Source organism: Pseudomonas fragi (assembly GCF_900105835.1).
Lineage (GTDB): Bacteria > Pseudomonadota > Gammaproteobacteria > Pseudomonadales > Pseudomonadaceae > Aquipseudomonas > Aquipseudomonas fragi.
The window spans coordinates 2,765,017-2,822,687 of sequence record NZ_LT629783.1; the positions used below are offsets into that span (position 1 = coordinate 2,765,017).

The following is a 57,671-nucleotide window of genomic DNA, read 5'->3' on the forward strand; positions in this document are numbered from 1 at the left end:
CAACATGGCTGGCACATTGGTCGCGATCACCGGCAAGTGTCCGCTCATGCCCTCAAGCAGCGCCAGCCCCAGACCTTCGGCCAGCGAAGGCATGGTCCAGATATCGAACGCACGCACATACTGCAGGGCGTTCTCCTGGAAGCCCAGCAGGTGCGCACGACCTTCGAGCCCCAGTTGCCCGATCTGCTCGCGCAGGCGCGACTCTTCGCGACCGGCACCAATAATGGCCAGTTGTGCGTTCGGGTATTTGTCTTTCAAAGCGGCGAACGCTTGCAGCAAAAAGCGATGGCCCTTGATCGGCACCAGACGCCCCAGCGCGCCGATCATCCGCGCATCCTGATCCAGGCCAAGCTTTTCACGCGCCTGCTGGCGTGGCAGCTGCAGGGCTTCGGCCTGCTCGATATCGATGGCGTTGGTGATGGCATAGGTATTGGCGTCAGTGAAACCGCACTGGCAGTCCAGCAGGTATTGCTTGACCGCAGGCGACACACCGACAAAGCGCCAGTGCTTGTCGATCAGGCGCTTGGCCTGGCTGCGCCGGTAAAAGCGGTCGTACTCGCCAAACCCGTGGGAAATGCCCACGCACAGCGGGATTTTCAGCCAGCGGTTAAGCTGCAGCAGCATGTTCACCGGTTTAAAGCGGTTGCAGATCACCACATCAAACTGTTCTTTGCGGCAGAACTTGTACAACGCCCACATGGCGCGCAGACGCATACCCTTGAGCGACTTGTCGCTGAACTCGAAGTACACCGAATGATCAGCTTTGCTCACTGGCTCGCCCGGCCCCGGACGCCCACGCAAAAAGGCCGCCGTGATTTCGTAACGCTCACGGGGCAGCGCGCGCACGATCTGCTCGGCAAGGTCGGCAAAGTCATGGGATTTGACGTTGTAGTCGGGCTGCAATTGCAAAACCTTGGTACGTTTCATAACTCTCCCCGGTGAAAGCCGGTGGCATCAATAGTCCAGGCCGGCTCTGCCGCCAGACGCTGGATTGCAACTGGGTCGGGAGCGGGCAGTTTCGACCACTCGTTACGCTTCCAGCACACGAAGTGAAAGTAGGGAAAGGTGTGATCGCCGTCACGATCATTCTTCAATATGCCGTTTTTCCAGAACCACTTGCCCGGGAAGTTCTCCGTGCCGTCATGCCACTTGATGCAGCCGCCGGGCGTACTGAAGGCCTCGGTGAATTCACTGGTACGGCGCAGCGGGTTGAACTTGCCCACCAGCTCGAACAGCGGCTTGGGCAGGTTCTTGCGCCACAGGAAGATCCGGCTGAAGGCCCCCTCATCCAGCGCATGGTGCTGGTCGTCAGTAAAGCGCTGCTGCCAGTCCTTTATCCGCATGAACAGCTCGCGCTTGCAAGGCGTATTGCGCATCAGGCACAAATGCCCCGCGACCCGGCGTTCGTGGGTTGAAAACAGGTCATAACGGGCCAGCCGCTCTGCGGTGAAATAACTGCGCAGGTCCCCATACACCAGATCGATATCGCCGAAGGCCCAGAAATCATAGCCCTGCAGACGGTCTTCGTGGATATAGCCCAGCGCCGGCTTGATATCGCACAGCTTATAAGGCTCTTTAGGCGCGAAATCGATCTTCAGGCGTTCAGAAACCTTGCGGCAATAGTCGGTAAAGCTGATCGGCTCAACGGTCACATTGGCCGGCAGATTTTCAGGTACCCCACAGTCGCTGAAAAAAAGCCAGTCAATATCAGGATTGTGCCGACAGCTTTCGAGGAAAAACGGCATCCAGAACGGCCATCGGCCGAAGTACGGGATCACAAATAAAATACGCGGTGATGGTTTTATCACTGGGAACTCAATGTAAAGGTCGAGATTAGGGTCAATGCTATGACCACTTTTTATATGTACTTATTATTTTAGTTGCCAGAACAGCTCATGACGCCGGACCGCTTTGCGGAAAAACTCGTTCTCGCCATAAGGAGATGACTTTCTGCCAGCCAGGAGTTGCTGTATCGATCGTCTAAGCCTGCGCTTGAGCGCAGCCCGCGGCTGCAGGTCGTGCATCATGCCCAGCGCCATCGCCTTGTCACGCTGCTGTGCCAGGGTCAATGGCAGGCTGCAGGGGCGCAGGCTGAGCGCGGGGTCGAACACTGGCGGCAAGGCAATGCCGTCACCGCTGTTGCCCATCGGCCAGCGGTCGTTGTCATGCAGGTGGTTGGCGTAACCGAGCACGGTGGTCGGCTGCCACTCCAGGCCCTCCAGAGCCTCGATGACTGCGTCATGGGCACTGATATGGTCAGGGTGCGGGTCGATTGAAGGATGCGGAAGCACAATGACTTCGGGGCGCGCGCGCAGGATCAACGCGCGCAGGTCGGCCAGCAGGTTATGCCAGGTTGGCGCACCATCCTGATCGGCGGGCAACGCAAACGGGTTGAACTGGCGGAATACGCGGATATCGCTCAAGTCCGCCTCGCGCGAGGCCATCGGCTGATCGGGCGCGGCCTGCATGGCGGGCAATTGCAGACAGAAGTAGCCCAACTGCGCGCAATGGGCCTCAGGCACACCGGCCCAACGCGGCACGGCCATGCTGTCCCAGGCGCGCAAACGGCCTTTGAGGCGCGCAGCTTCTGCCCGTGGCAGGCCCATCTTCTGATAATGCTCGGCTTCGATTTCGCCAGCAGTCAGGGTCACGATCCAGGCTTCCCTGGCCTGGCTGTACAGACCAAACGCGGCCAGTTCGGCGTCATCGGCGTGGGGCGCAACCACCATGACCCGCTGCTGGCGGTAATCAGGTTGGCGGAAAACCTGCAGTACAGGTTGACCCATGACGCGGCAAAATTGCCCGCGTACACGCAGCTGCCCCGCGACCAGCGCCTGCGCACAACCACTCAAGTTAAGGTAGCGCTGGCCATTGACCCCACGCTCGAAGGTTTGCCGATCCGCCGACTCGCCACCCGACAGTTGCACATACGGGTCGAGAAAACGCCCCAGCCAGCCACTTTTGACCTTGATCGCCAGGATCAGGGTTTCATCGCCCGCCAACTGCAGCGGTTGTTGCGCTACCAGCCTGTCGCCTTCAAGGCGCACCGCCAGTTGCTCGCTGTCAGCCGCAAAGCGGTACTGGTAATCGTCCTTGGGCGAATAGAACAGATGGTCGGCAAACCATGCCTCATGGGCCACCCAGCCCAGCACTGCCAACACCGGCGGCAACCACCAGGCCAGCAGCACGCCACTGGCCAGCAGCACCAGCAGGCCGATCAGCAGACCCATACGCTTGTTGCGCCGATGACGCTTGAGAAGTTGCTGCTTGCGCGAGGCGGGTTGGCTCATGATTTGGCTCTTGTGATTCTGTAGGAGCGGGCTTGCTCGCGATGCAAGCGCTGCGGCATGCCAGAAAAGTCGCAGTGATACCATCGCGAGCAAGCCCGCTCCCACAAGATTTGTGTTTCAGACTTTGAACACGGGCACCGGGTTGCACCAGCGCTCTTTGTACTCACGGTCGGCGCGGCCAAACGAGAAGCGCAGCGCCTTGTTCACACTGCGCGCCTGCTCCCATGCGGCCTGGGTGTTGATAAAGCTCAACACGCTGCCGGGGCTGAATTCACGGGTTTCGGGATCCACACCGCCATTGACGTACTCGACGCTGATCCACTCGGGGGATTCGGCGCGGTACACCAATTGAATCGCAATCGGCGCATCGTTGAGGAAAATCACCGAGCCAATCAGCAAATCGCGCAACAATTCGATCACTTCAGCCATGCGTTCGGCACCAGTGGCCACAAAGCCCCAGCGGCGTAAAAACAGATCGCAATATATGCTTGCCAGCTCAACGCTGGAAAACTGCGCAACCGGACGCACAACGCCGCCCGCCTCCTCCAGCAGACGCAGTTCGCGGCGCTGGTTGTAGCGGAATTTTTTCGACAGCTCTTCGGGCGTGCGGGCCATCGCCAGCTGCTCGGTTTGCGGCAGCAGATTGCTGAAACGGCCTTCATTGAGCTGCGACAGATACCGCCCACGATGGCGCAAAGGCGCCGCCGCATTGGCAGCAGCCGGCAGAATCAGCTCGGCATTACCCAGGTCGAAGAGGCCTTTCTTGCCATGACGCTTGAGCACATCCTTGGACAGGGCCAGGTCGCGGCCCCAGGTCGGAATCGCCGCTTGCAACTCGCCGCCCTGCTCCCAGGCCAGGTAGCGCACCGGGATACCCGCCAGCTGCGCCAAACGCTCAACCACCATTGGATGGGTGGCGACGCTGCCGCCAAACCGCTGCCAGGCATCGGCATAAGTGGCCGAATCAACAACGCTCCAGCCGCGCTCGCGCCAGCCTTGAAATCGATTGAGCATCAGGACTCCGCAGTCAGGTCGGTGACTTGCGCCAGGTGCCAGAACGTATTGCGCACCGCCTGATCACTGAAACGCTCGTGCAAGCGTTCAAGCATCAGTTCGGCGCAAGCCATACGCTGTTCATCATCGAGTTGAGCCAGGTGCTGCAGGCCTTGGGCCAGATGCTCGGCATCACCCAGCGGGAACAGGATGCCCACGCCTTCGACCACTTCCTTGGCCCCCCCACAGGCCGTCGCCAGCAGCGGCACGCCTGCGGCCATGGCCTCAAGCAGCACCATACCGAACGGCTCGTGGTCGGAGCTCAGCGCAAAGACGTCAAAGGCCCGAAAATAGCGGCGTGCATCGGGCACCTGGCCCAAAAACAGCACCTGCCCTTCAATACCCAGCTCGACGGCCAGCGCCTTGAGCGACTGCTCCAGACGCCCCTTGCCCATGATGACCAACTGACTGTCAGCGGGCAGACCGGGCAAAGCCTTGGCGAAACCACGGATCAGCGTGGCCTGGTCCTTGTCCGGGTGCAGGCGGCCAACGTTGCCGACAATAAAGCCATCCACTGACAGCCCCAGCGCTTCACGCGCCGGAGTGCCGGACAATTGCCCCGCCTGCACGGCGTCGATATCGATGCGGTTGTACAGCGTGTTGATACGGCCAGTGGGCCACTTGGGCAGGCACTTGCGCATGTCATCACGCACCGCATCAGAGACCCCGAGCAGGCTCAGGCGCTTGCGGAACAGATGGGCGAACAGCTTGCGGCTGCGTCGCTCATAGTCGCCAAAAGCATGATGCACGCCGATCACCGGCAAACCGGTGGCCAACAAGGCGACATAAATCGGCTTGAAGCGATGGGCGATGCAAAAACTGAAGTTGCGCGAGGCGGCAATCTTGCGCAGCCTGGCGATGGCGCCCAGCTTCAGGCCACGGATGGCCTTTGAGCTGAACTCCATGAAAATCACTTCATCGGACGCACAACCTGCGGCCACGTCGGGGTCGGCCGCCCCGGTCAAAAAGACCGTGGTGACCTTGTACCCGGTGCCGGCAAACAGGCTGGCGTACTGGCGCGCACAGTCCAGAAACGGCCCGTCATAGCCGTGGCAGAACTGCAGCACATGACGCTCAGTCGAGCGATTCATAAGTCTCGGCGCCGTCTTTAACTACCAGAATGTCTTCCATGATCAGGTACTGCAGATCGGAACCGAAGAACATGTTCAACGCGTCCGTCGGCGAGCAAACCATCGGTTCGCCGCGGCGGTTGAGCGAGGTGTTCAGCGATACACCGTTACCGGTCAGTACTTCCAGCGCCTTCATCATGTCGTAGTAGCGCGGGTTGTATTCGCGCTTGAGCACCTGGGCACGGGAGGTGCCATCTTCATGGACAACCTCCGGCACGCGGGTTTTCCACTCTTCAGCCACTTCAAAGGTGAAGGTCATGAACGGTGCCGGGTGATCGACCTTGATCATCTGCGGGCCCACGGTGTCGAGCATCGACGGGCAGAAAGGCCTCCAGCGCTCGCGGAACTTGATCTGTTCGTTGATGCGGTCAGCCACGCCTTCGCTGCTCGGGCAACCGATGATCGAACGGCCACCCAATGCACGCGGGCCGAACTCCATGCGCCCCTGGAACCACGCCACCGGGTTGCCATCCACCATGATCTTGGCGATGCGCTCCGGGGTGTTTTCGATTTTGCGGTACGCAGGCTTGCCCGGGTGACGGGCACAGGCTGCGATCACATCTTCGTTGCTGTACGCAGGGCCGAGGTAGACGTGTTCCATCTTCTCGACCGGCACGCCGCGGGCGTGGGACACATAGGCCGCTGCACCGACTGCGGTACCGGCATCACCGGACGCAGGCTGTACGAACAGTTCCTTGACTTCCGGGCGGGCGATGATTTTCTGGTTCAGCTTCACGTTCAACGCGCAGCCGCCGGCAAAGGCAATCTTGCCCGTCTCTTTGAGGATGTCGCCCAGGTAGTAGTCGATCATCTGCAGCGACAGTTTTTCAAACAGCGCCTGCATGCTGGCCGCGTAGTGGATGTACGGCTCGTCGGCGATATCGCCTTCGCGCTTTGGCCCCAGCCACTCGATCAGTTTTGGCGAGAAGTAGAACCCCTTGCCCTTTTCCTTGTAACGGCGCAGGCCGATCACGTTGGCGTATTCGGTGTTGATCACCAGTTCGCCGTTTTCAAACGAGGCCAGACGCGAGAAGTCGTATTTGCTGGCGTCGCCATAGGGCGCCATGCCCATGACCTTGAACTCGCCATCGAGCATCTCGAAACCGAGGAACTCGGTAATCGCGCCATACAGGCCGCCCAGGGAATCCGGGTCAAAGAATTCCTTGATCTTGGTGATCTTGCCGTTTTCGCCGTAGCCGAAGAACGTGGTGGCGTACTCGCCCTTGCCGTCGATGCCCAGGATCGCGGTTTTCTCTTTGAAACCCGAGCAGTGGTAGGCGCTGGAAGCGTGGGCCAGGTGATGCTCGACCGGCTCAATCTTGATTTTCTTCGGGTCGAAGCCCAGTTGCTCAAGGCAGAACACGATCTTGTTGCGATAGCGCTTGTAGCGCCGGTTGCCCATCAGGATCGCGTCAAGGGCGCGGTCCGGGGCATACCAGTAGCGCTTGGCGTAGTGCCAGCGGGCCTTGCCGAACAGGCTGATCGGGGCGAACGGGATCGCCACCACATCAACGTCCGAAGGTTTGATACCCGCCTGCTCTAGGCAGAATTTTGCGGATTCGTAGGGCATGCGGTTCTTTGCATGCTTATCGCGTACGAAGCGCTCTTCCTCAGCCGCCGCTACCAGCTTGCCGTCGATATAGAGGGCTGCGGAGGGATCATGGCTAAGGGCGCCGGACAGGCCAAGAATCGTCAATGCCACTGGATTAGCCTCTTTTGAATGCAGGCAGGCGGCGGGCGCCTGAAAAAATGATGCGTTCCTCGCAGTTCGAGAAACAGCTAAAGAGCGGGATTATAGCGTAAAGACACCCGCAATGACCCAGTGCGATTTGCCACGCCCCGAGCGGGCCCTCGATCCGCGAAAAACATCGCAGGCCATATATATGTAATGCCAATGCCGTAGCGCTTTGGGATTTGCTGTGGGCATACCGGCGCATATGCCAACCGACAGGACATCCAACATGCCCACCGCCCTCGAAAACCTCAAGAACGCAGAGCGCGACCTGCTAGTGCTGGTCAATGCCCTGCCCGGCCTCGACCTCTCACTGGACCATCGCTTGCGGGTGTTTTTCCCGCAATTGCCCGCCGACGCCTGCACGGACTCTCTCTTCCTCAATGAAGAAGTTGCCGCCGAGGCCGGCCAGGCCCCTACCATCAGCAGCCAGTCAGTCACGGCACTGATCGACCAGTGCTACCTGACCGGCCAAATACCGACCTTCGTGCAGGGTGCTGCACGTATTTACAACTACGCCTACACCCTCGACAACCGGCACCTGGCCGCCGGCATTTCGGCGCCGGCGCTGGAAAAGTACCTGGAGTTTGTCGTGCGTTTCCCTGAGATGTGCGTGCGTGATGCCCTGAGCGACTTCTGGCAAACGCCGCACCAGGGCCTCAACGGGCAGCCTCCCAAAACCTGGCTGTCGCAGTTTGCGCGCAGCCTGATCCGCAATGAAGCCAGCGTGCGTCATGCCGACACCAGCTTGAGCGCCACCGCGATGGAGGTCATCAATCAGGCCATGCCTGATCCCGACACCGTGGTGACCTCACCTCTACCCAGCCCTTACAGCTTTTATACGCTGGCCCTCAACGGCCATGTTTCACAGCCCGCTGTGGCCCTGTACGGCGCTTTCGTGATCACCACCGCCAACCTGCCCCTGATCTACGGCGATACGCAACGCCAAACCGTGGTTCAAGACGCAACCCCGCGACCTGTAGTGCTTTATCTGCCCGGCAGCGGCCTGGAGGCATTTGACTCAATCGCCGCGCTGACCCTCGAGTTACGCGAGCGTCTCAAGGACCCTTACCAGCGCGACAGCCTGCTTGACTGCGCTCTGGCAGGAGAGCGGGTGAAGGCCCAGAGCCATGACCACATGGATTACAGCCCGGTCACCCGAGAAAACGTATCAACGTTTTATAGCGAACAGTTGATCCACAAGCAGGCACTCGACATGCGCCATGCCTGGTCGCAGGCACGGGCCCAGAAACAGGATTCCTCCCTCGACGAACTAACTGAATGCGTGGATCTGTCACTGGCCTCAAGCCTGCCCCTCAAGCCGGCCAATATTTTACGCAACCGCTATACCCGGCTGGTGGAGAGCCAATTACCCGGCTGGCTGAAAAACGCCTCTGATGCCAATAAAAGCCAGTGGCGGCTGGCCGTTGAGCGCTTGAACCATGAGCGTCTGGCAGCCGAGAGCGACGATACCCACAGCCTCAGCGAGATCGGGCGCAAACACACACTGCTGGGTTACGCCCGCCGCCAGTTGCAGCAACAGATCAAAAAGGATCACGGCATAGACGTCGATCCCGATGGCATTTTCATCTCAACCACCGAGGCCGTACAAACAGGCCCCTTGATATACCCCATCGGCGGATCTGCATACCCGGCTGGGGCCAGTACCGGCAGAACCGGTCCGGCGATCAGTTATCGCACCACCCGTCACAGCCTCAGCGAACTGGCGCTGGCCAATGTCGGCATCTGGGACGTCACCTTCGCCCTCACTGCCCAAGTCAAGGATAGCGCAGGCAATAAGCACACCGTGCTGACCAGCAACTACCTGAAAAGCCTGGTACGCCAGCTGGACGTGGGCGAAACCTACAAAAAAAAGCTCAACGACCTGCTGGTCAACTCCCCCCGAGCCCAGTGGCGCAAGGAGCGCTACGCCGCCTTCAAGCAGGCACAGATGCGTCTGGACCTGCTTGAAGCCAGATTGTCCGGCGCGCTGACCGCCGAGCAGGCGACCTGGGTCCAGACTGCACTGGATTTCCCTCTTGAAAGCACCCGGCCACGGGTCAACGGCGAACAGATCAAGATTCATCTGCTGATGCTGCGTTACAAACCCCTGCCGGGCCTGCTGGTGCTGAGTACCACCGGCTCACAGCAGTTGCTGTGCTACACCCCCGACGCCCCGGAAAATCGCTGGTTCCTGATTGCCCATTCCCGCAGCGAACTGGGCCGACTGCTGTCGCGCCCCCAGTGGCACGCCTATGTACTGCACCGTGTCACGCCAGCCCAGCAACCCTATATCAGGCCACTGCTGGAGCAGGGGCTGAGCGACACCAACCTGCAACTGCAGGGCATCAGCCACAACCTGTTCGAAGCGTCCTACGACACCGAAGCCTTGCATGCGATTCGCGATGCCGACGAGCAATCGACGTCCACCTGGGAAAGCAATGTCAACACGGCCAAGGAGGCAGTGCTGACGGCGATCGATATCCTGTCGTTCGCCCTTCCCACCCGCATACTGTTGCCCATCGTGCTGGCGCGGTTTATCGCCCAGATCCTCAGGGGCCTCGACGCCCTGCAGCGGGATGAAAAACACGAGGCACTGCTGCACTTCATGGAATCCATCACCCACCTCACCGACGGGGCCTCTGATTTCACCGGCTCGGCCATATTCCGCACGTCCATACGCCAGCGCATCCCGCAGCCCACACCGACCTTGAGCCCTGCAGCAGCCAGCAGCCTGCCTGGGGCCCAGCTTCGGCTGCGCACCGGGGACAAATACGCCTCGGGGGTCTATGAACTGCCCGGCCACAATGGCCAGACCATCCATTACAGCAAAATCGCCAACGGCAAACTCTACCGCAGCCGCTATGACAACCTCGATGAGGCCTGGCGGGCGCTGGATCAGCGCAAACCGGACGCAGCCTACAGCATCATCCTGCGTGAACTGTCGGCCGGGCTATGGGATGTCGACCCGACCACCCCCCTGCTCAAACAGAGGTCAGGGATTGAACGGGTGATTGACAGTGCCCGGGTGCGCGGCGTTGACCTGAGCAACCGTACCCCGGACGAACAGGGCATCTACCGCATAGATAACCTGCAATACATCCAGCAGGACGGCGTGGTGTTCGAGGTGTACAGCGGCTGGCTGGGGCGCAACCTGTACCTGCAGTTGCCAGCAGGCTCCAGCAGCGGCGCCGGCGCCAGCTACAAGGTGCGGCGAACTTCAGGCTACTGGGAAGTCAAGCATCGCCTGGCGGACGGTAACAAGCGCTGGGAGCCCCTGACCGCCGACAGCTCGGCCCTGCCTGTGGATATCCCGGCGGGCAGATACAGTGACTACGACATCCCCGCCGAACACAAGGAAACCCTGCAGAACATCATCACCTATGCCCCCTCGACGCTGCACGGCCACACTGATTTTCCGGGCACAATCTCTCGCCACAGCAAGGCAAGCCAGGCATTCAAGGAGCTGAGGATCACACTGCTGACACACGCCCAGGCCTGGTTCCTGACCCGGCCTGCACGGCCCCGCGTCACCCGCCCGCAACTGCCGGCGAACATCGCGCAGCAAGACCTGATAAAGCGCCTGTTCGAACACACGGACGGCATTATCTGGGGTGAAACCCACGCTCACCAGTCGGGCAAACGGATCCTGATCGACAACATGCGCGAACTGTCCCGGCACAACGTAAAAACACTTTATATGGAGCACCTGCAGTCCGACATGCATCAGGGCCTGCTGGATGAGTATCATCAAACCGGCAAGATGCCCCTGCGCTTGAACAAGTTCCTCGAAATCCAGGACGAAGGCCATCAAGTCAGCCTCGCCAATGACTGGACCTTCAGCCACCTGGTACGCGAAGCCCGCAAGCACGGCATCAAGGTGGTTGCCATCGACTGCTCGGCCAGTTATCACCCCAAGGGCACCCCCAGCGAAACCCCCGGGATGACCCGCTATGAAATGTTCAGCTACTTCGCCTCGCGGACCATCCGCGCCCACCAGGCCCGAACTGGAGGGGGCAAATGGGTGGCCCTGATGGGCAACTCACATGCCAATACCTTTGAAGGCATCCCGGGGCTGGCCGAACTCGAAGGCGCCATCGGCGTGCGCATAGCGGACTCTGCACCAGGTACCAGCCGGGGCCTGCGTCAGGATATCGGAGCGGTCGTCGCTTCAGACCACGAACATCCGCACTACCGCTTTCTGAAAAACGACTACTGGCTGCAGGTCGACATCCCGGGCACCAAACCCAAGCCACCGGCGCTCTCGCCGGCGCAAAACAACCAACGGCTGAGCACTCCGGGGTTCTTTCGCCTTGAAAGCGCCGGGGGGCAGGGTGCGGAGCTGATCCACCGCTCCAGTAACCACGAGATTGTGCATACCCCCTTGCAGACCGACCCCGGCGGCCAGTTCTTTATCGAGCGCGAGAGCTGGCCGACGATCCACCAGAAACGCTACGACCAGCTCAGGGACCTGATTGCCGACCTGCAGGACATCAACATGACACAGGTGCAATAACTGCCAACTGGCCGGCAGGGGCAGCTTCGGGCCGCCCTTGTCGGCTGTTTTGCTGGATATCTGCACATCAGCCGCTAAACTGCGCGCCCTCTGCTAGCCTCATCCCCCGTTGCCCTGCACGGGTCGTGTCACACGGAAGCCCGATTTGCCCATGAAATATTTCACCCCTGCTCACCTTGCCCTGCTATTGCCCGGCCTGTGCCTGCCCCCCGTCGTCAGCGCAGCCCCCCTGGAACTCGACCCCAGTGTCATCACCGGCTCACGCAGCACCAGCCCGAGTTTTGACCTGCCGTATTCGGTCGACAGCATCAACCAGGAGCAGATCCAGGATGGCCAGTTGGGCATCAATGCTTCAGAAGTGCTGTCCCGCGTACCCGGACTGGTGGTGCAAAACCGACAGAACTACGCCCAGGACCTGCAGATCTCGTCCCGCGGCTTTGGCGCCCGCTCGGCATTTGGCGTGCGTGGTATCAAGCTGATTGCCGATGGCATCCCGGCGAGCACCCCGGACGGCCAAGGGCAGGCGGCGACGTTCAACCTCGACACCGCCGAGCGTATCGAAGTGTTGCGCGGCCCGGCAGCCACCCTGTACGGCAGCAATGCCGGCGGCGTGATCCAGATGTTCTCCCGCGACGGCGAAGGCCCGCCGCGCATTGGCGCCGAGACCCTGGTGGGCAGCGACGGCATGAGCAAGAACCACCTTACTGCCGAGGGCGCGACCGACGACGTCGGCTTTGTGCTGGATGCCTCGCGCATGGACACCGACGGCTACCGCGAACACAGCGCTGCGCGCCGCGACCAGACCTTTGCCAAGCTCAACCTCAAGCCGGATGAAGACAGCAAACTGGCGCTGATCTACAGCAGCCTTGAACAGAACGGCACCCAGGACCCGCTGGGCCAGAGCTGGGAAGCCTATAAAGCCGACCCGCGCTCGGTAACGCCAAACGCCATTACCTATAACACCCGTAAAAGCATCGACCACCAGCAACTGGGCCTGAACTACGAGCGCTATATCGGCGACGCGACCCTGCAGGTCAATGCCTATACCGGCACGCGCAGTGTGATTCAGTATTTGGCGATTCCACCCACGGCGGCCAGCAACAAACAGGGTGGCGGTGTAGTGCAATTCGATCGCAAATTCTACGGTGGCAGCCTGCGCTGGATGCAACCGGTGTTCGGCGTACCGGGTGATCTGACCCTGATCGGCGGCCTGGACTTCGACCAGAGCCAGGACAGCCGCCACGGCTATCAGAACTTCATCGGCAGCGAACTGGGGGTCAAAGGCGCACTGGTGCGTGATGAAGTAGACACCGCCCGCAGCCTCGACCCGTATGTGCAGGCCAACTGGGCGCTGGACAACTGGACCGTGCAGGCCGGCTTGCGCTACAGCACGATGGAAATGGATGTCGATGATCAATTTTTGAGCAACGGCGACGCCAGCGGCACCAAGCGTTATGAAAAGGCCACGCCTTCCGTCAGCGTGATGTACGCCTTTACCCCCGAGCTGCATGGTTATGTCAGCGCGGGCAAAGGCTTTGAAACGCCGACGCAGGCCGAACTGGCGTACTCGCCCAGCGGTCAGGGTTTCAACTTCGGCCTAAAGCCTGCCGAGAGCACCCAGTATGAAATGGGCCTCAAGGCTCAACTCAACAACACACGAATCAACGCGGCCATCTTCCAGATCACCACGGAAGATGAACTGGTGGTGCTGAGCAATACCGGTGGCCGTACAACTTATCAAAACGCCGGACGCACCTTGCGCCGGGGCTTTGAACTGGGTGTGGAAAGCCAGCTCGCCGAACACTGGACCTCAACCCTCGCCTACACCCGCCTGCAGGCAACGTATGACAGTGACTTCGCCAGCACCAGCGGTACCGTGGACAAAGGCAACTACCTGCCAGGCGTGCCGCAGACCACACTGTTTGCGGAAGTAAACTGGAAGCCGACCGACTGGGTCAGCACGGCCATTGAAGGCATGTACCGCAGCAAGGTGTATGTGGAAGATACCAACACCGCCAAGGCGGCACCGGCTTATACCGTGTTCAACTGGCGGGCGAAATTTGAACAGAAGATCGAACACTGGACCTTCCACCAGACCTTGCGTCTGGACAACCTGCTGGACCGTCAGTATGTGGGCTCGGTGATTGTCGGCGACTCCAACAGCCGCTACTACGAAGCGGCACCGGGCCGCTCGTGGTATGCCGGGGCCGGGGCGCAGTACAGTTTCTAAAAGCCCCAGCACCCTCCCTGTGGGAGCGGGCTTGCTCGCGATGGCATCAATGCGGTTTACCTGGCCGACCGCAGCGCTTGCATCGCGAGCAAGCCCGCTCCCACAAAGGCCTAGCCCGAAGCTTTGGGCAACCGCCCGTCAATCACCTGATACAACGCACTGCCCACCGGCCAGTTGCGCATAAAGCGCGCCCGGTCGCGGGCATAGGCCGCAGCAAAGCTGCTTGCCGAGCGGTGCTGGCACATCGAATCCAGATCAATCAACGCCCAGCGGCCATCCGCCCAGAATACGTTATGGCCCTTGAGGTCACCGTGGCTGATGCGTTCACGCAACAGGTCGGCAAACAGCCGGTCCAGCGCCGCCAGCTCGGCCTCAGGCGCATCCCCCTGCTCAACATACGGCGCAAAGCGCTCGATGATATCTGGCCCCGGCAAATGCTCGGTGACCAGATACGCCTTGCCCCGCAACCACAAGAACCGGGTCTCCAGCAGCGCCAGCGGCTTGGGCGTGGCAATGCCCAGAAACGCCAGTCGATTGCCTTCACGCCAGGAATGCCAGGCCCGGCTCGGGCGCCAGAAGCGCTTGAGCCAGTGAGCAAAGCCCTTGATGTTGTAGCGCTTGATAACCAGCGTGCGGCCATCCACCTCAACCTTGCCGACACTGGCCGCGCCGCCGGTTTTGTACAGATGCCCATGATCGAGCAAGGCATCGGCCCGGGCCAGCACCGGCAGCATGGCCGGCTCTTCTTCGCGCCGAACGGCACGCAGGGCAAAGGCCCCCTGCTGCACGCTGAACAACGAACAATCGCGGCCGGTCTTGTTCAAGAAGTCATGCAGGCGCCAGGCCCGGACTTTTTCGACCTGCTTGAGCAACGCTTCCAGCGGCAAGGCGTGTTCGCCATTGCTCAGCAAGTAGTGCACCAGCAACTCTTCAATAAATGGCTCAAGGCTGATGGGCAACTGGGCGAAAAACACCCCGAGGTTTTCCAGCACCTTTTGTCGCGACAGCGGTTTACCCGCCTCGTCGACACAAATGCCCGCGCCGTCGATCAAGTACAGCTTGCCGCCCTGGCGCAGCAGGTTGTCCAGGTGCAGGTCTTCCTGCCACAGGCCCTTGAGGTGCATCTGGCCGATGGCCGTTAGAGCCTCGGCGAGCACGGCCACTTGTTCGTCAGCCAGTACCGGCAACGACGCAACGGCATCCCAGGCATCACCCAGGCTGTGCGCGCCCTCAAGAAACTCGAACAGCAGCCAGCCACCCTCACCTTCTTGCAAGCCATCGGCCAGCAACTGCGGCGTGGTCAGGCCCTGCTCAGCCAGCAGGCGCACCCCGTTCAACTCGCGCTGAAAGTTGCGCGCCGCCTTGGCACCCACCATCAGCTTGGCCAGCACGGTACGCCCGCGCCACACCCCGGCGCCGACATAGCGCTGGCCCGGCAAGACTCGCAACAAGCTCAGCAGTTGCAATTGCGCAGGCCCGGCCGCGTCGGCCAGTTCAATGCTCAGTGGCAAGCCCGGCGCACGGCCAGACTTTTGCAGTTCGGACAAACGCATCAGCGGGCTCCCTTGTGATTGCGCCGCAGATTCAGGCGCGCCAGCCAAGCGTCGACCAGGCCACTGTCCATCGGCTGGTCCAGATAAGCCGCGAGCAAGGCCCGCACCTCAGCTTCGCCCCAGGCATGGGCCCGACGCAGCAACGGCTCGATATCCTTGACCCGGTCACGCTGGCCCAGCAGCAAGGGCCGGGTTTTCTCCAGGTCGATCAGTTGCGCGCGATAACCCGCGCCATCGGCCTGCAAGAAGATGTGCTTGGGGTAAAAACAGCCATGCACCTGGCGTGCAGCGTGAACACGCCGGGCCAACAGCCCGCACTCGTGCACAATCGCCTGCTGTTGCGCAGGGGTCAGTTGCGGCCATTGCTCCAACAATGAGTCAAGGTCATGCCAACCGTCGAGCGCCCGGGTCAGCAGCACTGCACGACGCTCGCCCGGCACTTTTCGCTCGCCAAAAAACACCGCTTCCAACGCCGGAATACCCATCTGCTGATAGCGCTGAATATTACGAAACTCGCGGGCAAAGGTCGGCTCGCCCAGCGGGCTGTGCAACGTGCGGGTCAGGTAGTTGCTCTGGCGCTTGAGGTAAAACCCCCGGCCTTCGAGGTCCATGCGAAACACGCTGCTCCAGCCACCACCACTGGTGTTGGGCTCGTCCACCGCTTCCAGCTGCACGGCCCACAGCGCATCGAAGTCAGCCAGGCCATTGCGCTCAAGCAATGCCCGGTCAGCTTCGGCGATAAAATCAGTCATTCCCGGCCCTCAAAAAAACGCACGATATGACGGACACGTTCCTTGTCCGCCGCATTGAGCGTCGTGCGCCCGGTGTATTGGAAATAGAAACGCAAACGCTGGGTCCAGGACAAATGGTACTTGGCCACTTTGTCGAGGCACGCCAGGTCTTTGGTGATGCGGTATTTAAGCCAGAAACCGCGCCAGAAGTCGCCGTTGGGGCAGTCGATCAAGAACAGCCTGGACTGGTCGTCGATCAGCAAATTGCGCCACTTCAGGTCGTTATGGGTAAAGCGGTGGTCATGCATGGTCTTGGTGTAGCGCGCCAGTTGGCGGCTCACGCAATCGACCCAGGCACGGTCCTTGAGCAGCGGATCATGGTTGTCTGCCAGCTCCGACAGGTCGCGGGTGTTGGGCAGTTCGCGGGTGATCATGGCGCCACGGGAATAGGCAAAGCCACTGCGCTCAAGGCCCCAGGCCACCACTTCGGCCGTGGGGATGCCCCACTTGGCGAAGCGCTTGAGGTTCTGCCATTCGGACTTTACCCGCGGGCGGCCCAGGTAACGACGCAAGCCCTTGCCCGCGCCGGTGTAGCGCTTGACGTAATAATTCACACCATCGCGCTGCACGCGGATCACTTCCGACAGCGGGTCACGGGTCAGGTGTTCACCCTGCAGGGCAAACACCGCTTCCAAACTGCCAAAATCAGACGCCAATGCACTGTAAGCAGGATCCAGATTCCAACCCGCCATTACAATGCATCCCCATAACGCTGTTTGCGTTCGTAGAGTTTGCTCGCCTTGCCTTCGAGCCACGCCAGCAGGCGGGCTTCTTCACGCAGGATCTGGCGCAGGGGCATCTGGAAGTAACCGCGCAAAAAGCGCAGTTTGTCCCGCTGGGTCAGGCCGATATCCAGTGCCGAAAAGTACAGCGCCGCCAGGTCCTTGTTGCGCCAGCGTTTGCTGATCACGGCCCGGGTCTGGGCGCGGTGCAGGTCGATCACCGACAGACGAAAGTTGTCCGCAGTCACCGGTTTGTCGGTGTGCAGCAAGAAATGGCAGATATAGCAGTCGCGGTGGTTGACCCCGGCGCGGTGCATCATGCCGGTCATGCGCGCCACTTCGGCGATCAGTGCATGCTTGAGCCTGGGCTGCGGTGGCTGTTTGACCCAGTTGAGGCTGAAGTCTTCAAGGCTGACCGTAGGCGCCAGTTCTTCAGTGATGATGAACGAGTGCTGCGCCGCCGGGTTGCTGCCCTTTTCGCCGTAGGCCACAGCGGTCATGGTCGGCACCCCGACTTCGTGCAGACGCTTGATCGCCCGCCACTCCTGGCCCGCACCGAGTACTGGCAGCTTGGCAGTCAGCAGGTTCTTGAACACTTCACCCCAGCCGATACCACGGTGGATTTTCACAAAGAAACCGCGCCCGTCGACTTCGGTACGCAAGGTACGCCGGCCTTCCAGTTCGCGGTAAACCTCGCCTTCCAGGCGCTCGACTTCGGCGAACGCATCGCGCCCGGCCCACAAGCTCTTGAACGGTTCGGCAAGAATCAGTTTCATCAGTGTTGCTCCGCCAGAATCACATCCGCAGCGTGCTGCGGCATGCTGTAGAGGTCGGCCGTCTGCGCGTAGGCCAGGCCGTTTTGGCTCCAGGCCGCGCGCGCAGTGTCGTCGGACAACATGTGTGTCAGGTATTCATTGAGTTGCGCCTGCTCGAACGGTTCGTCCAGTACGCGGCCGCAATCGGCGTCGCTGATGTAGTGGGCGTAGCCGCAAACAGCGCTGACCAGCACCGGCAAACCTGCAACCAGTGCTTCAAGCAGTACGGTGCCGGTGTTTTCGTTGTAGGCCGGATGAATCAGCAAGTCGGCGCCCAGCAGGAAGCGCGGAATATCACTTCGCCCCTTGAGGAACTGCACATGGTCACCCAAGCCCAAAGTGGCACTCTGCAATTGAAAGACTTTGGGGTCGTCCTGGCCGATTACAAACAGTTTGGTGCGTTTTTTAAGCTCACCCGGCAAGGCCGCCAGCGCTTTGAGGCTGCGATCCACGCCCTTGGTCTTGAAGCCCGAGCCGATCTGCACCAGCAGCAAATCGTCGTCGGCCAGATTGAATTCACGGCGGAACTCGGCGCGGATCTCGGCCGCATTGGCCGGCGCGCGGCGGTCCAGGGCAATGCCCGGCGGCAGCAGGTGGAAGCGCTCCAGCGGGGTGTCGTAATGTTTGATAAACAGCGGCTGCTGGACTTCGGAAATCATCAGGATTTCAGTCTTGGCATCCTTGGCGAACACCGCGCGCTCGTACTCGGCAAAGTGCTTGTAGCGTTTGAAGAAGCGATAAAACGAGTGACGCAGGTTTTGCGCCTTGTCTTCAAAGCAACCGTCGGCCGCGTAGTACACGTCCAGGCCGGGCATCTTGTTGAAGCCGATCAGGCGGTCCACAGGGCGCTTGGCCAGGTCGGCCTGCATCCAGGCAAGCATTTTTTCGTTGCGGGTGTGGTTATGGAACGCCTTGACCGGCGCCACCAGCACTTCAAAGCCGGGGGGAATATCGCCTTCCCAGATCATGGTGTAGACGCGGATTTGATGGCCGCGCTTTTGGCATTCCAGCGCAATGCGCATGAAATCCCGTTGCAGCCCGCCAAACGGAAAGTATTTGTACAGCACAAAAGCCAGTTGCATCAGCGCAGTTCCTCAGCCAGTAACAACGTGCTTAATCGACTCGCGACACGCTCAGGGTTCAAACGGGTGAAGCACAGGGGCCACTCGTTTTTCAGGTCAAACCGCTGCTGGTCCTGGGCAGTCGGAGTGTAGGTGCATTTTTTCTGCAGGCACGGCGCGCACGGAAAATCACTGGCCAGGTGAATTTGCACCTTGCCATAGGCGCCGGTCAGGCCCGGGTTGGTCGGGCCAAACAGAGAGATGGTCGGCACATCCAGTGCGGCGGCCAAATGCCCGAGCCCGGTATCGACTGCCACGCAGGCACTGGCACTGGCCAGTACCTTGGCGACACCGGCCAGATTCAATTTGGGCAGTACCACGGCATTATTCAAGCCATTGGCAATGCGTTCGGCCCGGGCCTTTTCGGCCGGGTTGCCCCACGGCAGGCGCACTTCGACACCCAGATGGCCCATGCGCTGGGCCAGATCGCGCCAGTAGACTTCAGGCCAGTGCTTGGTGTCCCAGGTGGTGCCGTGCAAAAACAGCACGAAGGGCTTTGTGCGCGGCAGTTCCACCAGCCTTTCAACATCCAGGCCGTAATCGCCCAGCCCTTTGGGCAGGTCGTAGCCCAGCGCAACGGCAAACAGCTGGCGCAGACGCTCGACCGCATGCTGCCCACGGGCCACCGCCAGGCGCCGCTGATAAAAACGGCTGGCCAAGGGTTCACGGGCAGAGTCTTTATCCAGGCCGGCTACCGGGGCTTTTACATAACGGGTCAGCCAGGCACTTTTGACCAGGCCCTGGGCGTCGATCACCAGATCGTATTTTTCCGCGCGCAGGCTTTGCTTGAAACGGCTCCACTCGCCACTTTTGAGGGTTTGCCAGATATTTTTGCGCCAGCGGCGGATCGCCACAGGAATGACTTTACCCACCGCCGGGTGCCAGGTCGGGATTTCGGCAAAGCCCTCCTCCACAACCCAGTCAAAGGTGATACCCGGAATCGCCCGCGCCGCATCGGTCAGCGCCGGCAAGGCATGGATCACATCGCCCAGGGATGAGGTTTTGACCAACAGAACTCGCACCTAGTTGACCTCGACCGGTGAACCCTGCAAGCGCTGCAAGGCTTCCACCACCAAGTGCGGCATCAGCTCGCGCAGGCAGTTGTAGTGGCCAAAACGGCAGGTGCGGTCAAAGCAGGGGCTGCAATCGAGGCCCAGACGCACGATTTCAACCTTGTCCGCCAGGGGCGGGGTAAAACCGGGTGACGTGGAGCCGTAAACGGCCACCAGCGGGCGGTTCAGCGCAGCCGCAACGTGCATCAGCCCCGAGTCGTTGGACACCACGGCGTCGGCACAGGACAACAGGTCGATGGCCTCGGCCAGCGAGGTTTCGCCGCTGAGGTTGACCGACTCTTCGCGCAGCCCCGGGATCAACCGCGAGCGGATCTCTTCGCCCACCCCGTGATCGTTTTTCGAGCCAAACAACCACACTTGCCAGCCTTCACGGATCTTTTGCTCGGCGACTTTGGCGTAGTGCTCGGACGGCCAGCGCTTGGACTCGCCGAATTCGGCACCCGGGCACAGCGCCAGCACCGGACGGTCCAGCTCCAGGCCAAACTTGGCCAGGGCGCCGGCTCGGCTTTGCGGGTCAATCTGCAAATCGGGGCGCGGGTATGGCTTGGGCAGGTCAGCGCCCGGCTCATAGGCCAGGGCCATAAAGCGCTCGATCATCAACGGGTAACGTTGTTTGTCGAGCTTGCGCACATCGTTAAGCAGGCCGTAGCGGAACTCGCCGCGCCAGCCGGTACGCGTGGGAATGCCCGCAAAAAACGGCACCAGTGCCGATTTCAGCGAGTTGGGCAACAAAATTGCCTGATCGTACTGGCCCTTGAGGGACTTGCCGATCTTGCGTCGCGTGGCCAGTTCGAGCGCGCCATGACCGAGCGGGAAGCTCAAGGCCTTGCGGACTTCAGGCATGCGCTCAAGGATGGGCCGGCTCCACTCGGGAGCCAGCACATCGATTTCGCACTGCGGGTGGCGCTGTTTGAGGCACTGGAACAGTGTCTGCGCCATCACCATGTCACCGACCCAGCTGGGCCCAACGATCAAAATATTCATAAGTTTCCATAAACAAGCAAGGGAGGCATTCGCCTCCCTGCTGTGATGCTATGCCGACATTACTTGACCAGTGTACGCCACTCTGGATGGTCCGTAGTCTTGCCGGTCACCAGGTCAAAGTAAGCCTTTTGCAGTTGTTCGGTGATCGGGCCACGGCGGCCGATCCCGATTTGACGCCCGTCGACTTCGCGAATCGGCGTCACTTCAGCGGCAGTGCCGGTAAAGAACGCTTCGTCGGCGATATACACCTCGTCGCGGGTGATGCGTTTTTCAACAAACTTGTACCCCAGCTCAGTGGCCAGGGTCAGGATCGTGCTGCGGGTAATGCCGTTCAGGCAGGCCGTCACGTCCGGGGTGTAGATCACGCCATCCTTGACCAGGAATACGTTTTCGCCCGAGCCTTCAGCCACAAAACCTTCGGGATCGAGCAACAGCGCTTCGTCGGCACCGCCGGAAATCGCTTCCTGCAGGGCCAGCATCGAGTTGATGTAATGACCGTTGGCCTTGGCCCGGGTCATGGAGATGTTCACATGATGGCGGGTAAAGGAGCTGGTACGCACCTTGATCCCGACTTCCAGGGCTTCGGCGCCCATATAGGCACCCCAGCTCCACGGCGCGATGATCACATGGACTTTCAGGCCGGTAGCACGCAGCCCCATCGCTTCGGAGCCGTAGAACACCATCGGGCGGATGTAAGCGCTGTCGAGGTTGTTTTCACGCACCGCAATGCGGGTCGCTTCGTTGATTTCGTCTTTGCTGAACGGGATCTTCATGCCCATGATGTGGGCCGAATCGAACAGGCGGTCAGTGTGCGCCTGCAAGCGGAAAATCGCCGCGCCCTGCGGGGTTTCGTAAGCGCGCACACCTTCAAACACGCCCATGCCGTAGTGCAATGTATGGGTCAGCACATGGGTCGTGGCATCGCGCCACGGCACCAGCTTGCCGTCATACCAGATCACACCATCACGATCAGCCATCGACATCATTACGCTCCTCAAAGAATCCAGCACCCGCACCACAAGGCGTCAGGCAAATTGGACGGGGCTTATGGACCCGCCGGATACGTTCTTACAGCTTTAACTCTGTGTGTGAGCCAGCAACCTAGCTCAATCCTAGCTCGGACCAGATGCGTCGCACGTGTTGACGCTCGACGACAAATTGATCCCCCGTGACCACCCCGGCCTCCTTTTGCAAGGCTTGGCGGTGGGCGACGGCGCGAAAGGCCTTGTACGCCTCGCGCAACAGGCTGGCATCGGTGGCGGGCATCAGCCCGACCTGTTCCAGCCCTTCCAGAATGCGGATATTGTCGGTGTAGCGCAGTAACGCCGGGTGTTCCCTGGACCACGCCAGGGCCGCGTATTGCACCATAAATTCAATATCGACGATACCTCCGGCGTCCTGCTTAAGGTCGAATGGCACAGTGGCCTCATAGGCATTTTCGGCAGTACCTGCGGCGGTTATCCGCGTGCCCAGGTTGTCGCGCATCTTGGCGCGCATCTCGCTGACCTCCTGGCGCAAGGTCGGCAAATCCCGCTCGCGGCCCAACACACTGGCACGCACCTGCTCAAACGCCGCCCCCACCTGCTTGCAGCCCACCAGCACGCGAGCACGCACCAGTGCCTGATGCTCCCAGGTCCAGGCTTCGTTTTCCTGATAGCGCTCAAAGGCACCGAGCGAACTGACCAGCAACCCCGAAGCGCCTGACGGGCGCAGGCGCATATCAACGTCATACAGCTGCCCGGAGTTGGTTTGCGCCGTCAGTAAATGGATGATCCGCTGGCCCAGGCGGGTGAAAAACTGCGCGCCGTCGATGGGCTTGGCGCCGTCGGTTTCGGCATTCGGGTCGCCATCGTGGATAAACACCAGGTCCAGATCCGAGCCATGCCCCAGCTCGATACCGCCCACCTTGCCGTAGCCGACAATAATAAAGCCGGGGTCGCACAGGCTGCCGTCGGTACGCTGCGGGGTGCCGTACTTGGCCACGGTCTGGCGCCAGGCCAGGGCCAATACTTGTTCCAGAATGGCTTCGGCCAACCACGTCAGGTAATCGCTGACCTTCATTAAAGGCAGGCTGCCGGAGATTTCCGATGCCGCGACCCGCAAACGGTGGGCCAGCTTGAAGTTGCGCAGGGCTTCCATTTGTTGCTCAAGGTCGTCCTCGGGAATGCGCGTCAAGCGTTCGCACAACTCGGCGGCCAGCTCAGGGGCCAGCGGTGGCTTGAACAGGCGGCGTTCATTGAGCAGCTCATCGAGCAGCAACGGGAAACGGGTAATCTGCTCGGCGATCCACGGGCTGGCCGCGCACAGCGTCAGCAAGCGGCGCAGAGCGTCGGGGTTTTCGGTCAGCAACACTAAATAAGCAGAACGCCGGGCTACCGCCTCGACCAGCGGCAACACCCGCTCCAGCACCAGATCGGGGTTGGCGTGCTCAACGGCCTGGGCCAGCAATCTCGGGATGAAAGCATCCAGACGCTCGCGGCCCAAGCGCTGCATGGAGCGCAGCTGCGGACTGGAACGCAGGGCAGCCAGTTGCTTGAGGGCTTTGGGCGCATCGACAAACCCGGCTTCTTCAAGCTGGACACAAGCGGCGGCATCGTCCTGAACTTCTTCCCACAGCGGCAACCACTCCCCACCGACAATCAGCTCGCCTTCGTCGATGACCTCTTCTTCATCCGGGTCGGCAATGACCTGACGGAAGTGCCAGTCGATACGCCCACGCCATGCCATCAATTGCTCATGGAATGCCGCCCAGCTGTCAAAACCCATCATAAAGGCGATGCGAGCCTGATCCTGCTGATTGTCGGGCAGCATTTGAGTCTGGCGGTCGGCAATGGCCTGAATCGCATGCTCGGTGTACCGCAGGAACTCATAACCTTCGCGCAGCTCGCTGACCACCTCTGCAGGCAAATAACCCTGGCCTTCCAGAATGGTCAGGACTTTGAGCAGCGGTCGTTGTTGCAGGCTGAGGTCTCGGCCGCCGTGGATCAGCTGGAAAGCCTGGGCGATAAACTCCACTTCACGGATGCCGCCCGCCCCCAGCTTGATGTTGTCGGCCATGCCTTTGCGTCGCACTTCCTGCTGGATCAGCTGCTTCATGGTGCGCAGCGCCTCAATCGCCGAGAAATCGAGGTAGCGGCGATACACAAACGGACGCAACAGGCTGAGCAGCTGTGCGCCCATGACCTGATCACCGGCCACGACCCGGGCCTTGATCATCGCGTAGCGTTCCCAGTCGCGCCCCTGATCCTGGTAGTACTGCTCCAGCGCATTGAAGCTGAGCACCAGCGCACCGGACGAGCCATAAGGACGCAGGCGCATGTCGACGCGAAATACAAAACCGTCGACGGTCATCGGGTCCAGTGCCTTGATCAGGCGCTGGCCCAGGCGGATAAAGAACTCCTGATTGTCCAGCGGGCGCTTGGCCCCTGCGGTTTCACCACCCTCAGGGTAGGCAAAGATCAGGTCGATGTCCGAAGACAGGTTCAACTCCACGGCACCGAGCTTGCCCATGCCCAGGATCACCATCTCCTGTGGCTCCCCACTGCGGTTGCCGACGGGGGTGCCAAACTGCTGGCAATGCCGTTGATACAACCAGCGATAGGCCTGGTCGATGCTGGCATCGGCCATGTCCGACAGGTCGCGGCAGGTTTCGATCAAGTCTGCCTGGCGGTTGAGGTCACGCCAGATAATCCGGATTTGCTGGCGAGTACGCTGGCGGCGCAGCGCCCGGCCCAACTCATCATCGCTGCTGGCTGCCTGGGCGGCAGCAGCAATCTGCCCACACAGTTCACCGGGGCCGAAGCTGCGGTCCAGCTCGCCGGAGTGCGCCAGTTCGAGCAACATCAAAGGGTCACGCAAAGATTGTTCTATAAAGAAGTCGCTCGCCGCACTGACCCGGTTGAATGCCGACCAGCGCTCGGGTGACCAGGCGTCGAGCCCCTGCCCGCCCTCAAGCCCGGCGACTGCTGCGCGCCACGACTGCTCGGCACGGCTGGCCAGGGGCTGTAAAAGGGCAGGAATTGGAGCAAGCGACGGAAGGCTCATGGTCTATCCTTGATCGGCGATGGTGTTGCCGAGTACGGTGACAGGAAGAAACAGCGGTTTAATCCGACTGTCGAACAAAGGTTATAAATAGCTCGAAGATCACTTTGTTTAGCATCCAGCCCGCATATTCAGGGCTGAAAACTGATAAACGCACCAACAATATCGATTTTTCGCACAACGAAACAGGTGGCCATCAGGACCAATCCTGTAGTTTTACTACTGGCTCATGCACTCGAAAGGCTGAAATGGCCGACGATTTGTAGTAAAACTACACGCCGCTGGAATCAACCTCCGGCCATCCAAGAATTTATGTCGTCTGCCCACAAGGCCAGTCGCAAACTCAGGCAACCGATTCTGGAAGCCTATCCGCCCTGGAGCAAGCCATGCAAGACCTCGATCCCGTCGAAACCCAGGAATGGCTGGACGCCCTGGAATCGGTTCTCGACAAAGAAGGCGAAGACCGCGCTCACTACCTGATGACCCGTATGGGTGAGCTCGCTACCCGCACCGGTTCGCAGCTGCCGTATGCCATTACCACGCCTTACCGCAACACGATTCCCGTAACCCACGAAGCACGCATGCCTGGCGACCTGTTCATGGAACGCCGCATTCGCTCGCTGGTTCGCTGGAACGCGATGGCCATGGTGATGCGCACCAACTTGAAAGATTCGGACCTGGGCGGTCACATTTCCAGCTTCGCTTCCAGCGCAACCCTGTATGACATCGGCTTCAACTACTTCTTCCAGGCCCCGACCGACGCACACGGCGGCGACCTGATCTACTTCCAGGGTCACACCTCGCCAGGCGTTTACGCCCGTGCGTTCATGGAAGGCCGCATCAGCGAAGAACAAATGAACAACTTCCGCCAGGAAGTGGACGGTCAGGGCCTGTCGTCCTACCCGCACCCTTGGCTGATGCCTGATTTCTGGCAGTTCCCGACCGTATCGATGGGCCTTGGCCCGATCCAGGCGATCTACCAGGCGCGCTTCATGAAGTACCTGGAAGCCCGCGGCTATATCCCTGCTGGCCAGAAAGTCTGGTGCTTCCTGGGCGACGGCGAGTGCGACGAACCGGAATCCCTGGGCGCAATCTCCCTGGCCGGTCGTGAAAACCTCGACAACCTGATCTTCGTCATCAACTGCAACCTGCAGCGCCTCGACGGCCCGGTTCGCGGCAACGGCAAGATCATCCAGGAACTCGAAGGCGTATTCCGCGGTGCTCAGTGGAACGTGACCAAAGTCATCTGGGGCCGCTTCTGGGACCCGCTGCTGGCCAAGGACGTCGACGGCATCCTGCAACGTCGCATGGACGAAGTCATCGACGGCGAGTACCAGAACTACAAAGCCAAAGACGGCGCGTTCGTGCGTGAACACTTCTTCAACTCGCCGGAACTCAAGGCGATGGTTGCAGACCTGTCCGACGACGAGATCTGGAAGCTCAACCGTGGCGGCCACGACCCGTACAAGGTCTACGCGGCGTACCACGAAGCGGTCAACCACAAAGACCAGCCAACCGTGATCCTGGCCAAGACCATCAAGGGTTATGGCACCGGCGCCGGCGAAGCAAAAAACACCGCGCACAACACCAAGAAGGTTGATGTTGAAAGCCTGAAGCTGTTCCGCGATCGTTTCGACATCCCGGTCAAGGACGACGAAATCGAAAACCTGCCGTTCTTCAAACCTGAAGAAGGCAGCGCCGAAGCCCGCTACCTGAGCGAGCGCCGTGCTGCACTGGGCGGTTTCGTGCCTCAGCGCCGCGCGCAGAGCATCAGCATCCCGACCCCGCCACTGGAAACCCTCAAGGCCATCCTTGACGGCTCCGGCGACCGTGAAATTTCCACCACCATGGCTTTCGTGCGCATCCTGGCGCAGCTGGTCAAGGACAAGGAAATCGGCCCGCGCATCGTTCCGATCATCCCGGACGAAGCCCGTACCTTCGGTATGGAAGGCATGTTCCGCCAACTGGGCATCTACTCGTCCGTCGGCCAGCTCTACGAGCCAGTCGATAAAGACCAGGTGATGTTCTACCGCGAAGACAAAAAAGGTCAGATCCTCGAAGAAGGCATCAACGAAGCAGGCGCCATGAGCTCCTTCATCGCCGCCGGTACTTCGTACTCCAACCACAACCAGCCGATGCTGCCGTTCTACATCTTCTACTCGATGTTCGGCTTCCAGCGTATTGGCGACCTGGCCTGGGCCGCTGGCGACAGCCGCACCCGTGGCTTCCTGATCGGCGGCACCGCCGGGCGTACCACGCTCAACGGCGAAGGCCTGCAACACGAAGACGGTCACAGCCACATCCTGGCCGGCACCATCCCGAACTGCCGCACCTTTGATCCAACCTACGGCTATGAGCTGGCGGTGATCATCCAGGACGGCATGAAGAAGATGACCGAAGAGCAACAGGACGTCTTCTACTACATCACCGTGATGAACGAGTCCTACCAGCAGCCAGCCATGCCGGCCGGTGTCGAGGAAGGCATCGTCAAGGGCATGTACCTGCTTGAGGAAGACACCAAGGAAGCGGCGCACCACGTCCAGCTGATGGGCTCCGGCACCATCCTGCGTGAAGTCCGTGAAGCGGCGATCATCCTGCGTGAACAGTTCAACATCGGTGCTGACGTCTGGAGCGTTACCAGCTTCAACGAACTGCGTCGCGACGGCCTGGCCGTAGAGCGTCACAACCGTCTGCACCCAGGCCAAAAGCCTCAGCTGAGCTACGTTGAAGAGTGCCTGACTGGCCGTAAAGGTCCGGTTATTGCCTCTACCGACTACATGAAGCTGTTCGCCGAGCAGATTCGCCAGTGGGTACCGGTCAAGGAATTCAAAGTGCTGGGCACTGACGGTTTCGGCCGCAGCGACAGCCGCAAAAAACTGCGTCACTTCTTTGAAGTAGACCGTCACTTCGTGGTGTTGGCAGCCCTGGAAGCATTGGCTGACCGTGGCGATATCGAACCGAAAGTGGTGGCAGAAGCCATCGTCAAGTTCGGCATCAACCCGGAAAAACGCAACCCACTGGACTGCTGAGGAGAATATTTGTGAGCGAACTCATTCGAGTACCTGACATCGGCAGCGGCGACGGTGAAGTCATCGAGCTGTTTGTAAAAGTTGGCGACCGTATCGAAGCCGACCAGAGCATCCTGACCCTGGAATCGGACAAGGCGAGCATGGAAATCCCTGCTCCCAAGGCCGGTATCGTCAAGAGCCTGAAGATCAAGCTGGGCGACCGCCTGAAAGAAGGCGACGAACTGCTGGAACTGGAAGCCGAGGGCGCCGCTGCGGCGCCTGAAGCACCAGCCCCTGCGGCTGCCCCGGCTGCGGCTGAAAAGCCAGCTGCCGCCCCTGCTGCCGAGGCCCCAGCGGCCCCGGCTGCACCTGCCGCAGCTACCATCCAGGACATTCACGTCCCGGATATCGGCTCGTCGGGCAAAGCCAAAATCATCGAGATCCTGGTCAAGGCCGGCGATACCGTTGAGGCTGATCAATCCTTGATCACCCTGGAGTCCGACAAGGCCAGCATGGAAATTCCATCGCCAGCCGCCGGTGTGGTTGAGAGCATTGCGGTCAAGCTGGATGACGAAGTCGGCACTGGCGACTTTATCCTCAAGCTCAAGGTTCAAGGCGCTGCTGCCCCTGCTGCCCCGGCTCAGGCCGCTGCTGCTCCAGCACCGGCCAAAGCTGAAGCCCCTGCTGCTGCCCCTGCGCCAGCCGCCAAAGCCGAGGCACCTGCCCCGGCCGCCGCGCCTGCGCCAAAGGGTGGCAAGGTTCACGCCGGCCCTGCCGTGCGTCAACTGGCCCGCGAGTTCGGCGTCGAGCTGAGCGCGGTGAACCCGAGCGGCCCGCACGGCCGTATCATCAAGGAAGACGTGCAGGCGCACGTCAAAGCCATGATGCAGAAAGCCAAGGAAGCACCGGCCGCCGGCGCAACCGGTGGTGCTGGCATTCCGCCAATTCCTGCAGTCGACTTCAGCCGTTTCGGTGAAGTGGAAGAAGTGGCCATGACCCGCCTGATGCAAATCGGCGCGTCGAGCCTGCACCGCAGCTGGCTGAACATCCCGCACGTGACCCAGTTCGACCAGGCTGACATCACCGAGCTGGAAGCCTTCCGCGTCGCGCAAAAAGCCGTCGCAGAAAAAGCCGGCGTGAAGCTGACTGTACTGCCGCTGCTGCTCAAGTCCTGCGCCCACCTGCTCAAGGAAATGCCGGACTTCAACAGCTCGCTGGCGCCAAGCGGCAAAGCGATCATCCGCAAGAAATACGTCAACATCGGCTTCGCCGTTGACACCCCGGATGGCCTGCTGGTGCCTGTGATCAAGAACGTTGATCAGAAGAGCCTGCTGCAACTGGCTGCTGAAGCGGCTGCACTGGCTGCCAAGGCCCGTGACAAGAAGCTCACCGCAGACGACATGCAAGGCGCGTGCTTCACCATTTCCAGCCTCGGGCACATTGGCGGCACCGGCTTCACGCCGATCGTCAACGCACCGGAAGTGGCGATCCTCGGCGTTTCCAAGGCCACCATCCAGCCAGTCTGGGACGGCAAAGCCTTCCAGCCGAAACTGATGCTGCCTTTGTCGCTGTCCTACGATCACCGTGTGATCAACGGCGCGGCTGCTGCACGCTTCACCCAGCGTCTGAGCCAGTTGCTGGGCGACATCCGCACTATCCTGTTGTAAGCCACACGCCCGGCCTTCTTCACCGAAGGCCGGGGGTAGCGCACTGTTTTCCGAGCGCCACGCTCGTACCTCAACCCCGCCATTTGGCGGGGCTTTTTTTTGCCTGCGATTTGAAGAGCCCCTCACCCCAACCCTCTCCCGGAGGGAGAGGGAGCTGATTGGCGGTGCTCTTGAAATCGCGTGCGGTCAATCCCCTCTCCCTTTGGGAGAGGGGCTGATTGGCGGTGTTTTTGAAATCGCAGGCGCTCAGTCCCTTCTCCCTTTCGGAGAGGGCCTGATTGGCGGTGCTCTTGAAGTCGCGCGCGGTCAGTCCCCTCTCCCTTTGGGAGAGGGCTAGGGTGAGGGGCTTTTCTGACACTCACTGCCCTTCAAGCACTACACCCAGCGCTGAATCCATGAATGGGTCAACCACCCAACCACTTCTACCGTTAACCAAAGGACTTGAATCACGCGATTGCCATCGCCCAAACATCAGAAAGGATTTCGATGTGATCTCACCTACAGTTGGCCCGATAGTAGGTTTTACCACCGCACAACACGCCCGTATTTTCGTGCGCGGCGACTCCGATAAAAACAACGCCGTATTCGCCGGTATCCGGCACCGCAAGGCTGGAGACAGCCAATGGTCAGCCGGTGTGTTTTCCAGGCTGAGCCCTGAATTCGACATGTCCGACACGCTGGTCCTGCACAATCTGCGCAGCGATACCCTCTACGAATACCAGGCAGGCTGGTTCGCCACCTCAAGCCCGGGGCATACGCCTGAAACAGTCAAACAAATTGCACTGCAATGGCCAGCCACGGTTTACACCTTCAAGACCGACTCTACCGCGCGCAACCGCACCCGCCGGTACGTTACAGGATCCTGCCGCTACCTCAGGCTCACGGCTGGCATCCCTTCGGCTGCGCACCTGGGTGATGAGATCTTCGCCAGCATCCACGCCCTGGCCCGCCAGCAAGGCCTTGATGCCGTGGTCATGACCGGTGACCAGGTGTATGTCGACGACCTGAATATCATCGCCCCGGACAGCGACTACCCGGCCATCACCCGCAAATACCGTGCAGCCTTCAGCCAGCCCAATATCCGCTCACTCATGGCCCGCACGCCGACGTACATGATCCTCGACGACCACGAGATCGAAGATAACTGGCCAGCCAATCGCAGCAACGGCGACACGGCGCTCTATAACAACGCCATGCGCGCTTATGAGGCTTACCAGTGCAGCCACGGCCCGGCTCACGCGCTACAGCCAGACGGGCGCATCAATCGCAACTTGAGCCGCTACTGGTACATGTTTGCCAACGCCGATATCGACTGGTTTGTCATGGACTGTCGCACCGAGCGAATCCTGGCCGGGCGCGACAAACGCATGATTGGCGTCGCGCAGGAGCAGGCATTGCTCAAATGGCTGGTCAACAGCACGGCCAGGGTCAAATTTATCGTCAGCAGCGTCATGTTCATGCCTGACCAACGGCGTGACAGCGACGGCTGGAAAGCATTCACGACACAGCGCAACCGGATCCTGGAGACCATTCGTTCCAACGCCGTCAAGAACGTGGTGTTTGTGTCCGGCGATATTCATGGCTCGCTCTGCTGCCAACTGACCCACGACAAGAGCCCCGACTTTATCGTTCACAGCGTGGTCTCTTCGCCCCTGTGCAACACCCGGCTGCTGCCGTATGCCAATGTTGGCGATCTGCTCGTCAACACCCCCCTGACGACCGTCGGCACCGGCACCTACTCGCTCACGCTCAACAGCCGCGTGGTCAGCGAGGACAACTTCGCCTGCCTGACCATCACCGGCCAGCAGTTGAAGGTCGAATTTCACAATAAAAAGGGCCGCATCATCGAGACAGCAACTATTGCACTCAAATAAGCTCCAAAGCTTATCGATCGACCTGTAGAAAATCGCCGGCCGGCCGATAAGCCCTTATAGCACTTAGCCTTTATGTTCACTTGTCAGCACGTTGAGCATGATGCAACCTTGCCGCCATCCACAGAAACAGGGTGACAGCCCGTGCGCAAACCGCATTTGTGAAGCGAGTGCCCCAATGAAAAGCCAACCTGATGCTGCCCCGCGTTTGGCAGCCGAGGTCGTCACCCAGCTCCCCGTGCCCTCCCGGCTCGGCATGCTGCGTTTCGAACGGCTTAATGAAGCCAGCTGGGCCATGCTCTACCTCGACCCCCATTGCGAGCGCCAATTTGGCATGCCCGCCGCGGATCTGTGTGCGCTGGTCGGCTCGCCCTACGCCAGCCTGATGGAGCCCCAGGCACGCTATCGCCTGCACGATGCCATCGAGCAGCAACTCAGGTCCCGCCATCACTACGTCGTGCACTACACCCTGCACACCGCCCTGGGCCCACTGAACCTGATGGAACTGGGCGAGGCCTACAAGCAACACAACCGGCATTTTTTGCGCGGCTACCTGCTGGCCATTGAAGACAGCGCTGCCAGCCCTCTACCGGCCCCGGTGGCTGAACTGGAAACACAGAACAGCCGCCTGCAGATCGCCCTTGCACTCAACCAGCGCACCCAGGCCGATCAACTCCAGCATCTGGAACGCGTGCGCGCCCAGCAGGATCTGATCCTGCGCCTGGCCCGCCACCGCTACAGCCAGCACAACTCGCTGCAAGAAGCCGCCGAGCTGATCACCCGCAGTGCCTGCGATATCTATCAAATCGATGGTGCCAGCCTGTGGAACCTTGAAGGCAGCCAGTTGCTGCCGGTTTCAGCCTTCCAGCGCGAGGCCCAGGCGCATATTGCCCAGGATACCTTCGACGCCAGCCTGTTCCCCGACTACCTCGAAGCCCTGCACACCAGCCGCTCGATCGATGCGACGAACGCCAGCCGCGACCCACGCACCCGCGAGCTGGTGGCCAGCCTGGGGCGACACGATGCCAATGCCATGCTCGACGCCGGCATCCGCATCGACGGCCAGGTGGTCGGCGTCCTGTGCCTTGAGCAAGTGGGCAGGACCCGCGCCTGGCAGGCGGATGAAATCGCCTTTGCCGGGGAACTGGCCGACCAGTTTGCCCAGGTCATCAACAACCACAACCGCCGTGCTGCCACCAATGCCCTGCACCTGTTCCAGCGCGCTGTCGAGCAAAGTGCCAACGCCTTTTTGCTGGTCAACTGCGACGGTGTGGTCGAGTACGCCAACCCCAGCTTTACCGCCATCACCCAGTACACCACCGAAGAAGTCCGGGGCCACAAGCTGTCGGAACTGCCGGCACTGGAAAACCTCAGTGACCTGCTGTTCGACGCCCACTCAAGCCTGAGCAAAGGCAATAGCTGGCAAGGTGAATTCAAGAGCCGGCGCAAAAACCTGGAGCCCTACTGGGGCCAGATGTCGATCTCCAAGGTGTATGGCGATAACCGCGAGCTGACCCATTACATCGGCATCTACGAAGACATCACCGAAACCAAGCTGGCGCAGCAGCGTATCGAACGCCTGGCCTACACTGACAACCTGACCAATCTGGGCAATCGCCCGGCGTTTATCCGCAATCTCGACGAGCGTTTCGCCCGCAACAGCAACACCCCGGTGTGCCTGCTGCTGGTGGATATCGACAACTTCAAGCGCATCAATGACAGCCTCGGCCACCAGACCGGCGACAAGCTGCTGATCAGCCTGGCCCGGCGCCTGCGCAACAGCCTGAGCGTCAGCGATGGCCTGGCGCGTTTTGCCAGCAACGAATTCGCGGTCTTGCTCGACGACACTGACCTGGCCACCGGGCAACAAATTGCCAGCCAGTTGTTGATGACCCTCGACAAGCCGATGTTCGTCGACAACCAGTTGATCAGCGTCACCGGCTCGGTCGGCGTGGCCTGTGCGCCCTTGCACGGTCGCGACCCGCAAACCCTGATGCGCAACGCGGGCCTGGCGCTGCACAAGGCCAAGGCCTGCGGCAAGCATCAGGTGCAGGTGTTTACCGAAGCCTTGAACGCCGAGGCCAGCTACAAGCTGTTTGTCGAAAACAACCTGCGTCGCGCCCTGACCCAGAACGAACTGGAGGTGTTCTACCAGCCCAAGCTGTGCCTGCGAACCGGGCGCCTGCTGGGCATGGAAGCGCTGTTGCGCTGGAACCACCCGAAAAACGGCATGATCCGCCCCGACCAGTTCATCAGCGTGGCCGAAGAGACCGGGCTGATTATCCCCATCGGCAAGTGGGTTGCCCGCCAGGCCTGCCGCATGAGCCGGCAACTGAGCATCGCCGGGCTGGGCAACCTGCAAGTGGCGATCAACGTATCGCCCAAGCAGTTCTCCGACCCGGATCTGGTTGCCTCGATTGCCAGCATCCTCAAGGAAGAACAGCTGCCGGCGGCGCTGCTGGAGCTGGAACTGACCGAGGGCCTGCTGCTGGAGGCCACCGACGACACCCGCCTGCAACTCGACCAGCTGAAAAAACTGGGCCTGACCCTGGCCATGGACGATTTTGGCACCGGCTACTCGTCGCTCAGCTACTTGAAAAAATTCCCGATCGACATCATCAAGATCGACCGCAGCTTTATCAAAGACATCCCCGACAACCAGAACGACATGGAGATCACCTCCGCGGTGATCGCGATGGCGCACAACCTCAAGCTCAAAGTGGTTGCCGAGGGTATTGAAACCGCTGCACAGTTGGCCTTCTTACGCCGCCATCGCTGTGATGTGGGCCAGGGCTATCTGTTCGACCGCCCGATTCCCGGTAGCGAACTGATCGAAAAGCTCAAACGCTATCCGCGCGGCCCCTTGGCCTGACAGCGCCGCAACACTCGGGCACACTATTGGCCTGACTTCCTACACTCTGATTGAGAGGACTTGAATCATGGTCTTGCGCTCGGAAATTCTGGTGAATAAAAACGTGCTACCCACTAAAGAACAAGCCCTGCCGGGCCGCGACACCCATGTACAGCTGCCGGAAACCCACTACGTTACCGGTCAGCCGCTGCTGGGCCCATTCCCGAAGAATGTCGACTTTGCGATTTTTGGTCTGGGCTGCTTCTGGGGTGCGGAACGCAAGTTCTGGGAACGCGAAGGCGTGGTCAGCACCGTGGTGGGTTATGCGGGCGGCTACACCCCGAACCCGACCTATGAAGAAGTCTGCTCGGGCCTGACCGGCCACACCGAAGTGGTGCTGGTGGTCTACGAACCGGAAGTGGTCAGCTACAAGCAATTGCTGGCCATGTTCTGGGAACTGCACAACCCGACCCAGGGCATGCGCCAGGGTAACGACATCGGCACCCAGTACCGCTCGGTGATCTACTGCACCACGCCTGAGCAGCTTGAACAGGCACTGGAAAGCAAGAAAGTGTTCCAGGCCGAGCTGGACAAGGCCGGGCTGGGCACCATCACCACCGAAATCGACCAGGCGCCAACGGTGTACTTCGCCGAGGCGTACCACCAGCAGTACCTGGCGAAAAACCCGCAGGGCTACTGTGGCATTGGCGGTACAGGCGTGACCTGCCCGATTTGATGTAGCACAAAAAACTGTGGGAGCGGGCTTGCACGCGATGCAAGCGACTCGGTGTTTCTGTTACACCGCATCGCCTCGATCGCGAGCAAGCCCGCTCCCACATTACAGTTTTCAGCTATTACTCAGCGATCAACCATTCCATCTGCCAGCCGCCCTGGGTTTGCCCCAGTTTCTTGGCCAGCCACGGCAGCAGTTCGCGCAGCTCTTCTTCCAGCCCCCAAGGCGGGTTGGCAATCGCCAAGCCTGAACCATTGAGGCTGTTGGGCGTGTCCAGCGGGTGTACGAACAATTCCACCTGCAGCAACTTCGGAGCACCTGAGCCCGCAAGGTCCTGGTAAAAACGGCGCAACTGGCGCTTGTCCTTGATCGGATACCAGATCGCTACCACGGTCTGGCGCATGCGGCTGATCGCGTCTTTCAACGATTCAGCGCAGCGCTTCATTTCGTCGAGTTTCTCGAACGGCGGGTCGATCAGCATCAAGCCACGCTTTTCAGCCACTGGCAGCAATGCCCGCGGCACATGCCAGCCTTCGCCCAAATGCACCGCTACGCGGCGATCACCTTTCATGTTGTCTTTGAGCAACACGCCGTCTTCGGGGTGTTTTTCGTTCAACAGTACACGGTCCTGGGAACGGGTCAGGCGTCGCGCCCACTCCGGCGAGCCCGGGTAATAGCGCAACTCGCCATCCGGGTTCATCTTGTGCAGCACTTGCATGTAGTCATCAGTCACTGCAGGCAGGTCTTTCTGCCCCCACAACCGCGCAATGCCTTCCAGGTACTCGCCCGTGCGGTTGGCCTGATCGCCCTTGAGGTCGTACAAACCAATACCGGCATGGGTATCGAGGTAGGCGAAAGGCTGCTCTTTGCGCGACATCAGGGCGATGAGGCGGGTCAAGACGATATGTTTGAAGACGTCGGCATGGTTGCCGGCGTGGAAGGCGTGACGATAGTTCATGGTTGCTCCTGCGCAGGAGGCGAAGTTTACCTTGTACGCAACCTGACGTCAGGTGGCGGGCGGTTTTTCCGAGATACGGTGAGCAACACCCAGGCAAAAAAAACGGCCCGTCTCACCTGGAGACGGGCCGTTTCTGAACACTTCAGACTCAGCGCATGCGCTTGCCCGATCAGTGGTTTTGCTGGAAGTCTTTCTCAGCAGCGTTGAAGCGCTCAACCATTCCCTGGGTCGGGCCCTTGCCAGCCAGGCTCGCCAGCACGATGGCCAGGCTGCCCAGGATAAAGCCCGGGATGATTTCGTACAGACCGAACAGTGCGAAATGCTTCCACACGATCACGGTAATGGCACCCACCAGAATACCGGCCAATGCGCCATTACGGGTCATGCCCTTCCACAGTACCGAGATCAGGACAACCGGGCCGAAAGCGGCACCGAAGCCTGCCCATGCATAGCTCACCAGGCCCAGTACACGGTTTTCCGGGTTGGAAGCCAGCGCGATGGCGATCAGCGCAACCACCAGCACCATGATCCGGCCAACCCACACCAGTTCCAGCTGGGAAGCATTTTTGCGCAGGAAAGACTTGTAGAAGTCTTCAGTCAGGGCGCTGGAGCACACCAGCAACTGGCAGCTCAGGGTGCTCATCACGGCAGCCAGGATGGCCGACAGCAGGACGCCCGCAATCCACGGATTGAACAGCAGCTTGGCCAGCTCGATAAACACGCGCTCTGGGTTTTCGGTCACAGGCCCGGCTACTTCCGGGTGCGCCGAGAAGTAAGCGATACCGAAGAAGCCCACCGCCACGGTACCCGCCAGGCACAGGATCATCCAGGTCATGGAGATGCGACGCGCCTTGGCGATCGACTTGACCGAATCAGCGGCCATGAAACGCGCCAGGATGTGCGGCTGGCCGAAGTAGCCCAGGCCCCAGCCCATCAGCGAGATGATGCCGATAAAGGACGTGCCCTTGAGCATGTCGAAGTTGCTCGGGTCGTTGGCTTCGATGGCCAGGAACGTGGTGTCCACGCCGCCGGTGGCCAGCAGCACGATGATCGGCGTAAGGATCAGCGCGAAGATCATCAGGGTGGCCTGTACGGTGTCGGTCCAGCTCACGGCCAGGAAACCACCGATAAAGGTGTAGGCGATGGTAGCCGCAGCACCGGCCCACAGGGCGGACTCGTAGGACATGCCGAAGGTGCTTTCAAACAGACGGGCACCCGCCACGATGCCGGAAGCGCAGTAGATGGTGAAGAACACCAGAATCACGATGGCCGAGATAATCCGCAGCAGGCCGCTGTTGTCTTCGAAACGGCTGGAGAAGTAATCCGGCAGGGTCAGCGCATCACCGTTGTGCTCGGTTTGTACCCGCAGGCGACCGGCAACGAACAGCCAGTTGAGGTAGGCACCGGTCACCAGACCGATGGCAATCCAGCTTTCCGACAGACCGGACATGTAGATCGCGCCCGGCAAGCCCATCAGCAACCAGCCGCTCATGTCGGAGGCGCCAGCGGACAAAGCGGTTACAACGCTGCCCAGGCTACGGCCACCGAGAATGTAGTCAGAAAGGTTGTTGGTGGAGCGATAAGCCATCAGGCCGATCAGCACCATTGCTGCGATATAGATCACGAACGTGATCAGGGTTGGGTTACTAACACTCATTGATAAAGCCCTGGCATTGTTTTTATGTTTAGCGGCGGTCTGGCCGTACGCTCACAAACGTCCTGTTTGAGACGATTAACCTTGCCGCGCATTTATGACTGATGTTTCCCCAGGAAATCCATCAGCCGATGAACCAATCTTCTGTAGGAGGTTGCACCTTGGGCGCGAATGCTATGCAACAAAGCAAATCGGGTGCAACCAGTTTCTGCCGGGCAAGTTGCACCTTGTCGCCTTTTCGTCTCAATTCAGGGTTTTTGCGCCTTTTCGGAGCAAAGACCCCGCCAAACCGAAGAAAAAGCACCAAGGAAGAGCAGCCATCCAACCCGCGCAAAAGATTCCTGACGAAGCGTCGACCAATCGACACAAAAACGGGTTGCACCTAGTTGCACCCGTTTCAGCGCAGCGCTAATCTTGCCGCCAGCTGCTGCCACGCAAATGTGGCACCCATGAGGATAAAAAAATGGCTACCACCACCCTTGGGGTCAAACTTGATGACCCAACCCGCGAGCGCCTCAAGGCCGCCGCGACCTCGATTGATCGCACGCCACACTGGCTGATCAAGCAGGCAATCTTCAATTACCTGGAAAAACTCGAGGGTGGTGCAACCCTGACCGAGTTGAGCGGTATCCCTGGCACTGCCAGCGATGACGCCGACGACGTACAAGCCGACCATGCGCATCAGTGCTTCCTGGAATTCGCCGAAAGCATCCTGCCGCAGTCCGTACTGCGCGCTGCCATCACTTCGGCGTACCGTCGCCCGGAACCCGAAGTGGTGCCCATGCTGCTGGAGCAGGCTCGCCTGCCCGCCCCGATGGCCGAAGCCACGCAAACCCTGGCCGCCTCGATTGCCGAAAAACTGCGCAATCAGAAGAGCGCCGGTGGCCGTGCCGGCATCGTGCAAGGTTTGCTGCAGGAATTTTCCCTGTCGTCCCAGGAGGGCGTAGCCCTGATGTGCCTGGCCGAAGCGCTGCTGCGTATCCCGGACAAGGGCACCCGTGACGCCCTGATCCGCGACAAGATCAGCACCGGCAACTGGCACCCGCACCTGGGCAACAGCCCGTCGCTGTTCGTCAACGCCGCCACCTGGGGCCTGCTGCTGACCGGCAAGCTGGTGTCGACGCACAACGAAGCCGGCCTGACCTCCTCCCTGAGCCGCATCATCGGCAAAAGTGGCGAGCCGATGATCCGCAAGGGCGTCGACATGGCCATGCGCCTGATGGGTGAGCAATTTGTCACCGGCGAAACCATCGCCGAAGCCCTGGCCAACGCCACGCGCTTTGAAGCCAAGGGCTTCCGTTACTCCTACGACATGCTCGGTGAAGCCGCACTGACCGAGCATGACGCACAGAAGTACCTCGCGTCCTACGAGCAAGCCATCCACTCGATCGGCAAGGCTTCCCACGGCCGTGGCATCTACGAAGGCCCGGGCATCTCCATCAAGCTGTCGGCCCTGCACCCGCGTTACAGCCGCGCCCAGTATGAACGCGTGATGGACGAACTGTACCCGCGCCTGCTGTCGCTGACCTTGCTGGCCAAGAAGTATGACATCGGCCTCAACATTGACGCCGAAGAAGCCGACCGCCTGGAAATCTCCCTCGATCTGCTTGAGCGTCTGTGCTTCGAACCACAGCTGGCGGGCTGGAACGGCATAGGTTTCGTGATCCAGGCCTACCAGAAGCGTTGCCCTTATGTGATCGACTATGTGATCGATCTGGCGCGCCGCAGCCGTCATCGCCTGATGATCCGCCTGGTGAAAGGCGCGTACTGGGACAGCGAAATCAAGCGCGCCCAGGTCGAAGGCCTGGAAGGCTACCCGGTGTACACCCGCAAGGTGTACACCGATGTGTCCTACCTCGCTTGTGCGAAAAAGCTGCTGGCCGTGCCGGAAGCCATCTATCCGCAATTCGCCACCCACAACGCCCAAACGTTGTCGGCGATTTACCACATTGCCGGTCAGAACTACTACCCGGGCCAGTACGAGTTCCAGTGCCTGCACGGCATGGGCGAACCCCTCTACGAGCAGGTTGTAGGCAAAGTTTCTGAAGGCAAGTTGAACCGCCCCTGCCGCGTGTACGCTCCGGTCGGTACCCACGAAACACTGCTGGCTTATCTGGTACGTCGCCTGCTGGAAAACGGCGCGAACACCTCGTTCGTCAACCGCATCGCTGACCACACCATCGCGATCCACGAGCTGGTGGCCGACCCGGTGAGCCAGATCGAGCAAATGGCCACGGCCGAAGGCGGCTTTGGCTTGCCTCACCCGCGCATCCCGCTGCCGCGTGACCTGTATGGCAGCGAACGCGCCAACTCCAGCGGCATCGACATGTCCAACGAACACCGCCTGGCATCGTTGTCCTGCGCCTTGCTGGCCACGGCCCACAACGACTGGAAAGCCGCACCGATGCTCGGTTGCGATTCCAGCAGCGAAACCCCGGCAGCGGTGCTCAACCCGGCCGACCTGCGTGATGTGGTCGGGCATGTACAAGAAGCCACCGTTGAGGACGCTGACAACGCCATCCAGTGCGCCCTGAGCGCTGCACCGATCTGGCAGGCCACCCCGCCCGCCGAGCGTGCTGCGATCCTGGAACGCGCCGCCGACCTGATGGAAGGCGAGATCCAGCCACTGATGGGCCTGCTGGCCCGCGAAGCCGGCAAGACCTTCGCCAACGCCATCGCCGAAGTGCGCGAAGCCGTGGATTTCCTGCGTTACTACGCGGTACAGGCGCGCAACGACTTCACCAACGATGCCCACCGCCCATTGGGCCCGGTGGTCTGCATCAGCCCGTGGAACTTCCCGCTGGCCATCTTCAGCGGCCAGGTGGCTGCAGCACTGGCAGCCGGCAACCCGGTACTGGCCAAGCCTGCGGAACAAACGCCGCTGGTTGCTGCACAAGCCGTACGCATCCTGCTCGAAGCCGGCATCCCGCAAGGCGTGCTGCAATTGCTGCCGGGCCGTGGCGAAACCGTCGGCGCACGTTTGGTGGGCGATGATCGCGTGAAAGGCGTGATGTTCACCGGCTCCACCGAAGTTGCCCGCCTGTTGCAACGCAACATCGCCGGCCGCCTCGATGCCCAGGGCCGTCCAATCCCGCTGATCGCCGAAACCGGCGGCCAGAACGCCATGATCGTCGACTCTTCGGCCCTGACCGAACAAGTGGTTATCGACGTGGTGTCCTCGGCGTTCGACAGCGCCGGTCAACGCTGCTCGGCACTGCGCGTACTGTGCCTGCAGGAAGATTCGGCAGACCGCGTCATCGAAATGCTCAAAGGTGCCATGGCCGAGTCGCGCATGGGCAACCCTGAGCGTCTGAACGTGGACATTGGCCCGGTAATCGACGCCGAAGCCAAGGCCGGGATCGAGCAACATATCCAGGGCATGCGCGACAAGGGCCGTACTGTTTACCAGATGGCCATTGCCGATATCGAAGAATGCAAACGCGGCACCTTCGTCATGCCGACCCTGATTGAACTGGAAAGCTTCGACGAGCTGGAACGTGAGATCTTCGGGCCGGTGCTGCACGTGGTGCGCTACAAGCGCAAGGACATCGACCAGCTGATCGCACAGATCAACGCTTCGGGTTACGGCCTGACGCTGGGCGTGCATACCCGCATCGACGAAACCATTGCCAAGGTGGTCAACAACGTCAACGCCGGTAACGTCTACGTCAACCGCAACATCGTGGGTGCCGTGGTCGGCGTGCAGCCGTTCGGCGGTGAAGGCCTGTCGGGCACCGGCCCGAAAGCCGGCGGTCCGCTGTACCTGTACCGCCTGCTGTCGACCCGCCCGGGCAATGCGATCGAGCAATCGTTCGCCAAGGTCGATGCCGTAACAGCTCCTGATACCCAGGCCCGCGAAGCCATGAGCAAACCGCTCACGGCCCTGCAAGCCTGGGCCAGCAACAACCAGCAGCCAGCGCTGGCCGAACTGTGCAGCGAATACGCCGCTCACTCGCAAAGCGGCATCACGCGCCTGCTCAACGGCCCGACCGGCGAGCGCAACAGCTACGCCATCCTGCCGCGTGAACACGTGCTGTGCCTGGCCGAGGTTGAAAGCGACCTGCTGACCCAACTGGCTGCCGTTCTGGCCGTGGGCAGCTCGGCCGTCCTGCCGCAAAGCGAACTGGCCAAGGCTTTGCTGGCACGCCTGCCAAAAGAGGTGCAGGCGCGCATCACGCTGGTGGCCGACTGGACCAAGGACGACGTGATCTTCGACGCCGTCCTGCACCACGGTGATTGCGACCAGCTGCGTGACGTGTGCCAGCAAGTGGCACAACGGGCTGGCGCCATCGTTGGCGTACAGGGCCTGTCCCAGGGTGAAACCAATATCGCCCTGGAACGCCTGGTGATCGAACGCGCCTTGAGCGTCAACACCGCTGCTGCGGGTGGCAACGCGAGCCTGATGACCATCGGTTGATGGGGTGATCGGGCACTGAAAAACCGGGCTCCCGAAAGGGTAGCCCGGTTTTTTTACGACACGATTTCAGCGCTGGCCCGTGAACGCCACATAGGCAACGGCGGCCATCAACAGCGCACCGACCACCATCCAGGCAATATTGATGCCGTTCAAGGCCTTGTTAAGGCTGCCCTGCGGGTCACCCGCCAGGGTGTTGATTGCGCGCTGGGCAGCCACCAGCATGGCGCAGCAAACGGCAATCAACGCCACATTGGCAAACAACACGTAGGCCTCATCCGAGGGCCGGGTAAAGAACGTGTTCACCAGCACCGAGAACATGACCAGCCCCATGATGACCAGCCCCCTGGTCTCGGGCTGCCAGAAATAGTAGCGCCCAGACCTGTCCAGACCGTTTTGCACCACTTCAAACAACGGCAGGATAAAAAATGGCCAAAGTACCCCGCGCACCCCCGGCGTGATTGACGCCCCGCTCACTGCTTTGTAGGACGCCCAGTTGCGATATGACCAATAGACCATGTACCCGCCTGCCGTAAACCCATACAGCAACAGAAACTTGCTGACAGACACGACATAGAGGTTGATCCGCTTGTCGTCGCACTGCGATGGGGTGTTCGATAGCCTGTTGCCAGCCTCGGTTGCGGGGTTCATAGCCTGTCCATGCATAAATGGGAGGCTGCAGTAGACACAAATTGCCCAATATAAAAATGCAGTGAAAATCTGTTTTTTATGTAAGAAAGACCTTTCAACCCTACTAAACAGGCCCAAATACGCTCAGGGCGAAATTCATTCAAAACCTTTTTGACAGCCCGCCAATCGCGCAGGTTAGAATCGATGGCACGCAGGCTGCATGTTGAGTCTGCGCCCTGTCTTTTGAGCTTTCTGGAGTACTGCCTTTGAATGCGACGACCATCAACAGCCTGTTCTTGATCGGCGCGTTGCTGGTAGGTGCAAGCATCCTGGTGAGTTCCCTGTCTTCGCGCCTGGGCATCCCGATCCTGGTCATCATCCTTGCGGTGGGCATGACGGCGGGTGTCGATGGCGGCGGCATTATTTTTGACAACTACCCCACGGCCTACCTGGTGGGTAACCTCGCCCTGGCGGTGATTCTGCTCGATGGCGGCTTGCGCACCCGGGTTTCCAGTTTTCGCGTGGCGTTATGGCCCGCGTTATCGCTGGCCACGGTGGGGGTGATGATCACCACCGGGCTGACCGGGCTGATGGCCGCCTGGCTGTTCAATCTCAACTTGATCCAGGGCCTGCTGGTCGGCGCCATTGTCGGCTCCACCGATGCCGCGGCGGTGTTCTCGCTGCTGGGCGGCAAGGGCCTGAACGAGCGGGTTTCCGCCAGCCTTGAGATCGAATCAGGCAGCAACGACCCGATGGCGGTGTTCCTCACCGTCACTCTGATCGACATGCTCGCCAGCGGCGAAACCGGCCTGCACTGGAGCCTGTTGTTCAATCTGGTGCGCGAATTTGCCATCGGCGGCGCAGTCGGCCTGGCAGGCGGCTGGCTGATGCTGCAGATGGTCAACCGGATCAACCTGGCCAACGGCCTGTACCCGATCCTGGTGATCGCCGGCGGCCTGGTAGTCTTCTCCCTGACCAACGCCCTGCACGGCAGCGGCTTCCTCGCGGTCTACCTGTGCGGCCTGGTGATCGGCAACAGCCCGATCCGCAGCCGTCATGGCATTTTGCATATGCTCGACGGCATGGCCTGGCTGGCCCAGATCGGCATGTTCCTGGTGCTGGGCTTGCTGGTCACGCCACACGACCTGCTGCCCATCGCCATTCCCGCGCTGGCCCTGGCCCTGTGGATGATTCTGTTCGCCCGCCCCTTGTCGGTGATGGTCGGCCTGCTGCCCTTCAAGGCCTTCCACGGCCGCGAAAAAGCCTTTATTTCGTGGGTAGGCCTGCGCGGCGCGGTGCCGATCATTCTCGCGGTGTTCCCGCTGATGGCCGGGCTGCCCAATGCGCAGCTGTATTTCAACCTGGCGTTCTTTATCGTGCTGGTGTCCCTGTTGGTGCAAGGCACCAGCCTGCCGTGGGTTGCCAAGCTGCTCAAGGTGACCGTGCCGCCAGACCTCGCCCCCGTGTCCCGTTCAGCCCTTGAAGTGCATGTCACCAGCGAGTGGGAACTCTTTGTTTATCGCCTCGACGCACAAAACTGGTGCATCGGCGCTGCCCTGCGCGAGCTGAAAATGCCTGACGGCACCCGCATTGCGGCCCTGTTTCGCGACAAGAAACTGCTCCACCCGTCGGGCAGCACCACCCTTGAAGTGGGTGATCTGCTCTGTGTCATCGGCCATGAACATGACTTGCCAGCCTTGGGCAAACTGTTCAGCCAGCCTCCGAGCCGTGGCCTGGACCTGCGCTTTTTTGGCGATTTCGTACTCGAAGGCGACGCCCAGCTGGGCGCTGTAGCCGCCTTGTACGGCCTCAAGCTCGACGGCATCAACCCGGACACCTCGCTGAGCAGCTTCATTGCCCACAAGGTCGGCGGCGCGCCAGTGGTCGGCGACCAGGTGGAATGGAACAACACCATCTGGACGGTTGCGATGATGGAAGGGAACAAGATCGCCAAAGTGGGCGTCAGATTCCCCGAAGGAAGTGCACCGGGCCCCGGGCTGTTCCTCTAAACTGCAACTTTCTGCCCCTTGTCTGACCGGTATCTATGCCAACTCTGCGCACGTTCATCGCAACCGTCCTGCTCGGTCTGAGCCTTTGTGTCGGCCCGCTTCATGCGGCCGAGCCGCCTACCGCCGAGGCGGTGCAGCAAAGCCTGGACAAAATTGCCGACCGCAAGCTGCCGGATGCCGATCAAAAAGCACTGCAGGCGGTGCTCCAGCAGACCCTGACCCTGCTGGAAAGCAAAGCTGATTACGAACAGCGCCTGAACGACGTCAAGCAGCAGCTCAATGATGCCCCGCGCCAGACCGGCGAAAACCAGCGCGAACTGGCCCGGCTCAAGGCCAGCACGCCGATTCCGGTGGCACAGCGCTATAAAGACCTGTCGGTGCCGCAGCTGGAGCAGATGCTGGCCGAGCGCACCACGCAACAAGGTGAGTTGCAAAAAGCCCTGGCCATTGCCAACAGTCAAAGCATTGCCGCACAGACCCGCCCGGAACGGGCCCAGGCCGAAATCAGCAACAGCCAGACGCGCATCCAGCAGATCGGCAACATCCTGAAAACCGGTCGCGACAATGGCAAGTTGCTAACCCCTGACCAGCGCAACCAGCTCAATGCCGAGGCCGCCTCGCTTACCGCGCTGATCGCCCTGCGCCGCCAGGAGCTGGCCGGCAACAGCCTGCTGCAAGACCTGAGCGGCAGCCAGCACGACCTGCTGCTGGAAAAGACCACGCGCCAGGACCAGGAAATCCAGGACCTGCAAACCCTGATCAACCAGAAGCGCCTGGCCCAGTCGCAGCAGACCGTGACCGAACAATCCATCGAGGCGCAAAAATCGGGCAGCAGCAGCCTGCTGGCGACCGAAAGTGCCATCAACCTCAAGCTTTCCGACTACCTGCTGCGCAGCACCGACCGCCTCAACGAAGTCACCCAGCAGAACCTCGAAACCAAGCAGCAACTGGATAACGTCACCCAAAGCGATCAGGCCCTGGATGAGCAGATCAACGTGCTCAAGGGCAGCCTGCTGCTGTCGAAAATCCTGTACAAGCAAAAGCAGGCCCTGCCGCGCCTGCAAAAGATGGACAAGAACCTGGCAGACGAAATTGCCGATATCCGCCTGTATCAGTTTGAAATCAACCAGCAGCGCGAGTTGATCAGCAACCCGACGACCTACGTCGATAACCTGCTGTCGACCCAGCCCGCCGACCAGGTCACCCCGCAACTGCGCAAAACCCTGATCGACCTGGTCAACACCCGCAGCGATCTGCTGGACCGCCTGAACCGCGAACTCAGCTCGCTGCTTAACGAATCCATCACCCTGCAACTGAACCAGAAGCAACTGCTCAGCACCGCCCAGAGCCTGCGCGCAACGCTGGACGAGCAGATGTTCTGGATCCCCAGCAACAAGCCGCTGGATCTGGAATGGCTGGAAACCGCACCGCGCCAGCTTGAACAGCAAGTCACCACCCTGCCGTGGGGTTCCAGCGTTAGCGAGCTGGCAGAAGGCCTGGTGCAGCGGCCGCTGCTGTTTCTGCCGTTTTTGCTGGTGGTGGTAGCCCTGCTGTGGAAACGCCGCTACCTCTACAGCAAATTGAACAAGATCCACCAGGACATCGGCCACTTCAAACGCGACAGCCAATGGCACACGCCGCTGGCGATTCTGATCAATATCCTGCTGGCGATGCCCATTTCACTGGCCCTGGCCCTGTGCGGCTACGCCCTGCAAACCGATGCCCGGGGCATGAACGCCAATACTGGCGCGGCCTTGATCCAGATGGCCGAGGCCTGGCTGGTGTTCTACACCGCCTACCGGATTCTGGCCCCGGGTGGCGTGGCCGAACTGCATTTCCGCTGGGAAAAACCCCTGGTCGCGTTCCTGCAGAACTGGATTCGCAAGCTCGGCTTCGTCGTGCTGGCCCTGGTAGCCGTGGTCGCCTTTGCCGAACAACAACCGGCGGCGCTGGCCGACGACGTGCTGGGCATCCTCGTCGTGTTGAGCTGCTATGCCGCGATGGCCTGGCTGCTTTGCCGCCTGCTGCTCAATGACTTCGAGACCGCGACAAAAGCCTATCGCCTGCGCAAGTTGCTCGGCTTTGCTTTTGCCCTGCTACCGCTGGCGCTGTTCGTGGCGGTGTGTTTTGGCTATTACTACACCGCGCTCAAGCTCAGCGACCGCCTGATCAACACCCTCTACCTGCTGATGTTCTGGCTGGTGGTCGAGGCAGCTTTTGTGCGCGGCCTGGCCGTGGCGGCACGGCGCCTGGCCTATCAGCGCGCACTGGCCAAGCGCCAGGCCGCCAAGGAAGCCGGCGAAGGCAACGATGCCATCATCGAAGAACCGACCCTGGATATCGAACAGGTCAACCAGCAATCCCTGCGCCTGATCCGTCTGGCCCTGCTGGCGGGCTTTATCGGTGTGCTGTATTGGGTGTGGGCCGACCTGATCTCGGTGTTTGCCTACCTCGACAACATCACCCTGTACGAATACACCAGCGGCACCGGCGCCAACATGAGCATGGTGCCCATCAGTATTGGCGACGTGATCGGTGCGCTGGTCATTATCGGCATCAGCATCGCGCTGGCGCGCAACCTGCCAGGTCTGCTGGAGGTGCTGGTACTGTCGCGCCTCGATCTGGGCCAGGGCAGTGCCTACGCCACCACCACGCTGCTGACCTATGTGATTATCGGCATCGGCTTTGTCTCCACCCTGTCCACCCTGGGCGTGAGCTGGGACAAGCTGCAATGGCTGGTGGCGGCGCTGTCGGTGGGCCTGGGCTTCGGCATGCAGGAAATCTTCGCCAACTTTATCTCCGGGATCATGATCCTGTTCGAACGCCCGGTGCGTATCGGCGACACCATCACCATCGGCAACCTGTCGGGCACCGTGAGCAAGATCCGCATTCGGGCCACCACCATCACCGACTTCGACCGCAAGGACATCATCGTCCCGAACAAGACGTTTATCACCGGGCAACTGATCAACTGGTCGCTGACCGACACCATCACCCGCGTGACGCTCAAGCTGGGGGTCGATTACGGCTCCGACCTGGACCTGGTCAAGCACTTGCTGCTCAAGGCTGCGCAAGAGAACCCGCGGGTGCTCAAAGACCCGGAGCCGCACGTGTACTTTCTCAACTTCGGGCAAAGCACCCTCGACCACGAACTGCGCATGCATGTGCGCGACCTGGGCGATCGCAACCCGGTGATCGACGAGGTCAACCGCTTTATCAACCGCGAGTTCAAGAACCACAACATCAACATCTCGTTCCAGCAGATGGAGGTGTACCTCAAGAACCTGCAGGGGCAAGAATACAAGCTGGTGCCCGTAGGGCCGGAAGTCCCGCCCGAGCCGACACCACCACCGCAAAAGCCGCAGTTGGGCAAGCTCGACTGACTCAAGGCTGATGCAACCTCTGTGGGAACTGGCTTGCCTGCGATGCAGATGAATCGGTTTAACTGGCCAAGCCCGCTCCCACCTTAGACATGCATTTACTGGAGACGGTCATTGAAAGCCCTCGACGAACTGACTTTTGATAACCGCTTCGCTCGGCTGGGTGACGCGTTTTCAACTCACGTGCTGCCCGAGCCCATCGACGCACCCCGCGTGGTGGTGAGCAGCGACGCCGCTATGGCGCTACTCGATCTCGACCCGGCTGTCGCCCAGGACCCGGTCTTTGCCCAACTGTTTGGCGGCCATACCCTGTGGGCCGATGCCGAACCCCGGGCGATGGTCTACTCCGGTCATCAGTTCGGCTCCTACAACCCGCAACTCGGCGATGGCCGCGGGCTACTGCTGGGCGAGGTGTATAACGACGCGGGCGAGCATTGGGACTTGCACCTCAAGGGCGCCGGCATGACCCCTTACTCGCGCATGGGCGATGGCCGCGCGGTACTGCGCTCCTCGATCCGCGAGTTTCTCGCCAGCGAGGCCCTGCATGCCCTGGGCATTCCCAGCAGCCGCGCCCTGTGCGTGATCGGCTCCGATACCCCGGTGTGGCGTGAAACCCGGGAGCGCGCCGCCATGGTGCTACGCCTGGCGCCCAGCCATGTGCGTTTCGGCCATTTCGAATACTTCTACTACACCAAGCGCCCCGAGCAACAAAAGCTGCTGGGCGAGCATGTGCTGGCGCTGCACTTCCCCGAGTGCCTGGAGCAACCCGAGCCGTACCTGGCCATGTTCCGTGAAATTGTCGAGCGCAACGCTGCACTGATCGCCAAGTGGCAGGCCTACGGCTTTTGCCACGGGGTGATGAACACCGACAACATGTCGATTCTGGGCATTACCTTCGACTTTGGCCCGTTCGCTTTCCTCGACGACTTTGACGCCAATTTCATCTGCAACCACTCCGACCATGAAGGCCGCTACTCCTTCAGCAACCAGGTACCGATCGGGCAGTGGAACCTCAGCGCGCTGGCCCAGGCATTGACGCCGTTTATCAGCGTTGAAGCCTTGCGCGAAACCCTTGGGCTGTTTTTGCCGTTGTATCAGGCCCACTACCTGGACCTGATGCGCCGCAGGCTGGGCCTGACCAGCGCCGAAGACGCTGATCAGCAACTGGTCGAAACCCTGCTGCAAAAGATGCAAGGCAGCAACATCGACTACACCCTGTTTTTCCGTCGTTTGGGCGACGAACCCGCCGAGCAGGCAGTGGCCCGATTGAGGGAAGAATTTGTCGACCTCAAGGGTTTTGATGACTGGGCCGCGCAGTATGTGGCCCGCGTCGCCCGGGACGGCGCAAGTGATGAACAGGCACGGCGTGAGCGCATGCACGCGGTCAACCCGCTGTATATCTTGCGCAACTACCTGGCACAAAAAGCCATCGATGCGGCCGAGGCCGGGGATTACAGCGAAGTGCAGCGCTTGCACACGGTATTGACCCAACCGTTCACCGAACAGCCGGGCATGGAAGGCTACGCCGAGCGCCCGCCGGAGTGGGGCAAGCACCTGGAAATCAGCTGCTCGTCGTGATTCACAACCGGCAAATATGCCTCCTGTGGGAGCGGGCTTGCTCGCGATACAAGCGCCGCGGTGTTTCAGTTGAATCGCGTCGATTCAATCGCGGGCAAGCCCGCTCCCACAGAGCCGAGGCCAGCCTCTGACTCCTGACCAGATCATCTGGCCACACACCAGCCACGGCGTGGCGCAGCCGTCAGCCTCAGATAAACATATCCACAGGCACTTTGAAGTAATCGGCCAGCCAACGAATCTGCCGAACGTTGAGCTGGCGTTTGCCGCTGAGGATTTCAGACACCACAGACTGGGTGCCCACACCCGGCAAATCGCTTTGCGTCAGCCCGTGCTCCTGCATTACCGAGCGCAGCACATCGACGCCACTGACCTTGGGCATCGGCCGATGCTCAAGGTCGTAGGCCTCAACCCAGTCACCGAGGATGTCCACCAGGCTCATCAGGGGGTTGCTCTCATCATCGCCAATCAAGTCGGTCAGCTCATCAAGGGCGGCGACCAACTCGTCGTAATCGGCTTCGTTCTTCGGTTTTCGCAACAGCGGCGCCACGAATTGCCAGTGCTGCGCTGCCTGTTCGATCAATGGGTTCATGATGCTTACTCCTTCCATTTGCCCTTGTCATAGTCACGGTGATCCAGCACATGACGGATGTAGAGGCGCTGTACCCGATAACGCACCACAGCGATCAGCCGCAGTTTGTTACCGCCTATGTTGAAAACGTGAAACGAACCGACCTTGTCGGCAGTCGGGAAAAACGCCCTTAACGCGGCAAAGTCCTGAGGGTTGAGGACCTTGATCTTGCGATACCACTCATCCAGGGCGCTCGCCGATTGCGGCCATTGTGCTTTCGCTTGCCAAATTCGTTTTGCTGTAATCACTCGCATGCAATGTCCCTATCGCATCTTGCTATGAAGGCTAAACCCGGGCGTTCTCTATCGCAACTTGCGATACTGACCACCTGACCAGTGGCACAAAACCCGGGGGGTATTTACAGACTAGATAGAGACCTGCGAACCGGTTTCGGCACATTGTGAGCAGATACGTCATGGAGGGTGGCGGCCCGGGTGTTCATCTGCTGAACTGCACGCCATCAATCTGGAGTCGCTGCGACAGGCGGCACCCACGACCCTTTTCGAGGAGTTTTCCATGACCGAACCGCTGCTGATTCCCTGCCCCCACTGCAACGGCCTTAACCGCATCCCCGGCGATCGCCTGGGCGAGCACCCCAAGTGCGGGCGTTGCAAGAATGAAGTGCTGCAAGCCAGGCCCTTTGAGTTGCAGCAAACCGACTACGCCAGCCAGATCAAAGGCGATCTGCCGCTATTGGTGGATGTGTGGGCCGAATGGTGCGGGCCGTGCAAAGCCTTTGCGCCGGTGTTCGAACAGGCTGCCAGCCAACTGCTGGGCAAGTGCCGGCTGGCCAAGCTCGACAGTGAGGCCAATCAGCAACTGGCCGGGCAACTGGGTATCCGTTCGATCCCCAGCCTGATCCTGTTTAAAAATGGCCGCGAAGTGGCCCGCCAGAGCGGTGCGCTGCCTTTGCAGCAACTGACCGCCTGGCTGCGCAGCCAAGGGATCAGCGCTTAAGCGTTCTGGTCCAGGTAATCGTGCAAGTCCACGAACTGCCGGGTCAGCTTGTGCCGCGGGTCGAAGTGGATCAGGGGCTGTGAAGCCTGGTGCGATTCGCGCATACGCACCGAGCTGCTCAGGTACATCGGCAGCACCGGCAGCCCCTCCGCGACCAGCTCATCGAGCATTTGCTGGGGCAAACTGGCCCGGGCCTGGAACTGATTGACCACAATGCCTTCAACCAACAGGTCTTCGTTGTGGTCTTCTTTCAGGTCAGCGATCTCGGACAACAGGCCATACAGCGCCTGCCGGGAGAAACTGTCGCAATCAAACGGGATCAGCACACGATCACAGGCGATCAGCGCCGAAACGGCGTAAAAGTTCAAGGCAGGCGGGGTATCGACGTAAATCCGGTCGTAGTCTTCAGATAGCTCATCAAGCAACTTGCGCAGCTTGTTGATCTTGTGTTTTGCCTCAAGTTTGGGCTGCAGATCGGCCAGTTCGCCGGTTGCGGTAATGACGTGCAAGTTTTCGAAGGGCGTTTCGTAAATATCGACCCGGTTCTTCTTCGAACCAACGCCGGCAGACAAGCTGTGCTTGAAGAAATCGGCAATCCCCATCGGGATATCGTCGCCCGTCAGGCCGGTCAGGTATTGAGTGGAGTTGGCCTGGGCATCCAGGTCCACCAACAACGTGCGATACCCTTCGCTGGCACTGACCGCAGCCAGGTTACACGCGATGCTGGACTTGCCCACACCGCCTTTCTGGTTAAACACCACGCGACGCATTTCAAAACCTCCGTGTACCAATGAGTACCCGAGTGTAGATGGCCTTTACGCGGCTTAGCTACCTTGCAACGAAATGAACTACAGCCATTGAGCCCTTATCCGAGAAAACAAATAAACGCCCCTCACACACAAAGGGCGCAGGTCTTATTTTTTCCAAATTACAAACAAAACATACTCCAAATGTAAGCAAAATTTGCTACGAACCAACTGCACCGGGATAATGTCGCCATTCTGTATCAAGTGTGGCGCCGATCGGTGCCCACTGTCGCATCAAGGAAGCCCGCAAGGGCGGGATGAAACTCCAGTGATCAATTTCAATATCGCCGCGTGGCGTGCCTGGGCACCGGGCCTCGACAGCGTGGCCGATTGGCAGGCCTGGAGCCAGCGACCCGGCGTACTCGCGCCCAGCAACGCAGCCCCCGACGTCTCGTTTTTGCCCGCCATGCAACGCCGCCGCCTCAGCCGCCTGGCGCGCATGGCATTCAGCGTCGGCTGGCCACTGGCCGAAGGCCATGAAGCGTTGCCACTGGTCTTTGCCTCGCGTCACGGTGAAACCCCGCGCACGTTTGACATCCTCAGCGACCTGGCGGCCGACCAGCCCTTGTCTCCCACGCAGTTCAGCCTCTCGGTGCATAACGCCGTGATCGGCCTGTGGTCGATCATGCGCGGCGAAACCAGCGAAATGACCGCAATTGCCGCCGCCGGGGACGGCCTGGAGCATGGCCTGATCGAAGCCTGTGCCTTGCTCAATGAAGGTGCGCCTGCCGTACTGCTGATTGTTACCGAAGAACAGCCGCCCGACGCCTATGCCCACTGGATCGATGACGTGCCCTTCGCTTATGCCGTAGGCCTGCTGCTGACGCCGGGCGAGCAATGGCAGGTTTCACTGGCCAGCGGCGGTGCAAGCACCGACAAGGCCCGGTGGCCCCATGCCCTGAACCTGTTGTGCCATCTGTTCGATGAGCAGACGTCATTCCACCACACCTGGAAAAACCGCGTGTGGAACTGGCAACGCAGCCTGTGAGCGCCCGTCGGGATGCTTACGCCTGGCGTTTGATCGCCACAGCCATCAGCTTTGCCCTCTTCGGCATCGGTTGCCTGTGCTTGCGCCTGGTGATTTTCCCGCTGCTCAGTTGCCTGCCGGGCGATGCCATGCGTCAGCGCGAGCGCGCCCGTTTTACCATCAGCCGCCTGTTCTGGCTGTTTATCCAGACCATGACGCGCATGGGTGTGCTGACCTACGACGTACAAGGTGCCGAACGGCTCGGGCGGCCCGGCCAGATGATCATCGCCAACCACCCGTCGCTTATCGACGTGGTTTTCCTGATTGGCCTGGTGAGAAATGCCAATTGCGTGGTCAAACAAAGCCTTTGGCAAAACCCGTTTACCCGCAGCCCCGTGCGTGCCGCGCAATACATCAGCAATGATGGCAGCGTCGACATGCTCGACAACGCCGCAGGCGCATTGCAGCAAGGCCAGACCCTGGTCATTTTCCCGGAAGGCACGCGTACCCAGCCGGGCCAGGCACCCGCCTTTCATCGCGGGGCCGCCGCGATTGCCCTGCGGGGTGCGAAGATCCTCACCCCGGTGGTGATCAAGGTCAGCCCCACCACGCTGACCAAGGCCGAACCCTGGTACCGCATACCCGATCGGCGCGTGCACTTCAGTTTTCGGGTAGGTGCCGATATAGATCCACAGACCTTTAGCGCGCTAGGCCCGCCGCCCAAAGCTTCGCGCCTGCTCAATGACTTCGTGCATGACTATTTTATTAAGGAGCTCGCCACAGATGAGCGATCTGAAAAACGACATTAAACAGCTGATCATCGATGCCCTGGGCCTGGAAGACATCAGCGTCAGCGACATTGGCGACGAGCAGACCCTGTTTGGCGACGGCCTGGGGCTGGATTCGGTCGATGCGCTTGAGCTGGGCCTGGCGATTCAAAAAACCTACGGCATCAAGATAGATGCCGACGCCAAAGACACACGCAATCACTTTTCCAACGTGGCCAGCCTTGCGGCTTTTGTCACCGCCAAACAGGCAGCCTGAGACCGAACCATGCAAAACCGTGACGACATTTTCAACACCCTGCGCGACGCACTGGTCGAACTCTTTGAACTGGAACCCGAGCGCGTCACCCTGGACGCCAACCTGTACCTGGACCTGGAAATCGACAGCATCGACGCCGTCGATCTGATCGACCATATCAAGCGCAAGACCGGCAAGCGTATCGCCGCAGAAGAGTTCAAATCGGTGCGCACCGTCAATGACGTGGTCGAGGCGGTTTACCGTCTGGTTCACGCTGACGCATGAGTCGGCTGATTGGCCTTGGCCTGCTGCTGGCTGGCCTGCTGTACCCCTTTGCGGTGCATTTCGGCATGGCCCATTTCGCGCCGTGGCAGTTCGCCCTGCTGCTGGGCAGCCTGTGGCTGGCCCGCGCCCTGACCGGCGAGCGACGCCCCGGCGGGGTGTGGATGGCGGTGGTTGCACTGGTGTTTTGCGCCCTGCTGGCGTTGTTCAACAGCCCGGCATTGTTGCGCTGGTACCCGGTGCTTATCAGCACCTTCATGCTCGGCCTGTTTGGCCTGAGCCTGAAATTCGGACCACCGATGATCGAGCGCCTGGCGCGTTTGCACGAGCCGGTGCTGCCCGACATTGCAATTGTTTACACACGGCAGGTCACCAAGGTCTGGTGCCTGTTTTTCATGCTTAACGGGTTAGTCGCAGCGGGCCTTACGCTGTGGGCGCCGCTGAGCTGGTGGACGTTGTACAACGGCCTGATCGCCTACGCGCTGATGGGGCTGCTGTTTGCCATTGAATGGCTGATACGACAAAAGGTAAGAGGCCGGGCATGAATTGGATAAAACTTGAGCAGCTGTTGCTCAAGGGGTACACGGATCGCCGGGTCACGGTTGACCCCGAGTTGAACCACGCCACGTTGCGTGAACAGGCCCTGCGCCTGGCGGGTGGCCTGCGCCAACGCGGCGTGCAGCACATTGCCGTACACCTGGAAGACGCTGCCGAACTGGCCGTGGCCTTGCTAGGTGCGTGGCGGGCCGGGGTCAGCGTGCTGCTGCCCGCTGACCTGCAGGCGCAAACCCGGTTGCGCTGGGACAGCCAGGTCGATCTGTGGATAACTCAAGGCGACGCACTGCAAGCCTTGTACGCCGAGGCCCTGCCTGCGGCCGAACTGGATCTGGACCTGTGCCGGCTGAGCCTTTGCACCTCGGGCTCCAGCGGCGAGCCCAAGCGCATCGACAAAAGCCTGCGCCAGATGGCCAACGAAGTTCAGGCACTGGAGCAACTGTGGGGCGCGGACCTGGGTGATGCGTGCATTATCGCCAGTGTGGCGGCGCAGCATATCTACGGGCTGTTGTTCCGTGTGCTGTGGCCATTGTGCGCAGGTCGCAGCTTTGTGCGCACACAACTGGCCTTCCCTGAAGACATGCAACGCGCCAGCCGCGAGCACCCTGCTTTTGCCTGGGTCGCCAGCCCGGCCTTGCTCAAGCGCATGGCCGACAACCTCGACTGGCCAGCGCTAAGCCCGGTCCGCCGGGTGTTTTCCTCAGGGGGCGCCCTGCCGCAAGAGGCGGCACAAGCCCTGCACGAACGCCTGGGCCAGTGGCCGACCGAGATCCTCGGCAGCTCGGAAACCGGCGGCATCGCCTGGCGTCAGGGGCAGAACTTGTGGCAGCCCTTTGCCGATGTGCAATTGAGCCAAAGCGAAGACGGCGCCCTGATCATCGCCTCTGCCTACTTGCCCACAGGCCATGTGGAACACACGGCTGATGCGGCCCGCATTGAAGCAGATGGGCGCTTTGAGCTGCTTGGGCGGCTGGATCGCATCGTCAAACTCGAAGAAAAACGCATCTCCCTGCCCATGCTGGAACAGGCCCTGGTCAAGCATGACTGGGTCGCCGAAGCTCGCCTGGGCGTGGTCCATGACAACCGCGCCTCACTGGGCGCCCTGCTGGTGCTCAGTGCAAGCGGCCTGTTTGCCCTGCGTGAACAGGGCCGTCGCACCCTGACCCAGACTCTGCGCCAGCACCTGAGCCAGCACTGCGAAGCGTTGGCCTTGCCGCGCCGCTGGCGTTTGTTGCGTCAGCTGCCGCTCACCAGTCAGGGCAAACTGCCCCAGGCGCAGGTCGATGCATTACTGCTGGCACCGCGCCCGAAATCCCCCGAAATACTGAGCCAGGTCGAATGTGACGGGCAATGGACCGTGAACCTGTCGATTCCGCCGGATCTGGCGTACTTCAGCGGCCACTTCCCCACGACCCCGGTGCTGCCGGGCGTGGTGCAAGTGGATTGGGCGATCAGCCTGGGCCAGCAACTGCTCGACCTGCCGCCGCGTTTTGCCGGTATGGAAGTGCTCAAGTTCCAGCAACTGGTGCGCCCCGGCGACACCCTTGAACTGACCCTGAGCTTTGACCCTGAACGCAGCAAGTTGCACTTCGCCTACCGCAACGCCACGGCGCCCTGTTCCAGTGGCCGCATCGTCCTGGAGGCCGTCTGTGGATAATCCCGTAGCAGCTGCCGAAGGCGGCGTCCGGTTGCGCAGCAATCGTAAACCGGCTTGCACGATGATCCTGAAAAACCAAGGCACCAGACTTTACGGCGGCTACGCCACCGGACGCAGCCTTCGGCAGCTGCTACGAAGCGCCTGCATCGGCCTGGAGATATCTGCCCATGCATAACCCCTGCGCCGTGATCCCGGTGTACAACCACGAAACCGCCGTGCCCGCCGTGGTCGACGCCCTGCTGGCTGCCGGCCTGCCCTGCGTGCTGGTCGACGACGCCAGCAGCCCCGCCTGCGCTGCCGTGCTCGAACACCTGGCCCTGGGCGATAACATCTTCCTGATCCGCCTGGCCGTGAACCAGGGCAAGGGCGGGGCGGTGATGGCAGGGCTGCGCGAAGCCTCGCGCCTGGGCTTCACCCACGCCCTGCAAGTGGACGCCGACGGCCAGCACGACCTGCGTGACGTCGCCACATTCATACAAGTGTCGCAGCAAAACCCCGAAGCGCTGATCTGCGGTTATCCACAGTACGACGCCAGTGTGCCCAAGGGCCGCCTGTATGCGCGCTACCTGACCCATGTATGGGTGTGGATCAACAGCCTGTCGCTGCAGATTCCCGACTCGATGTGCGGCTTTCGTGTTTACCCGCTGGCGCCGAGCCTGGCACTGATCAACTCGGTCAAACTGGGCAAGCGCATGGATTTCGACCCCGAAATTCTGGTCCGCCTGGCGTGGCGCAACCAGCCCATGCGCTGGCTGCCGACCCAGGTGCATTACCCCCGGGACGGCCTCTCGCACTTTCGCCTGTTCCATGACAATGCGCTGATTTCCGGCATGCACACCAAGCTGTTTTTCGGCATGTTGCTGCGCTTGCCGAGCATCCTCTGGAGGCGCTGCAAAGCATGAGCGAATCCCGTGAGCATTGGGCCGACCACAAGGAGCGCGGCAGTTTCCGGCTGATGCAGCTCACCGCCTTCGGCATCAAGCTGCTGGGCC

The 57,671-nt window shown here is 60.7% G+C and carries 41 protein-coding genes (2 of these 41 only partly in view); 20 read left to right on the forward strand and 21 right to left on the reverse strand.

Annotation, left to right across the window (positions count from 1 at the left end; genetic code table 11):
* From BLU25_RS12595 to BLU25_RS12620, 6 genes are all read right to left on the reverse strand, one after another.
* Nucleotides 1-927: the 5' portion of a glycosyltransferase gene (locus BLU25_RS12595; protein ID WP_016783263.1), read on the reverse strand. It extends 225 nt beyond the left edge of the window; 927 of the gene's 1,152 nt are visible here — the first part of the coding sequence; its start codon is at nucleotides 925-927; the stop codon falls past the left edge of the window.
* Nucleotides 924-1,808 (reverse strand): DUF6625 family protein, encoded by an 885-nt coding sequence (locus tag BLU25_RS12600; protein WP_029611700.1) that lies wholly within the window; start codon nucleotides 1,806-1,808, stop codon nucleotides 924-926. The genes BLU25_RS12595 and BLU25_RS12600 overlap by 4 nt, the downstream gene beginning before the upstream one ends.
* A 63-nt stretch (nucleotides 1,809-1,871) precedes the next feature.
* Nucleotides 1,872-3,290, reverse strand: coding sequence for a PIG-L deacetylase family protein (locus BLU25_RS12605; protein ID WP_083369662.1), 1,419 nt, complete (start codon nucleotides 3,288-3,290; stop codon nucleotides 1,872-1,874).
* 117 nt (nucleotides 3,291-3,407) lie between these two features.
* A complete protein-coding gene (locus BLU25_RS12610) occupies nucleotides 3,408-4,304 on the reverse strand; it encodes an antimicrobial resistance protein Mig-14 (RefSeq protein ID WP_016783259.1) in 897 nt (298 codons plus the stop codon).
* Nucleotides 4,304-5,434: a glycosyltransferase gene (locus BLU25_RS12615; protein ID WP_016783258.1), complete on the reverse strand. Its 1,131-nt coding sequence runs from the start codon at nucleotides 5,432-5,434 to the stop codon at nucleotides 4,304-4,306. The genes BLU25_RS12610 and BLU25_RS12615 overlap by 1 nt, the downstream gene beginning before the upstream one ends.
* A complete protein-coding gene (locus tag BLU25_RS12620; RefSeq protein ID WP_083369663.1) occupies nucleotides 5,418-7,175 on the reverse strand; it encodes a carbamoyltransferase family protein in 1,758 nt (585 codons plus the stop codon). The genes BLU25_RS12615 and BLU25_RS12620 overlap by 17 nt, the downstream gene beginning before the upstream one ends.
* Before the next feature lie 259 nt (nucleotides 7,176-7,434).
* Here BLU25_RS12620 and BLU25_RS12625 point away from each other — a divergent pair, with 259 nt between their 5' ends.
* Nucleotides 7,435-11,721, forward strand: a complete 4,287-nt coding sequence (locus tag BLU25_RS12625; protein WP_083369664.1) for a membrane-targeted effector domain-containing toxin — start codon at nucleotides 7,435-7,437, stop codon at nucleotides 11,719-11,721.
* A gap of 151 nt (nucleotides 11,722-11,872) precedes the next feature.
* Complete coding sequence (locus BLU25_RS12630; protein ID WP_016783255.1) at nucleotides 11,873-13,951, forward strand: TonB-dependent receptor family protein; 2,079 nt, start codon at nucleotides 11,873-11,875, stop codon at nucleotides 13,949-13,951.
* Between the two features lie 110 nt (nucleotides 13,952-14,061).
* Here BLU25_RS12630 and BLU25_RS12635 read toward each other — a convergent pair whose 3' ends face one another.
* From BLU25_RS12635 to glnE, 9 genes are all read right to left on the reverse strand, one after another.
* Nucleotides 14,062-15,504: a lipopolysaccharide kinase InaA family protein gene (locus tag BLU25_RS12635; RefSeq protein WP_016783254.1), complete on the reverse strand. Its 1,443-nt coding sequence runs from the start codon at nucleotides 15,502-15,504 to the stop codon at nucleotides 14,062-14,064.
* Nucleotides 15,504-16,256, reverse strand: a complete 753-nt coding sequence (locus BLU25_RS12640) for a lipopolysaccharide kinase InaA family protein (protein ID WP_016783253.1) — start codon at nucleotides 16,254-16,256, stop codon at nucleotides 15,504-15,506. Before BLU25_RS12640 ends, BLU25_RS12635 begins: the two co-directional genes overlap by 1 nt.
* Nucleotides 16,253-16,987 (reverse strand): lipopolysaccharide kinase InaA family protein, encoded by a 735-nt coding sequence (locus BLU25_RS12645; RefSeq protein ID WP_016783252.1) that lies wholly within the window; start codon nucleotides 16,985-16,987, stop codon nucleotides 16,253-16,255. Before BLU25_RS12645 ends, BLU25_RS12640 begins: the two co-directional genes overlap by 4 nt.
* The gene (rfaP, locus tag BLU25_RS12650) at nucleotides 16,987-17,793 is read right to left on the reverse strand and encodes a lipopolysaccharide core heptose(I) kinase RfaP (protein ID WP_016783251.1); all 807 of its coding nucleotides are present in this window, start codon (nucleotides 17,791-17,793) and stop codon (nucleotides 16,987-16,989) included. Before rfaP ends, BLU25_RS12645 begins: the two co-directional genes overlap by 1 nt.
* The gene (locus BLU25_RS12655; protein WP_016783250.1) at nucleotides 17,793-18,914 is read right to left on the reverse strand and encodes a glycosyltransferase family 4 protein; all 1,122 of its coding nucleotides are present in this window, start codon (nucleotides 18,912-18,914) and stop codon (nucleotides 17,793-17,795) included. The genes rfaP and BLU25_RS12655 overlap by 1 nt, the downstream gene beginning before the upstream one ends.
* Nucleotides 18,914-19,975: a lipopolysaccharide heptosyltransferase I gene (waaC, locus tag BLU25_RS12660; RefSeq protein WP_029611699.1), complete on the reverse strand. Its 1,062-nt coding sequence runs from the start codon at nucleotides 19,973-19,975 to the stop codon at nucleotides 18,914-18,916. Before waaC ends, BLU25_RS12655 begins: the two co-directional genes overlap by 1 nt.
* Nucleotides 19,976-21,010, reverse strand: a complete 1,035-nt coding sequence (waaF, locus tag BLU25_RS12665; protein WP_016783248.1) for a lipopolysaccharide heptosyltransferase II — start codon at nucleotides 21,008-21,010, stop codon at nucleotides 19,976-19,978.
* Nucleotides 21,011-21,069: 59 nt separating this feature from the next.
* Nucleotides 21,070-21,993, reverse strand: a complete 924-nt coding sequence (locus BLU25_RS12670; RefSeq protein ID WP_016783247.1) for a branched-chain amino acid transaminase — start codon at nucleotides 21,991-21,993, stop codon at nucleotides 21,070-21,072.
* 118 nt (nucleotides 21,994-22,111) lie between these two features.
* Nucleotides 22,112-25,054, reverse strand: coding sequence for a bifunctional [glutamate--ammonia ligase]-adenylyl-L-tyrosine phosphorylase/[glutamate--ammonia-ligase] adenylyltransferase (gene glnE, locus BLU25_RS12675; protein WP_016783246.1), 2,943 nt, complete (start codon nucleotides 25,052-25,054; stop codon nucleotides 22,112-22,114).
* A gap of 383 nt (nucleotides 25,055-25,437) precedes the next feature.
* Here glnE and aceE point away from each other — a divergent pair, with 383 nt between their 5' ends.
* The 5 genes from aceE to msrA all read left to right on the forward strand — a co-directional run bounded on the left by aceE (nucleotide 25,438) and on the right by msrA (nucleotide 35,184).
* The gene (gene aceE, locus BLU25_RS12680; RefSeq protein ID WP_016783245.1) at nucleotides 25,438-28,080 is read left to right on the forward strand and encodes a pyruvate dehydrogenase (acetyl-transferring), homodimeric type; all 2,643 of its coding nucleotides are present in this window, start codon (nucleotides 25,438-25,440) and stop codon (nucleotides 28,078-28,080) included.
* 11 nt (nucleotides 28,081-28,091) lie between these two features.
* A complete protein-coding gene (aceF, locus tag BLU25_RS12685; RefSeq protein WP_083369665.1) occupies nucleotides 28,092-29,726 on the forward strand; it encodes a dihydrolipoyllysine-residue acetyltransferase in 1,635 nt (544 codons plus the stop codon).
* Nucleotides 29,727-30,214: 488 nt separating this feature from the next.
* Entirely contained in the window at nucleotides 30,215-31,600 is a 1,386-nt protein-coding gene (locus tag BLU25_RS12695) for an alkaline phosphatase D family protein (protein ID WP_016783242.1), read from the forward strand.
* 175 nt (nucleotides 31,601-31,775) lie between these two features.
* Nucleotides 31,776-34,469, forward strand: coding sequence for a sensor domain-containing phosphodiesterase (locus tag BLU25_RS12700; protein ID WP_083369666.1), 2,694 nt, complete (start codon nucleotides 31,776-31,778; stop codon nucleotides 34,467-34,469).
* Nucleotides 34,470-34,536: 67 nt separating this feature from the next.
* Nucleotides 34,537-35,184: a peptide-methionine (S)-S-oxide reductase MsrA gene (msrA, locus tag BLU25_RS12705; protein ID WP_016783240.1), complete on the forward strand. Its 648-nt coding sequence runs from the start codon at nucleotides 34,537-34,539 to the stop codon at nucleotides 35,182-35,184.
* Nucleotides 35,185-35,302: 118 nt separating this feature from the next.
* On the opposite strand, the gene BLU25_RS12710 is transcribed toward msrA, so the two are convergent.
* Together BLU25_RS12710 and putP are read right to left on the reverse strand one after the other, a co-directional pair.
* Complete coding sequence (locus BLU25_RS12710) at nucleotides 35,303-36,139, reverse strand: 23S rRNA (adenine(2030)-N(6))-methyltransferase RlmJ (RefSeq protein ID WP_016783239.1); 837 nt, start codon at nucleotides 36,137-36,139, stop codon at nucleotides 35,303-35,305.
* Between the two features lie 169 nt (nucleotides 36,140-36,308).
* The gene (putP, locus tag BLU25_RS12715; protein WP_016783238.1) at nucleotides 36,309-37,796 is read right to left on the reverse strand and encodes a sodium/proline symporter PutP; all 1,488 of its coding nucleotides are present in this window, start codon (nucleotides 37,794-37,796) and stop codon (nucleotides 36,309-36,311) included.
* 460 nt (nucleotides 37,797-38,256) lie between these two features.
* Between putP and putA the strand changes: the two genes are divergently transcribed.
* A complete protein-coding gene (gene putA, locus BLU25_RS12720) occupies nucleotides 38,257-42,210 on the forward strand; it encodes a trifunctional transcriptional regulator/proline dehydrogenase/L-glutamate gamma-semialdehyde dehydrogenase (protein WP_083369667.1) in 3,954 nt (1,317 codons plus the stop codon).
* 66 nt (nucleotides 42,211-42,276) lie between these two features.
* Here the strand turns inward: putA and BLU25_RS12725 are convergent, their stop codons facing one another.
* Entirely contained in the window at nucleotides 42,277-42,858 is a 582-nt protein-coding gene (locus BLU25_RS12725; RefSeq protein ID WP_016783237.1) for a hypothetical protein, read from the reverse strand.
* A 245-nt stretch (nucleotides 42,859-43,103) separates the two neighbouring features.
* Between BLU25_RS12725 and BLU25_RS12730 the strand changes: the two genes are divergently transcribed.
* The 3 genes from BLU25_RS12730 to selO all read left to right on the forward strand — a co-directional run bounded on the left by BLU25_RS12730 (nucleotide 43,104) and on the right by selO (nucleotide 49,804).
* Nucleotides 43,104-44,846, forward strand: a complete 1,743-nt coding sequence (locus tag BLU25_RS12730) for a potassium/proton antiporter (RefSeq protein WP_016783236.1) — start codon at nucleotides 43,104-43,106, stop codon at nucleotides 44,844-44,846.
* Nucleotides 44,847-44,881: 35 nt separating this feature from the next.
* Entirely contained in the window at nucleotides 44,882-48,229 is a 3,348-nt protein-coding gene (mscK, locus tag BLU25_RS12735; protein WP_016783235.1) for a mechanosensitive channel MscK, read from the forward strand.
* A gap of 111 nt (nucleotides 48,230-48,340) precedes the next feature.
* Nucleotides 48,341-49,804 carry a protein adenylyltransferase SelO gene (gene selO, locus BLU25_RS12740; protein ID WP_016783234.1) on the forward strand — a complete coding sequence of 488 codons (1,464 nt, stop codon included), beginning with the start codon at nucleotides 48,341-48,343 and terminating at the stop codon, nucleotides 49,802-49,804.
* A gap of 187 nt (nucleotides 49,805-49,991) precedes the next feature.
* Here selO and BLU25_RS12745 read toward each other — a convergent pair whose 3' ends face one another.
* The gene (locus tag BLU25_RS12745) at nucleotides 49,992-50,393 is read right to left on the reverse strand and encodes a helix-turn-helix domain-containing protein (RefSeq protein ID WP_016783233.1); all 402 of its coding nucleotides are present in this window, start codon (nucleotides 50,391-50,393) and stop codon (nucleotides 49,992-49,994) included.
* Between the two features lie 5 nt (nucleotides 50,394-50,398).
* Nucleotides 50,399-50,686 (reverse strand): type II toxin-antitoxin system HigB family toxin, encoded by a 288-nt coding sequence (locus BLU25_RS12750; protein ID WP_016783232.1) that lies wholly within the window; start codon nucleotides 50,684-50,686, stop codon nucleotides 50,399-50,401.
* 262 nt (nucleotides 50,687-50,948) lie between these two features.
* Here BLU25_RS12750 and trxC point away from each other — a divergent pair, with 262 nt between their 5' ends.
* Nucleotides 50,949-51,389, forward strand: coding sequence for a thioredoxin TrxC (gene trxC / locus BLU25_RS12755; RefSeq protein WP_016783231.1), 441 nt, complete (start codon nucleotides 50,949-50,951; stop codon nucleotides 51,387-51,389).
* On the opposite strand, the gene BLU25_RS12760 is transcribed toward trxC, so the two are convergent.
* Nucleotides 51,386-52,159, reverse strand: a complete 774-nt coding sequence (locus tag BLU25_RS12760) for a ParA family protein (RefSeq protein ID WP_016783230.1) — start codon at nucleotides 52,157-52,159, stop codon at nucleotides 51,386-51,388. The genes trxC and BLU25_RS12760 overlap by 4 nt on opposite strands.
* A gap of 304 nt (nucleotides 52,160-52,463) precedes the next feature.
* Between BLU25_RS12760 and BLU25_RS12765 the strand changes: the two genes are divergently transcribed.
* The 8 genes from BLU25_RS12765 to BLU25_RS12800 all read left to right on the forward strand — a co-directional run.
* Nucleotides 52,464-53,183: a beta-ketoacyl synthase chain length factor gene (locus BLU25_RS12765; RefSeq protein ID WP_016783229.1), complete on the forward strand. Its 720-nt coding sequence runs from the start codon at nucleotides 52,464-52,466 to the stop codon at nucleotides 53,181-53,183.
* On the forward strand, nucleotides 53,159-53,971 hold the full coding sequence (locus BLU25_RS12770; protein WP_016783228.1) for a lysophospholipid acyltransferase family protein: 813 nt from the start codon (nucleotides 53,159-53,161) through the stop codon (nucleotides 53,969-53,971). The genes BLU25_RS12765 and BLU25_RS12770 overlap by 25 nt, the downstream gene beginning before the upstream one ends.
* Nucleotides 53,946-54,206, forward strand: coding sequence for a phosphopantetheine-binding protein (locus BLU25_RS12775; protein WP_016783227.1), 261 nt, complete (start codon nucleotides 53,946-53,948; stop codon nucleotides 54,204-54,206). The genes BLU25_RS12770 and BLU25_RS12775 overlap by 26 nt, the downstream gene beginning before the upstream one ends.
* A 9-nt stretch (nucleotides 54,207-54,215) precedes the next feature.
* The gene (locus tag BLU25_RS12780; protein ID WP_016783226.1) at nucleotides 54,216-54,470 is read left to right on the forward strand and encodes an acyl carrier protein; all 255 of its coding nucleotides are present in this window, start codon (nucleotides 54,216-54,218) and stop codon (nucleotides 54,468-54,470) included.
* The gene (locus BLU25_RS12785) at nucleotides 54,467-55,012 is read left to right on the forward strand and encodes a COG4648 family protein (protein ID WP_083369668.1); all 546 of its coding nucleotides are present in this window, start codon (nucleotides 54,467-54,469) and stop codon (nucleotides 55,010-55,012) included. The genes BLU25_RS12780 and BLU25_RS12785 overlap by 4 nt, the downstream gene beginning before the upstream one ends.
* The gene (locus BLU25_RS12790) at nucleotides 55,009-56,679 is read left to right on the forward strand and encodes an AMP-binding protein (protein ID WP_016783224.1); all 1,671 of its coding nucleotides are present in this window, start codon (nucleotides 55,009-55,011) and stop codon (nucleotides 56,677-56,679) included. Before BLU25_RS12785 ends, BLU25_RS12790 begins: the two co-directional genes overlap by 4 nt.
* A 167-nt stretch (nucleotides 56,680-56,846) precedes the next feature.
* A complete protein-coding gene (locus BLU25_RS12795; RefSeq protein ID WP_016783223.1) occupies nucleotides 56,847-57,581 on the forward strand; it encodes a glycosyltransferase family 2 protein in 735 nt (244 codons plus the stop codon).
* Nucleotides 57,578-57,671, forward strand: the 5' portion of a protein-coding gene (locus tag BLU25_RS12800) for an LpxL/LpxP family acyltransferase (protein WP_016783222.1). Its footprint extends 845 nt past the window's final position; the window shows 94 of its 939 coding nt (coding positions 1-94); it begins with the start codon at nucleotides 57,578-57,580; its stop codon lies off the right edge, out of view. The genes BLU25_RS12795 and BLU25_RS12800 overlap by 4 nt, the downstream gene beginning before the upstream one ends.

Excerpts from the sequence above, each read along its gene's own strand:
- aceE (WP_016783245.1), top strand. The coding sequence starts at position 25,438 with ATGCAAGACCTCGATCCCGTCGAAACCCAGGAATGGCTGGACGCCCTG.
- BLU25_RS12645 (WP_016783252.1), bottom strand. The coding sequence starts at position 16,987 with ATGGCGGGTTGGAATCTGGATCCTGCTTACAGTGCATTGGCGTCTGAT.
- rfaP (WP_016783251.1), bottom strand. The coding sequence starts at position 17,793 with ATGAAACTGATTCTTGCCGAACCGTTCAAGAGCTTGTGGGCCGGGCGC.
- BLU25_RS12640 (WP_016783253.1), bottom strand. The coding sequence starts at position 16,256 with ATGACTGATTTTATCGCCGAAGCTGACCGGGCATTGCTTGAGCGCAAT.
- BLU25_RS12775 (WP_016783227.1), top strand. The coding sequence starts at position 53,946 with ATGAGCGATCTGAAAAACGACATTAAACAGCTGATCATCGATGCCCTG.
- trxC (WP_016783231.1), top strand. The coding sequence starts at position 50,949 with ATGACCGAACCGCTGCTGATTCCCTGCCCCCACTGCAACGGCCTTAAC.
- BLU25_RS12625 (WP_083369664.1), top strand. The coding sequence starts at position 7,435 with ATGCCCACCGCCCTCGAAAACCTCAAGAACGCAGAGCGCGACCTGCTA.
- BLU25_RS12795 (WP_016783223.1), top strand. The coding sequence starts at position 56,847 with ATGCATAACCCCTGCGCCGTGATCCCGGTGTACAACCACGAAACCGCC.
- BLU25_RS12790 (WP_016783224.1), top strand. The coding sequence starts at position 55,009 with ATGAATTGGATAAAACTTGAGCAGCTGTTGCTCAAGGGGTACACGGAT.
- BLU25_RS12630 (WP_016783255.1), top strand. The coding sequence starts at position 11,873 with ATGAAATATTTCACCCCTGCTCACCTTGCCCTGCTATTGCCCGGCCTG.
- BLU25_RS12785 (WP_083369668.1), top strand. The coding sequence starts at position 54,467 with ATGAGTCGGCTGATTGGCCTTGGCCTGCTGCTGGCTGGCCTGCTGTAC.
- BLU25_RS12760 (WP_016783230.1), bottom strand. The coding sequence starts at position 52,159 with ATGCGTCGCGTGGTGTTTAACCAGAAAGGCGGTGTGGGCAAGTCCAGC.
- BLU25_RS12655 (WP_016783250.1), bottom strand. The coding sequence starts at position 18,914 with ATGCAACTGGCTTTTGTGCTGTACAAATACTTTCCGTTTGGCGGGCTG.
- msrA (WP_016783240.1), top strand. The coding sequence starts at position 34,537 with ATGGTCTTGCGCTCGGAAATTCTGGTGAATAAAAACGTGCTACCCACT.
- BLU25_RS12635 (WP_016783254.1), bottom strand. The coding sequence starts at position 15,504 with ATGCGTTTGTCCGAACTGCAAAAGTCTGGCCGTGCGCCGGGCTTGCCA.
- BLU25_RS12610 (WP_016783259.1), bottom strand. The coding sequence starts at position 4,304 with ATGCTCAATCGATTTCAAGGCTGGCGCGAGCGCGGCTGGAGCGTTGTT.
- putA (WP_083369667.1), top strand. The coding sequence starts at position 38,257 with ATGGCTACCACCACCCTTGGGGTCAAACTTGATGACCCAACCCGCGAG.
- BLU25_RS12750 (WP_016783232.1), bottom strand. The coding sequence starts at position 50,686 with ATGCGAGTGATTACAGCAAAACGAATTTGGCAAGCGAAAGCACAATGG.
- BLU25_RS12710 (WP_016783239.1), bottom strand. The coding sequence starts at position 36,139 with ATGAACTATCGTCACGCCTTCCACGCCGGCAACCATGCCGACGTCTTC.
- waaF (WP_016783248.1), bottom strand. The coding sequence starts at position 21,010 with ATGAATATTTTGATCGTTGGGCCCAGCTGGGTCGGTGACATGGTGATG.
- BLU25_RS12605 (WP_083369662.1), bottom strand. The coding sequence starts at position 3,290 with ATGAGCCAACCCGCCTCGCGCAAGCAGCAACTTCTCAAGCGTCATCGG.
- mscK (WP_016783235.1), top strand. The coding sequence starts at position 44,882 with ATGCCAACTCTGCGCACGTTCATCGCAACCGTCCTGCTCGGTCTGAGC.
- putP (WP_016783238.1), bottom strand. The coding sequence starts at position 37,796 with ATGAGTGTTAGTAACCCAACCCTGATCACGTTCGTGATCTATATCGCA.
- BLU25_RS12670 (WP_016783247.1), bottom strand. The coding sequence starts at position 21,993 with ATGTCGATGGCTGATCGTGATGGTGTGATCTGGTATGACGGCAAGCTG.
- BLU25_RS12780 (WP_016783226.1), top strand. The coding sequence starts at position 54,216 with ATGCAAAACCGTGACGACATTTTCAACACCCTGCGCGACGCACTGGTC.
- BLU25_RS12745 (WP_016783233.1), bottom strand. The coding sequence starts at position 50,393 with ATGAACCCATTGATCGAACAGGCAGCGCAGCACTGGCAATTCGTGGCG.
- glnE (WP_016783246.1), bottom strand. The coding sequence starts at position 25,054 with ATGAGCCTTCCGTCGCTTGCTCCAATTCCTGCCCTTTTACAGCCCCTG.
- BLU25_RS12700 (WP_083369666.1), top strand. The coding sequence starts at position 31,776 with ATGAAAAGCCAACCTGATGCTGCCCCGCGTTTGGCAGCCGAGGTCGTC.
- BLU25_RS12615 (WP_016783258.1), bottom strand. The coding sequence starts at position 5,434 with ATGAATCGCTCGACTGAGCGTCATGTGCTGCAGTTCTGCCACGGCTAT.
- BLU25_RS12725 (WP_016783237.1), bottom strand. The coding sequence starts at position 42,858 with ATGAACCCCGCAACCGAGGCTGGCAACAGGCTATCGAACACCCCATCG.